Origin of the sequence: Ewingella sp. S1.OA.A_B6, assembly GCF_049889095.1 — a bacterium.
In the GTDB taxonomy this organism is placed as follows: domain Bacteria; phylum Pseudomonadota; class Gammaproteobacteria; order Enterobacterales; family Enterobacteriaceae; genus Ewingella.
Window position 1 is genome coordinate 57293 of the sequence record NZ_JBLJFK010000007.1, and the last position, 57054, is coordinate 114346.

The 57054-nt window shown below is 50.6% G+C and carries 56 protein-coding genes and 1 pseudogene (2 of these 57 only partly in view); 26 read left to right on the forward strand and 31 right to left on the reverse strand.

Features of this window, described 5'->3' with window-relative positions:
* Positions 1 to 360: the 3' portion of a Vat family streptogramin A O-acetyltransferase gene (locus tag ACMV8I_RS14455; protein ID WP_498865906.1), read on the forward strand. It extends 270 nt beyond the left edge of the window; only the last 360 of its 630 coding nucleotides appear in the window; its start codon lies off the left edge, out of view; the stop codon is at positions 358 to 360.
* 26 nt (positions 361 to 386) lie between these two features.
* Here ACMV8I_RS14455 and ACMV8I_RS14460 read toward each other — a convergent pair whose 3' ends face one another.
* Complete coding sequence (locus ACMV8I_RS14460; RefSeq protein WP_498865907.1) at positions 387 to 1280, reverse strand: LysR family transcriptional regulator; 894 nt, start codon at positions 1278 to 1280, stop codon at positions 387 to 389.
* 117 nt (positions 1281 to 1397) lie between these two features.
* Here ACMV8I_RS14460 and ACMV8I_RS14465 point away from each other — a divergent pair, with 117 nt between their 5' ends.
* The 8 genes from ACMV8I_RS14465 to ACMV8I_RS14500 all read left to right on the forward strand — a co-directional run bounded on the left by ACMV8I_RS14465 (position 1398) and on the right by ACMV8I_RS14500 (position 9664).
* On the forward strand, positions 1398 to 2771 hold the full coding sequence (locus ACMV8I_RS14465; protein ID WP_498865908.1) for a DHA2 family efflux MFS transporter permease subunit: 1374 nt from the start codon (positions 1398 to 1400) through the stop codon (positions 2769 to 2771).
* Positions 2768 to 3163 (forward strand): DUF4440 domain-containing protein, encoded by a 396-nt coding sequence (locus ACMV8I_RS14470; protein WP_498865909.1) that lies wholly within the window; start codon positions 2768 to 2770, stop codon positions 3161 to 3163. The genes ACMV8I_RS14465 and ACMV8I_RS14470 overlap by 4 nt, the downstream gene beginning before the upstream one ends.
* A 357-nt stretch (positions 3164 to 3520) precedes the next feature.
* A complete protein-coding gene (locus tag ACMV8I_RS14475) occupies positions 3521 to 4219 on the forward strand; it encodes an EAL domain-containing protein (RefSeq protein ID WP_498865910.1) in 699 nt (232 codons plus the stop codon).
* Positions 4220 to 4303: 84 nt separating this feature from the next.
* Entirely contained in the window at positions 4304 to 5452 is a 1149-nt protein-coding gene (locus tag ACMV8I_RS14480; RefSeq protein ID WP_498865911.1) for a helix-turn-helix domain-containing protein, read from the forward strand.
* 165 nt (positions 5453 to 5617) lie between these two features.
* Positions 5618 to 6130 carry a Csu type fimbrial protein gene (locus ACMV8I_RS14485; protein ID WP_498865912.1) on the forward strand — a complete coding sequence of 171 codons (513 nt, stop codon included), beginning with the start codon at positions 5618 to 5620 and terminating at the stop codon, positions 6128 to 6130.
* Between the two features lie 15 nt (positions 6131 to 6145).
* A complete protein-coding gene (locus tag ACMV8I_RS14490) occupies positions 6146 to 6871 on the forward strand; it encodes a fimbrial biogenesis chaperone (RefSeq protein WP_498865913.1) in 726 nt (241 codons plus the stop codon).
* Between the two features lie 40 nt (positions 6872 to 6911).
* Positions 6912 to 9206: a fimbria/pilus outer membrane usher protein gene (locus tag ACMV8I_RS14495; RefSeq protein WP_498865914.1), complete on the forward strand. Its 2295-nt coding sequence runs from the start codon at positions 6912 to 6914 to the stop codon at positions 9204 to 9206.
* 2 nt (positions 9207 to 9208) lie between these two features.
* A complete protein-coding gene (locus tag ACMV8I_RS14500; protein ID WP_498865915.1) occupies positions 9209 to 9664 on the forward strand; it encodes a spore coat protein U domain-containing protein in 456 nt (151 codons plus the stop codon).
* 99 nt (positions 9665 to 9763) lie between these two features.
* Here ACMV8I_RS14500 and amyA read toward each other — a convergent pair whose 3' ends face one another.
* Positions 9764 to 11245, reverse strand: a complete 1482-nt coding sequence (gene amyA, locus ACMV8I_RS14505; protein ID WP_498865916.1) for an alpha-amylase — start codon at positions 11243 to 11245, stop codon at positions 9764 to 9766.
* A gap of 160 nt (positions 11246 to 11405) precedes the next feature.
* Between amyA and ACMV8I_RS14510 the strand changes: the two genes are divergently transcribed.
* The 3 genes from ACMV8I_RS14510 (at position 11406) to ACMV8I_RS14520 (ending at position 13994) form a co-directional block, all read left to right on the forward strand.
* Entirely contained in the window at positions 11406 to 12860 is a 1455-nt protein-coding gene (locus ACMV8I_RS14510; RefSeq protein WP_498865995.1) for an AMP nucleosidase, read from the forward strand.
* Between the two features lie 211 nt (positions 12861 to 13071).
* The gene (locus tag ACMV8I_RS14515) at positions 13072 to 13407 is read left to right on the forward strand and encodes a hypothetical protein (RefSeq protein ID WP_498865917.1); all 336 of its coding nucleotides are present in this window, start codon (positions 13072 to 13074) and stop codon (positions 13405 to 13407) included.
* A gap of 17 nt (positions 13408 to 13424) precedes the next feature.
* On the forward strand, positions 13425 to 13994 hold the full coding sequence (locus ACMV8I_RS14520; protein WP_498865918.1) for a glycine zipper family protein: 570 nt from the start codon (positions 13425 to 13427) through the stop codon (positions 13992 to 13994).
* Here the strand turns inward: ACMV8I_RS14520 and kup are convergent.
* The 4 genes from kup to ACMV8I_RS14540 all read right to left on the reverse strand — a co-directional run bounded on the left by kup (position 13991) and on the right by ACMV8I_RS14540 (position 18328).
* Positions 13991 to 15859, reverse strand: coding sequence for a low affinity potassium transporter Kup (gene kup / locus ACMV8I_RS14525; RefSeq protein WP_498865919.1), 1869 nt, complete (start codon positions 15857 to 15859; stop codon positions 13991 to 13993). The two genes, ACMV8I_RS14520 and kup, sit on opposite strands and share 4 nt — an antisense overlap.
* Before the next feature lie 130 nt (positions 15860 to 15989).
* On the reverse strand, positions 15990 to 17174 hold the full coding sequence (locus ACMV8I_RS14530) for a sugar transporter (protein ID WP_498865920.1): 1185 nt from the start codon (positions 17172 to 17174) through the stop codon (positions 15990 to 15992).
* Positions 17175 to 17339: 165 nt separating this feature from the next.
* Positions 17340 to 17663, reverse strand: a complete 324-nt coding sequence (locus tag ACMV8I_RS14535; RefSeq protein ID WP_498865921.1) for an AzlD domain-containing protein — start codon at positions 17661 to 17663, stop codon at positions 17340 to 17342.
* Positions 17660 to 18328: an AzlC family ABC transporter permease gene (locus tag ACMV8I_RS14540; protein ID WP_498865922.1), complete on the reverse strand. Its 669-nt coding sequence runs from the start codon at positions 18326 to 18328 to the stop codon at positions 17660 to 17662. The genes ACMV8I_RS14535 and ACMV8I_RS14540 overlap by 4 nt, the downstream gene beginning before the upstream one ends.
* Positions 18329 to 18432: 104 nt before the next feature.
* On the opposite strand from ACMV8I_RS14540, the gene ACMV8I_RS14545 reads away from it, so the two are divergent.
* Complete coding sequence (locus ACMV8I_RS14545; RefSeq protein ID WP_498865923.1) at positions 18433 to 18981, forward strand: helix-turn-helix domain-containing protein; 549 nt, start codon at positions 18433 to 18435, stop codon at positions 18979 to 18981.
* A 213-nt stretch (positions 18982 to 19194) separates the two neighbouring features.
* On the opposite strand, the gene ACMV8I_RS14550 is transcribed toward ACMV8I_RS14545, so the two are convergent.
* The 5 genes from ACMV8I_RS14550 to ACMV8I_RS14570 form a co-directional block, all read right to left on the reverse strand.
* The gene (locus tag ACMV8I_RS14550) at positions 19195 to 19383 is read right to left on the reverse strand and encodes a hypothetical protein (RefSeq protein ID WP_498865924.1); all 189 of its coding nucleotides are present in this window, start codon (positions 19381 to 19383) and stop codon (positions 19195 to 19197) included.
* Positions 19384 to 19541: 158 nt separating this feature from the next.
* Positions 19542 to 20387 (reverse strand): metal ABC transporter permease, encoded by an 846-nt coding sequence (locus ACMV8I_RS14555; protein ID WP_498865996.1) that lies wholly within the window; start codon positions 20385 to 20387, stop codon positions 19542 to 19544.
* Complete coding sequence (locus ACMV8I_RS14560; RefSeq protein WP_498865925.1) at positions 20384 to 21256, reverse strand: metal ABC transporter permease; 873 nt, start codon at positions 21254 to 21256, stop codon at positions 20384 to 20386. Before ACMV8I_RS14560 ends, ACMV8I_RS14555 begins: the two co-directional genes overlap by 4 nt.
* Positions 21253 to 22038: an ATP-binding cassette domain-containing protein gene (locus ACMV8I_RS14565; protein WP_498865926.1), complete on the reverse strand. Its 786-nt coding sequence runs from the start codon at positions 22036 to 22038 to the stop codon at positions 21253 to 21255. Before ACMV8I_RS14565 ends, ACMV8I_RS14560 begins: the two co-directional genes overlap by 4 nt.
* The gene (locus tag ACMV8I_RS14570; RefSeq protein ID WP_498865927.1) at positions 22035 to 23021 is read right to left on the reverse strand and encodes a metal ABC transporter substrate-binding protein; all 987 of its coding nucleotides are present in this window, start codon (positions 23019 to 23021) and stop codon (positions 22035 to 22037) included. The genes ACMV8I_RS14565 and ACMV8I_RS14570 overlap by 4 nt, the downstream gene beginning before the upstream one ends.
* A gap of 191 nt (positions 23022 to 23212) precedes the next feature.
* On the opposite strand from ACMV8I_RS14570, the gene mntR reads away from it, so the two are divergent.
* The gene (mntR, locus tag ACMV8I_RS14575) at positions 23213 to 23665 is read left to right on the forward strand and encodes a manganese-binding transcriptional regulator MntR (protein WP_498865928.1); all 453 of its coding nucleotides are present in this window, start codon (positions 23213 to 23215) and stop codon (positions 23663 to 23665) included.
* Between the two features lie 237 nt (positions 23666 to 23902).
* On the opposite strand, the gene rcnR is transcribed toward mntR, so the two are convergent.
* A complete protein-coding gene (gene rcnR, locus ACMV8I_RS14580) occupies positions 23903 to 24175 on the reverse strand; it encodes a Ni(II)/Co(II)-binding transcriptional repressor RcnR (RefSeq protein ID WP_498865929.1) in 273 nt (90 codons plus the stop codon).
* A gap of 123 nt (positions 24176 to 24298) precedes the next feature.
* Between rcnR and ACMV8I_RS14585 the strand changes: the two genes are divergently transcribed.
* A complete protein-coding gene (locus tag ACMV8I_RS14585; protein WP_498865930.1) occupies positions 24299 to 25405 on the forward strand; it encodes a nickel/cobalt efflux protein RcnA in 1107 nt (368 codons plus the stop codon).
* A 230-nt stretch (positions 25406 to 25635) separates the two neighbouring features.
* The gene (locus ACMV8I_RS14590; protein WP_498865931.1) at positions 25636 to 26028 is read left to right on the forward strand and encodes a VOC family protein; all 393 of its coding nucleotides are present in this window, start codon (positions 25636 to 25638) and stop codon (positions 26026 to 26028) included.
* Between the two features lie 78 nt (positions 26029 to 26106).
* Here the strand turns inward: ACMV8I_RS14590 and ACMV8I_RS14595 are convergent, their stop codons facing one another.
* The 7 genes from ACMV8I_RS14595 to ACMV8I_RS14625 all read right to left on the reverse strand — a co-directional run bounded on the left by ACMV8I_RS14595 (position 26107) and on the right by ACMV8I_RS14625 (position 31445).
* Entirely contained in the window at positions 26107 to 26847 is a 741-nt protein-coding gene (locus tag ACMV8I_RS14595; RefSeq protein ID WP_498865932.1) for an SDR family oxidoreductase, read from the reverse strand.
* A 113-nt stretch (positions 26848 to 26960) separates the two neighbouring features.
* Complete coding sequence (locus ACMV8I_RS14600) at positions 26961 to 27374, reverse strand: hypothetical protein (RefSeq protein WP_498865933.1); 414 nt, start codon at positions 27372 to 27374, stop codon at positions 26961 to 26963.
* A gap of 139 nt (positions 27375 to 27513) precedes the next feature.
* Positions 27514 to 28383, reverse strand: a complete 870-nt coding sequence (locus tag ACMV8I_RS14605) for a helix-turn-helix domain-containing protein (RefSeq protein WP_498865934.1) — start codon at positions 28381 to 28383, stop codon at positions 27514 to 27516.
* Positions 28384 to 28460: 77 nt separating this feature from the next.
* Positions 28461 to 28796 (reverse strand): SMR family transporter, encoded by a 336-nt coding sequence (locus ACMV8I_RS14610; RefSeq protein WP_498865935.1) that lies wholly within the window; start codon positions 28794 to 28796, stop codon positions 28461 to 28463.
* Positions 28796 to 29419: a TetR family transcriptional regulator gene (locus ACMV8I_RS14615; protein ID WP_498865936.1), complete on the reverse strand. Its 624-nt coding sequence runs from the start codon at positions 29417 to 29419 to the stop codon at positions 28796 to 28798. Before ACMV8I_RS14615 ends, ACMV8I_RS14610 begins: the two co-directional genes overlap by 1 nt.
* A gap of 216 nt (positions 29420 to 29635) precedes the next feature.
* Positions 29636 to 30076, reverse strand: a complete 441-nt coding sequence (locus ACMV8I_RS14620; RefSeq protein WP_498865997.1) for a VirK family protein — start codon at positions 30074 to 30076, stop codon at positions 29636 to 29638.
* Between the two features lie 178 nt (positions 30077 to 30254).
* The gene (locus tag ACMV8I_RS14625) at positions 30255 to 31445 is read right to left on the reverse strand and encodes a cytochrome P450 (RefSeq protein ID WP_498865937.1); all 1191 of its coding nucleotides are present in this window, start codon (positions 31443 to 31445) and stop codon (positions 30255 to 30257) included.
* A gap of 184 nt (positions 31446 to 31629) precedes the next feature.
* Here ACMV8I_RS14625 and ACMV8I_RS14630 point away from each other — a divergent pair.
* Positions 31630 to 31941, forward strand: a pseudogene (locus tag ACMV8I_RS14630) (IS21 family transposase); the annotation flags it as partial.
* Between the two features lie 300 nt (positions 31942 to 32241).
* Here the strand turns inward: ACMV8I_RS14630 and ahr are convergent.
* Positions 32242 to 33258: an NADPH-dependent aldehyde reductase Ahr gene (gene ahr, locus ACMV8I_RS14635; protein ID WP_498865938.1), complete on the reverse strand. Its 1017-nt coding sequence runs from the start codon at positions 33256 to 33258 to the stop codon at positions 32242 to 32244.
* A gap of 352 nt (positions 33259 to 33610) precedes the next feature.
* Between ahr and ACMV8I_RS14640 the strand changes: the two genes are divergently transcribed.
* On the forward strand, positions 33611 to 34150 hold the full coding sequence (locus ACMV8I_RS14640) for a GNAT family N-acetyltransferase (RefSeq protein ID WP_498865998.1): 540 nt from the start codon (positions 33611 to 33613) through the stop codon (positions 34148 to 34150).
* A gap of 133 nt (positions 34151 to 34283) precedes the next feature.
* Here ACMV8I_RS14640 and ACMV8I_RS14645 read toward each other — a convergent pair whose 3' ends face one another.
* The 4 genes from ACMV8I_RS14645 to ACMV8I_RS14660 all read right to left on the reverse strand — a co-directional run bounded on the left by ACMV8I_RS14645 (position 34284) and on the right by ACMV8I_RS14660 (position 37910).
* Positions 34284 to 34826, reverse strand: coding sequence for a chorismate mutase (locus ACMV8I_RS14645; protein WP_498865939.1), 543 nt, complete (start codon positions 34824 to 34826; stop codon positions 34284 to 34286).
* Positions 34827 to 34961: 135 nt separating this feature from the next.
* Positions 34962 to 35486, reverse strand: a complete 525-nt coding sequence (locus tag ACMV8I_RS14650; protein WP_498865940.1) for a cyclophilin-like fold protein — start codon at positions 35484 to 35486, stop codon at positions 34962 to 34964.
* A gap of 86 nt (positions 35487 to 35572) precedes the next feature.
* Positions 35573 to 36601 carry an alpha/beta hydrolase gene (locus tag ACMV8I_RS14655; protein WP_498865941.1) on the reverse strand — a complete coding sequence of 343 codons (1029 nt, stop codon included), beginning with the start codon at positions 36599 to 36601 and terminating at the stop codon, positions 35573 to 35575.
* Between the two features lie 124 nt (positions 36602 to 36725).
* The gene (locus ACMV8I_RS14660; RefSeq protein ID WP_498865942.1) at positions 36726 to 37910 is read right to left on the reverse strand and encodes an MFS transporter; all 1185 of its coding nucleotides are present in this window, start codon (positions 37908 to 37910) and stop codon (positions 36726 to 36728) included.
* A gap of 239 nt (positions 37911 to 38149) precedes the next feature.
* Between ACMV8I_RS14660 and ACMV8I_RS14665 the strand changes: the two genes are divergently transcribed.
* Positions 38150 to 39043 carry a LysR family transcriptional regulator gene (locus ACMV8I_RS14665; RefSeq protein ID WP_498865943.1) on the forward strand — a complete coding sequence of 298 codons (894 nt, stop codon included), beginning with the start codon at positions 38150 to 38152 and terminating at the stop codon, positions 39041 to 39043.
* An 85-nt stretch (positions 39044 to 39128) separates the two neighbouring features.
* Here ACMV8I_RS14665 and ACMV8I_RS14670 read toward each other — a convergent pair whose 3' ends face one another.
* The gene (locus ACMV8I_RS14670) at positions 39129 to 39911 is read right to left on the reverse strand and encodes an SDR family NAD(P)-dependent oxidoreductase (RefSeq protein ID WP_498865944.1); all 783 of its coding nucleotides are present in this window, start codon (positions 39909 to 39911) and stop codon (positions 39129 to 39131) included.
* Positions 39912 to 40190: 279 nt separating this feature from the next.
* On the opposite strand from ACMV8I_RS14670, the gene ACMV8I_RS14675 reads away from it, so the two are divergent.
* The gene (locus tag ACMV8I_RS14675; RefSeq protein ID WP_498865945.1) at positions 40191 to 40763 is read left to right on the forward strand and encodes a TetR/AcrR family transcriptional regulator; all 573 of its coding nucleotides are present in this window, start codon (positions 40191 to 40193) and stop codon (positions 40761 to 40763) included.
* Between the two features lie 84 nt (positions 40764 to 40847).
* Here the strand turns inward: ACMV8I_RS14675 and ACMV8I_RS14680 are convergent, their stop codons facing one another.
* The 3 genes from ACMV8I_RS14680 to ACMV8I_RS14690 all read right to left on the reverse strand — a co-directional run bounded on the left by ACMV8I_RS14680 (position 40848) and on the right by ACMV8I_RS14690 (position 46854).
* Positions 40848 to 43370 (reverse strand): heavy metal translocating P-type ATPase, encoded by a 2523-nt coding sequence (locus ACMV8I_RS14680; RefSeq protein WP_498865946.1) that lies wholly within the window; start codon positions 43368 to 43370, stop codon positions 40848 to 40850.
* A 116-nt stretch (positions 43371 to 43486) separates the two neighbouring features.
* Positions 43487 to 45628 (reverse strand): 5-histidylcysteine sulfoxide synthase, encoded by a 2142-nt coding sequence (ovoA, locus tag ACMV8I_RS14685; protein WP_498865947.1) that lies wholly within the window; start codon positions 45626 to 45628, stop codon positions 43487 to 43489.
* Between the two features lie 113 nt (positions 45629 to 45741).
* The gene (locus ACMV8I_RS14690) at positions 45742 to 46854 is read right to left on the reverse strand and encodes a tyrosine-type recombinase/integrase (protein ID WP_498865948.1); all 1113 of its coding nucleotides are present in this window, start codon (positions 46852 to 46854) and stop codon (positions 45742 to 45744) included.
* A 259-nt stretch (positions 46855 to 47113) separates the two neighbouring features.
* Here ACMV8I_RS14690 and rhtB point away from each other — a divergent pair, with 259 nt between their 5' ends.
* Positions 47114 to 47734, forward strand: a complete 621-nt coding sequence (gene rhtB, locus ACMV8I_RS14695) for a homoserine/homoserine lactone efflux protein (RefSeq protein WP_498865949.1) — start codon at positions 47114 to 47116, stop codon at positions 47732 to 47734.
* A 128-nt stretch (positions 47735 to 47862) separates the two neighbouring features.
* On the opposite strand, the gene ACMV8I_RS14700 is transcribed toward rhtB, so the two are convergent.
* Both ACMV8I_RS14700 and ACMV8I_RS14705 read right to left on the reverse strand, forming a co-directional pair.
* On the reverse strand, positions 47863 to 49623 hold the full coding sequence (locus ACMV8I_RS14700) for a sensor domain-containing diguanylate cyclase (RefSeq protein ID WP_498865950.1): 1761 nt from the start codon (positions 49621 to 49623) through the stop codon (positions 47863 to 47865).
* A 79-nt stretch (positions 49624 to 49702) separates the two neighbouring features.
* A complete protein-coding gene (locus tag ACMV8I_RS14705) occupies positions 49703 to 51871 on the reverse strand; it encodes a putative bifunctional diguanylate cyclase/phosphodiesterase (protein WP_498865951.1) in 2169 nt (722 codons plus the stop codon).
* A 242-nt stretch (positions 51872 to 52113) separates the two neighbouring features.
* Here ACMV8I_RS14705 and ACMV8I_RS14710 point away from each other — a divergent pair, with 242 nt between their 5' ends.
* From ACMV8I_RS14710 to ACMV8I_RS14730, 5 genes are all read left to right on the forward strand, one after another.
* On the forward strand, positions 52114 to 53037 hold the full coding sequence (locus ACMV8I_RS14710) for a LysR family transcriptional regulator (protein ID WP_498865952.1): 924 nt from the start codon (positions 52114 to 52116) through the stop codon (positions 53035 to 53037).
* A 175-nt stretch (positions 53038 to 53212) separates the two neighbouring features.
* Positions 53213 to 53560 (forward strand): RidA family protein, encoded by a 348-nt coding sequence (locus ACMV8I_RS14715; protein WP_498865953.1) that lies wholly within the window; start codon positions 53213 to 53215, stop codon positions 53558 to 53560.
* Between the two features lie 44 nt (positions 53561 to 53604).
* Complete coding sequence (locus ACMV8I_RS14720; RefSeq protein ID WP_498865954.1) at positions 53605 to 54441, forward strand: PhzF family phenazine biosynthesis protein; 837 nt, start codon at positions 53605 to 53607, stop codon at positions 54439 to 54441.
* Between the two features lie 64 nt (positions 54442 to 54505).
* Positions 54506 to 54976 carry a RidA family protein gene (locus ACMV8I_RS14725; protein WP_498865955.1) on the forward strand — a complete coding sequence of 157 codons (471 nt, stop codon included), beginning with the start codon at positions 54506 to 54508 and terminating at the stop codon, positions 54974 to 54976.
* Positions 54977 to 55020: 44 nt separating this feature from the next.
* Positions 55021 to 55953 carry a nucleoside recognition family protein gene (locus ACMV8I_RS14730; RefSeq protein ID WP_498865956.1) on the forward strand — a complete coding sequence of 311 codons (933 nt, stop codon included), beginning with the start codon at positions 55021 to 55023 and terminating at the stop codon, positions 55951 to 55953.
* A gap of 254 nt (positions 55954 to 56207) precedes the next feature.
* On the opposite strand, the gene ACMV8I_RS14735 is transcribed toward ACMV8I_RS14730, so the two are convergent.
* Positions 56208 to 57054: the 3' portion of an oxidoreductase gene (locus tag ACMV8I_RS14735; RefSeq protein ID WP_498865957.1), read on the reverse strand. Its footprint extends 86 nt past the window's final position; only the last 847 of its 933 coding nucleotides appear in the window; the start codon falls outside the window, past its right edge; it ends in the stop codon at positions 56208 to 56210.

Below are 57054 nucleotides of genomic sequence, written 5' to 3' on the forward strand. Positions count from 1 at the left end.
TTTCCATTTCAAATATTTGGGAATGGATGGGAAAAGGTCATGCCTGCTGCAGAAGACCTCCCCTATAAAGGTGATATGGTCATTGGGAATGATGTTTGGATAGGGTATGAGGCGTTATTTATGCCAGGAGTGGAGGTCGGCAACGGCGCGATAATCTCCTCTCGGTCTGTCGTCACCGGGGATGTGCCAGCTTATGCCATCGTGGGCGGCAATCCAGCCAAAGTCATTAAATACCGGTTTGACAGTGAAACGATCGCACAGTTGGAGACAATCGCGTGGTGGAACTGGCCTGCAGAAAAAATCTCACAAAATCTGACGCTGATAGTTTCAGGTGATGTTGACGCCCTCGCGTCGTGTTAACTGAGTTAAACCTTCACATGCGCTGATTATTGCGCCAGCCGAACCCGCAAAAAATCAATAAACTGCCGCACCTTTTCCGGTACGTGGCGGGTATTGGGGTAAAGCGCAAAAATACCCTGCGTGGGAAAACGATGATCGGGTAGCAAATGGCATAAACGATCTGTGTCGATGTCCGCGTTAACCAGCCACTCGGGAAGCAATGCAACGCCGGCACCGGCCAGTGCAAAAGCTAGCCCCGCAGAGGCGCTGTCGGCAGCAATCACCGGTGGCGCAGTAACGCGAAACAACGCGGGTTCTCCATGACCGTTACTGATCGTCCAGCTCATCGGCAAAGGCAGGCGGCTGTGGAGAATCCAGTTTGACCGCGCCAGTTTCTCTAACGTGTCAATATTTCCCTGTTGCTGCAAAAAGGCGGGCGAAGCGACCGGCACTATTCCAAAGCAGCCCAGGGCGGTGGCATGATGGCTTGAATCCGCCAATTGGCCGAGACGTATCGCCAGATCAAGGCGGCCGGTAATCAGATCGTCGTGATGAGAAGACGCCACGTGCTGAATTCGTAATTGTGGATGCAGTGCCGCGAAAGCCGCCAATGCTGGAACCACCACCCGCGCGCCGTATTCCGGCGTACTGGTGATCCGCAACTGACCACTCAGCCCGCCGTGATCGCGTCGCACATCATCGAGTACCGATTCAGCTTCCTGCAATAAGGACTGGCATCGCCGATAGAAGCGCTCTCCAGAGTCCGTGAGCGCCAGCCGCCGCGTGCTGCGCGTAAGCAGTGCTACGCCGGTTTCACTTTCCAACTGCTTCACATTGAAACTCACCACGGCCTTAGTCAGGCCTAACGACGCCGCCGCTCCGGTGAAGCTGCCCGCAGTGATGACGGCGACGAAGATCTCCAGTCGCTGTAAATTCAGCATTATATAGCCCTGACTGTCAAAATAATTTTGACAGTGTAACTGGGTTACCTGCGTATATCCGTACAAATTTCTCCGCTACATTGCCTGCCTTACCAAGGATAAGTGGATGACAGAGGTATGAATTACCGGACTCGCGTTGCCGCGGTGTATTTACTCGGATTTTTCGTTGATTTGATTAACATGTTTATCGCCAATGTGGCCTACCCCGGCATCGCCCGGCATTTTCAGGCACCCGTCAGTGCGCTGGCATGGGTTAGCACCGGCTATATTCTTGGCCTGACGCTGGTGATCCCGCTTAGTCGCTGGCTTGCCGCCCGCTTCGGTGCGCGAAGGGTGTTCCTTGCCTCGCTGATGATTTTTATGCTCGCCTCATTGGGCGCGGGAAATGCGGAAAACCTGACGTCGCTGATTGTCTGGCGGACAGTACAGGGGCTGGGTGGTGGATTGCTGATCCCGCTTGGACAAACGCTGACTTATGCGCTGTACCCTAGCCATGAGCGTGCCAGGCTTTCAGCGATGATCATGCTGGTCGGCCTGATAGCTCCGGCATTATCTCCGGCACTGGGTGGGGTTATCGTTGACAGTCTAAGCTGGCGCTGGGTGTTTGTCGCCAGTCTGCCGTTGGCAATACTGGCGTGGATCCTGGCATTTTTCTGGTTACGGGATACGCCGGGGGAATCTGCCGGACGCTTTGATCTGGCGGGATTTTTACTTGCAGGAGCTTCCCTGGCACTGATATTAACTGGGCTGACACGGCTGGGCGAAACGGGAGATATTACCTCAGGGTCAGTTTTGCTGCTGACGGGGTTGATTTTGACGATTTTCTTTGTAAGAAAGGTGCTGAATCAGTCACAACCATTACTGGATTTGCGACTGATGAAGGATCCGCTGCTGCGTATCGCGATGCTGATATATCAATGTATTCCCGGTGTGTTCACCGGCGTCAGCTTGATCGCCATGTTGTACTTACAGAATGAGCTGCATTTTTCTGCAGCACAAGCGGGCAGTCTGATGGTGCCCTGGTCGCTGGCATCGTTTGCTGCGATCAGCGTGACCGGAAAGATGTTTAACCGCGTGGGGCCGCGGGCACTATTTATTCCAGGTTGTCTGATTCAGGGCTGCGGGATCGCTTTACTGGCCTTGCTCAGCGTTTCCGGGCAGGTATGGTTGGCGGTCACCGCATTCGCTCTGATGGGGTTCGGCAGCAGTTTATGCAGTAGCACGGCGCAAAGTTGCGCATTTCTACGTATTCAACCGCAGCAACTTGCGAACGCCAGTGCGCTGTGGAATATCAACCGTCAGATGAGTTTTTGTCTTGGTGTGACACTGGTTAGCGTCATGCTCAGCATTTTGCAAATTTACGTGCCACAAAATGCATTCCGGCTGAGTTTCAGTATCGCCGCTGCGAGCGTCTTATTGCCTGCCATGCTATGCCTGAAATTGCCGGGGCATGAGATAGTTCAGGAACTCAAACAACAGGAAAAAGTATGAACCGTTTTATGAAAGAAGTGTTCGACGCCCATGAATTGATCCAGCGCTGGTTCAGTGATGTGAATGCACCACAGTCCGTTTGTGACGCGTTACTGGCACGCTTTAGCCCGGATTATTCGATGGTAACGCTGACCGGCCATCCGCTGGATTATCCAAAACTGTGCGCATTTTTTGCCGCTCAGCGGGGCACAAAGGCCGGATTAAAGATTCAGGTAGACCACGCTGTTTTAATGGCTGAAAGCGCAGATCACGCCGTAGTGGCCTATCAAGAACGCCAACAATTACCCGGGCAGGCCGAGACATTACGTTATTCAACGGTGGTGTTTGACGTCGATGCGCAGGGAAAAGTGCTATGGCGACATTTGCATGAGACCTCAGGCAGCGAAAAATGAATCACCCAGTAATCACCTTCTTACGCAGGATTTCAGGCTACGAGTTCTGATGCGGCTACGTGAAAAATGTAGCGGGTTCCGGTACCTACGTTTTTATCACCGAGAATTTGAACGTTTGAAATGATGGAGACGTTTAATATTCGTTTAATATCCCCAAGAGGACAGCTTACTGCAATCGATATCGATAATTGTGTATTTTTATTTAAAAATCAAAAGATTAAAATTTTAACAATAAGCTTGAACGATCAAAATAGCGTTATTAATCGCCACAATCTATTGATAAAACCATTTGATATCACTTTATTAATTGATATAAGTGATCAATACTAGTGACTATACTATATTGTGGACTTTCAAATGCAGAAGTTATGCTTTTCGATCGATTGTGAATATGTAGCTGAACCCATTGTGTGCAGGAATGGATCTCTGTTGGGTGTTGAAGTGCTAACACGCTTCAGTACCCGCGGGATGTTGGAAGGCAAACTGGATGCCGCAAAGTTCATCATCGGGATGAAAGTGGATTCAAAGCGTCAGTTGCTGCTTAGCCAGCTCCACGAGATAAAAAATCAGGCCGCTTTCTTCTTACGCTCTGGCCTGGTATGCAGCATCAATATTGATTTTGACATGGCAGGAATCATCCTTAAAAACCAACAGGTTATTGCGTTATTGAATGTGTTGCCTTTTGTCAGACTGGAGATTTCCGAAAATTTCCCCAATCTTTCTGATGGCATTCGCAACCCTTTATTAAAAACACTCGGTGGACTTTACCACCTATGGCTTGATGATCTTGGGGCGGGTAATAGCAACATGGAAGCTGTTCAAGCGGGTTGTTTTGAATGCGTAAAAATTGATAAAAACTTCTTCTGGGAACACGGTCACTCGCGAATGTTTCCCATATTAATCAGAAAGCTCAGTTTATATACTAAACAAATTATTGTAGAAGGCGTCGAAAGCGAACAACAGTTAAAAAGATTAAAACAACACCCTATTACCGGAACCCAAGGATATCTTAATAAGGCAGTGCCGTTATGTGAAATGCAAACGTTGTTGCAATAAATTTAACAAATGAAATACCTGCCAAGGAATAAATATACTCTTCAATATCCAAGCTGTTGTCATGGCCTGGCATCGTAGGTGATAATGTTAGGAATCAACGCGCCGCCACATTTAGTTAAGCAGAGGATGACAGGTGTTAAGTCTCCTTGTATAACTATCGAGAATAGAATAATTAATCTTTTGGTTTATCCTGGCGGTTTTCTTGGGGAAGCTATTCAATTAATAGAATCAATCATTTCATTGAATGAAATCGCTAACATCACCCGTAGCCATAAAGTCCAGTACGCGATACAAATATATTCTCTGGCGGGAGGACGAATATCATCAACCTCAAGCTTAATGTTCAATGTCGATACTCAACACATCGCAGAGACTGACGAGGTGCCTGCGGGGCTGTTAATCATTGCCCACTGCCCCTTCCCGGTCATGAATCCCTCCAGGATAATATCTTCCTGGTTACGAGGCATGTGCGCTCATGCTGATAGCATCATAGCCTTGGGTTCGGGCGTTTTGTTACTTGCACAGAGTGGATTGTTAAATTATCGGCGAGTCACAACATTGGCAAGCACCGCAATGCAGTTAGCGGAGAATCATCCTCATGTGCATGTAATATCAGGTGTTTCTTTTCAGGTAGATGGCAATCTCATCACCACTAATGAAAGCGTAAACCTGAACGAAATAGCTACATTACTTGTGGGGGATAGCTCAGTGGTGCAATCTAACAATTGGGCTTTTTCCTTACATACTTCGCCTGAAATTGCTGCGCCATCTGTTGTAGTAAACTTTTTAAAACATAATAGTATTGCTCACAGAATTGTTACCTGGTGGCTGGGGCATATTGATGAAGTATTGAGCATGGAGCGTTCAGCGCAATTTTTATCGATGAGTGAGCGCAATTTTCGGCGTCATTTTACTCTTGAAGTTGGCTATCCTCCTTATCTCATTTTACTTTTAATTCGCCTTGAATTATCCCGTCAGTCTCTGATTGAAAGTGACTTGCCGGTAGATAAAATAGCCAGGCGATGTGGAATGCATGATGGTCAGCAATTAGCCAGAATTTTTAAAAAGTATATTACTGTCTCACCACAAAAATATCGGGTTAAAGCCAGAGAAGGAAGCTGTCAGAGCGTGAAGCATAGTTTATATTTTGAGTTCTTTGATGGTATAAATAGACCTTTATGGTTTGCTGAATTATGTTTACTCGCTTCTTCTTGTCCGGATCACGAAAAATGAAGTGATTATTTCCGCCTTTGTCCGATATTGCAGCTATCTAGTCCGTATTTGCGCTGGTTTAAATCACCCATTAAGAGCGATATTTATTATTATCTCTCTGAGGAATGGAACCGCTAACAAGCCAACTCCATTCAAATAATTGGTTGTTTCATTCAAGGAAATATCATGTCCCGTATTAACACTTTCAAAATTGGTGCGCTTTCTATTGCTTGTTTTGGTTTTGCTGTTCCTGTAACAGCATTTGCCGCCGGTACACAGAATTCCAATGTTGCAGTCACTGCCGCAGTTGAATCAGCCTGTACCATTTCCACTACCCCACTGACGTTTCCTGCCTTTACCGGTAGCACAGCAGTAGCCACTACAGCGACATTGTCGGTCACCTGTACCAATGCGGCACCTTATGTTTTAGCTCTCAGTGCGGGCACAGGCGCATCAGCCACTACTGCAAAACGTCTTTTGACCAGCGCCACGACAAAATCCACGCTGAACTATGGTCTGTATAGTGATTTGGCTCATACAACAGCCTGGGGCAATACTACCGGTACGGATACGGTAGCTGGCACCGGTGATGGCGCAGCCCAGAACGTGACTGTATATGGTCAGATTGCCGCCAACCAGCTCAATGCACAAGTCGCTACAGATTATACTGATACCGTTGCTGTGACAGTGACCTACTGATAAAAGACCAGCCGAATGCTCAATAAAAACATTCTTGCACGGGCGTTGATGCTGGTAGTCCTGGGAGCCATCGTGCCCCAGGCGCCTGCCCAGGAATTGAACATCGTTCCCATTCGTCAAAATCTATCGTCTGAGCATCGTTCCGCCAATTTTACCTTAACCAATTTTTCTGATACCCCGGCGTTAGTCCAAATACGTGCTTACAGCTGGGTGCAGAAGGGCAATGACGACAGTTTTCTACCCACCTCAAAACTTACCGTGAGCCCGCCTTTTGCGACTATTGCCCCTGGAAAATCTCAGACTGTGCGTTTGCTATTAAGGACTCCAGTGAGCAACGGTGAAGAGTCTTATCGTATTATATTCGATCAGATACCTGATCGGGTTGGCAGCAAAGTTCAGCTTACGCTGCGCTTTACCGTGCCGGTGTTTTCCTCTGGCAGTGCTCCTGCTGTCTCTAATGTGCAGTGGCGCGTTGAACGGGAGGGAGAAAACCTGATATTGGTGGCCGCTAATCGAGGTCTGGGACACAGTATGTTGTCTAATCTTCGTGCGACTTCTTCAAACGGGGAGCCCCTCAAACTGTCCGGTCCCGGTATGCCCTATATATTGGCGGGCAATGAGCGCCGTTGGGTGATCCAAGATCAGCGTCATTTATTGAATACCGGTTCAAGGATTCATGTCATTAATCCAGGCCCTCAGAATAAGTCAGATCAGTGGGTGAATATCGGCCCGAATAATTGATATCACCACCGCATTTTTTTGGGTTAGCGGGATATTGGGCATGGCGCTGTTGTATCCAGCGATGGCCATAAGCACCGAGACGGACACGGGACAGAGTTTGCTGCTCAATATTGTGGTCAACGGGCAGGATCACAACAACATTCAGGAAGTTATTCAACGGCAAGGTTCAATGCTGTTAACGCGCGAGCAACTTACCGCATCAGGATTGATCATTAATGGTGAACCTGGCGGTAAAAAAGAGGGATTAATTTCGCTCGATAATATACCGGGCTGGAGTTGGCGGTTCGACGCAAATGCACAAGCACTTTTTATAAAAGTGCCAGTCAGTAACCAAATTGCCCAGCAGTTAACCGCCAATTTTTCACAGGTCAACACTTTGCCACAACACAGCGATGCCGGTGCGGTATTGAATTACGACACGGAGTTCACTCGCTATGCCGGGCAGACTAGCAGCAGCCTGCTGGGGGACCTGCGTCTGTTCAATAATCGCGGCGTATTAAGTAATAACGTGCTCCAGACCAACAATACCTATCTGAACCGTACGGTTCGGTTGAACAGCACCTATAAAGTTTCTGACGTAACGACGCTGCGCACCTGGAATACCGGTGATTATATCAATGACGGTTTAGCCTGGACCCGCCCAGTACGCATGATTGGCATGCAGATGACCACTAATTTCGGGTTACGCCCTGATTTGGTGACTTCTCCGCGTCCTGGGATCAGTGGTGAAGTAGCCGTGCCATCATCAGTCGATATTTATGTTAACGGGTTACACCAGATGACCACGCAGGCGCAACCCGGTCCTTTTGAAATCAATCAACTACCGGTAACCGATGGCGGCGGCGAAGTGTCGATGGTGGTTAAAGACGCTAACGGCCGGCAGACAAACCAGACGATGCAGTTTTATTCCAGTAATACCCTGCTGCAAAAAGGGCTGGATTCTTTTTCGCTAGAAGTCGGTTCGGTGCGCAGAAAGTATGCCAGTCGTTCCAATGACTATGCTGGTAGCGCTGCTTCCACAACCTACCGTCGAGGCGTTACCCCATGGCTAACCATGGAAAGTCATTTGGAGGCCAGTGATAAAGTGGCGATGGGCGGTCTTGGCGCCGATATGCTTGTAAGCGATCTGGGGGTGTTCTCCGCGTCACTGGCCGTGGGGGGTAGCGTACAGAAACAGGCGAGTCAGTACGGATTAAGCTTTTCCCGTAACGTGCATGTGTTTAGCTACGGTGTCAGTGTATTGAAAGCCGGGTCGAATTTTAATGATCTGGCCGCTGCTTATGGTGACGGTAAACCTGGGACTACCCTGCGCGCCAATCTAGGCTTCCCCATTGCGAGTAAAGGATCTTTCGGGCTGGTTTACGCCAAACGGCTGGTCAATTATTACAATGATTATAATTATGAATCAACGCGAATAGAGACCTCAACCCTATCGGCCACCTACTCAAGCCCTTTGCCATTTTTGGGCGCGTTCGGTTACGTAACGGTGTTACATGATTTTGATTACCAAAATAATACCGGCTTGTTTGTGGGGATTTCCTTGCCGATGGGGCAGAAGACAATGGTGAGTGCGAGCACCAGCCTAAGCGGAGGGGAAAGTTATCAAACCTTGCAGCTGCGACGATCTGCAGTTCAGCGTGGCGATATTGGTTGGAGCCTGACGAAACAAAACGGCTTGATATCCACGCAGACTGCCGGGGCTGAATATAAATCTGACTGGGGATTGCTGGGGATGCAGGCCGAGCAGAGTCAGGCGGGTATGGCGGAGCGCGGTACAGTTCGGGGCGCCCTTGCTATGATGGATGGCCATATTTTCGCCGCGAATACTATACAAGACAGTTTTGCCGTGGTGGATACCGATGGCTTGTCGGGGATCGAGGTTTTACAGGAAAACCGTCCTGTGGGAAGAACCAACAAAGACGGCTTGCTCTTTATCGAAGATCTTCGCGCTTATGAGCATAACAGTCTGTCCATTAACCCCAATGATGTGCCGATGGATGTGTCACTAGAGAGTGACACACTTGATATAACGCCAAAAGAACGCTCTGGTGTTTTGGCAAAATTCCCCATTCATCAATCCAATGGCGCCACCTTACGCTTGGTTGATGCGCATCATGCACCGATACCTATTGGCAGCCTAGCCACGCTAGCCAATAGCGGAGTGCAGGCGATGGTGGGTTATGACGGCATAACGTACTTTGAGGGGCTGGCGGAGCACAACTCGCTTAACGTGCTGGTCAAAGGCCAGCCGGACTGCTCGTTAACATTCGATTATCGGCCTAAGGTCGGCACCATACCGGAAATCGGACCTTTGATTTGTCATACTGGAGCCTGATTATGCTATTACGTGCCATGGTCGGCTTTATGCTTTCGTTGCTCTGTGCACCGGCATTAGCCTATAACTGCGATATTTCTGCAACGCCGCTCAATTTCGGGTCATTGGAGGGTATTGCCGGGCGAGTGCGGCTAAGCACCGCCACACTGACCGTAGTTTGCCGTACTGGTAATGCACCTGCCAATGTAAATTACCAGATTCTGATAGACAATCCGGCAGGTAATGCTGAGCATCAAATGACTGCGGGAAATCATAACGCCGGCTATCAGCTCTATACTTCGGAAAGTTATCAGGAGATTTGGAGCAATACAGGCAGCGGCATTGTTAGCGACAGCTACAGTCTGGCTGCCAATAGTTCTGTTTCACGCACTTATACCATTTATGCAAAAATGAAAATCGATCGTGAAGACCTGCCTGGTACGTATATAGCTAATTTCACGGCGCAACTCTTGTATTGAACGTGCCAGGCCAGCCTGAAAAAATAGAATTCACCGCCCTATTTCCCCAGACTTGCCCTGCACTAAAGGCGACGTTGGGCTGATGGCAAGGAGGTTAGGTCATTCGCTTATCACCCAGACGCTGAGGCTGCCTGCGTTGCAGCGGAAAACTGCGGTGCCCTGATCGTCGGATTCGACTTGCTCCTGACGATTGCCGAGCAGATCTTGCCATTTTTTACCCGCGTACCCTTCGCCCAGCGTGACCGTTTTTTCACCCTCTTCGCTGTTGGACATCACCACCACACAGCCGGGATGGTCTTCTGTGCCGCTGCGGCTGAAAGCCAGACAGTTTGGATGATCGAAGTAATCAGTTTGTACACCCCAGGCATAAGTTTGCCGGGCTTTAATTAAGGTCTCAAGATGTGGAACAATCTCTAATTCCACTTCATGCATATTGCCGTCACTGCCCGTGTCTTCATAGGTTGCGCCAAACAGGCCGGGATAAAACACAATGGGTACGCCCTGCTCGCGCAGTAAAATCAATGCGTAAGCCAGCGGTTTAAACCAGGGTTGGATCGGCGCTTCGAGAGACTGCAACGGTTGGGTATCATGGTTAGCCACCAGCGTGACAGCGTGCGCGGGATCGGCAGCGACCAGGGTATTATCGAAGATTTTACTGAAATCGTAGTCTGCGCCATCGCGTGAGGCATGATGAAAATTGAGCTGTAACGGTGCGTCGAACAGCATGGTTTTCCCTTCGACCTGATGAATATACTGTTGCAAGATTTCAACTTCATGTGACCAGTATTCCGCCACAATAAACATCGGCTGTTCAGCTTCGGCCTGAATGTGATCGATCCAGCCTTTGTAGAACCAGGCCGGTATATGTTTCACTGCGTCCAGCCGGAATCCGGTACAGCCGGTTTCAGCTATCATCCAGCGGGCCCAGTATTTGAGTTCCTCATCCACCGCTTTATTTCGAAAATCAACGTTGGCGCCCATCAGGTAATCATAGTTACCGAATTCAGAGTCAACCTCGGTATTCCAGCCTTCTGCGGTGTAGTCGTTGACGATTTTAAACACGCCGTTTTCATCCGGATTTTCAATATGATCTACGCCGCTGAAACATTGATGATCCCAGATGAATTTTGAATATTTCCCCTGCCGTGCCGCAAAGGTAAAACGCGTCCAGGCATCAGCTTCAATCATCTCTTCGTCGATCTGATCGCGGTTATTGTCATTGACGCGGTTAACCTGAATACGCTCTTTCTCATCGGCCCCCATTTTATGGTTAAGGACCACGTCCATGATCACGCCGATTTGCCGCTCTTTCAGGCCATGGATCGCCGCCAATAGCTGCTCTTTATCACCATATTTGGTGGCACGGGAGCCTTTCTGGTCGAACTCACCCAGATCGAATAAATCATAGGTGTCATAACCGACCGAAAACCCACCTGAAGCCCCTTTATAGGCCGGTGGTAACCAAACTGAGGTGATGCCAATCTCTGCCAGATAGTCGGCGCGCGCAGCGACTTCTGTCCACAGTTTTCCTCCATCCGGGTAGTACCAATGAAAGAATTGCAACAGTGTGGGATTTTGCATGCCTTACTCCATTTATCATGACAGGGAAATGAAGTATGGAGCAGGATAGATAAAAGGGTTAGTCGATTGTTCAGCAACGATTGTTCCGATTCGGATCCTGTGTTAATCAGTGACATACTTTGTGTTATGTAGCATAAATCTGGAAGGAAACACTTTGAACATAAGCAACTCTGATACTCAATTGACCGCCGCCGAAGCGGTGGATCGACTGGAAGTGTTTTACAGCGCCGCGGTTGTTGCCCTGCGTAAGGCGATTGGTGAGTTTATTACGGATGGCTCCTTGCCAGACCTCAACCTGCGGTCGGCCGGTTTATTTACTTACCCTGAACTCAGCGTCAGTTGGGACGGTGCGGCGCAAAATCAGTTTAAATCGCGCGCCTATGGTCGTTTTCCACGGGCGGGAAAATACACCACTACCATTACGCGCCCGGAGCTGTTTCGGGACTATCTGGCCGATCAGTTGGCGCTGCTGGAAAGTGAATATGGCGCCAGCTTTGTGGTCAAACCTTCGCCGCTTGAGATCCCCTTCCCGTTTGTGATTGACGGTTCTGATTTGAATCTCAACCGCACCATGAGTGCCGCGTTGGCGCACCATTTTCCGACCACCGAGCTTTCTCAAATCGGCGATCAGATCACTGATGGTTTGTCCCCTTCTTCCTCCGTTTTTCCGCTGTCGCATTTTGACGCCCTGCGTACGGACTTCTCATTAGCTCGCCTGAAGCACTACACCGGCACACCGGCGGAACACGTCCAGCCTTACGTACTGTTTACCAACTACACCCGCTATGTGGATGAATTCGTCAGTTGGGCCTGTCAGCAAATTGTCGACCCTGCCAGCCCTTATGTCGCGCTCTCCTGTGCCGGTGGCGCTTACGTCACACCGGAGACCATCAATCTGGAAGAGACCGTGTCAGATCTGGCGTGGAAGAAGCATCAAATGCCCGCTTACCATTTGATCGCCCGCGATGGCAAAGGCATTACGCTGGTTAATATTGGCGTCGGGCCGTCCAATGCCAAAACCATTTGCGACCATTTGGCCGTATTGCGTCCACATGCGTGGCTGATGATTGGCCACTGCGGTGGCCTGCGTGAAAGCCAGCAGATCGGAGACTACGTGCTGGCCCACGCCTACTTGCGCGATGATCACGTGTTGGACGCGGTATTGCCACCCGATATCCCTATCCCGAGCATTGCCGAGGTACAGCGCGCGTTATACGACGCGACCAAAGCGATCAGTGGAATGCCGGGCGAGGAAGTCAAACAGCGCCTGCGCACTGGCACCGTGGTGACGACTGATGACCGTAACTGGGAACTCCGTTACTCGGCCTCGGCGATGCGTTTTAACCTCAGCCGGGCCGTGGCGGTAGATATGGAAAGTGCCACTATTGCGGCTCAGGGCTATCGCTTCCGTGTTCCTTACGGCACCTTACTGTGCGTGTCTGACAAGCCACTGCACGGCGAGATCAAACTGCCCGGCCAGGCCAATCACTTCTATGAAGGGGCGATTTCAGAGCACCTGCAAATTGGCATTCATGCCATCGATCTGTTGCGTCAGGAGGGAGACAAATTACACTCCCGCAAGCTGCGGACCTTCAACGAGCCACCGTTCCGCTAATGACTTTGGTTACGGTATCACCCGCACGGGGAAGGATTTTCCTTCCCCGCTATCTGATCTACATTTCTACACAATTACTGTCGATAACTTAGCGTATTCCCCCTGATTTCCCGCGTAAAAAAACACGTATACCCGCGTATATTCAGCTGCAACGATGGGCGTTGCGCCCAAAGTCCAGAATGCTGTCACAAGCAGTTTATTGAGGTGCGTGATGAAAAGGCTGTTGATGTTAATCCTGGCCGCAGTGACGCTGATGTCGGTCACCCAGGCCTCGATGGCTTATGGCTATTATGGACATGGCTATTATCGGCATGGCTATAATCACGGCTGGTACGGTGGCCCTAATGTAGTGATTGGCGTACCCTGGGGGCCACCTCCTCCGATCTATTATGCTCCGCCACCGGTGGTCTACGTAACGCCACCGCAGCCACAGGTCTATGTAGAGAAAACCCCAAACTACGCTTATTATTGCCAGGACCCGGCGGGTTATTACCCGCGTGTGCCGCGCTGCTCGCGTGGCTGGATGAAAGTAGTCGTAGGCCGTTGAGCCTGAGTGAATAATCCATGAAACGTTTATATCAGAGGGTGCCGCTGGCTTTGCTGGCCGTTCTCTCCGGCTGTGTCTCTCCGCCTTCCGGCCCGGATGTCACGGTATTACCTGGCAGCAGTAAAAGTTACGGACAGTTCAGGCAGGACGATATCTTGTGTCGCAACACGGCGGAAAATAGCGTCAGCGGTGGCGCGCAGGCCGCGTCGAACAGTGCCGCAAGTACTGCTGCGACCGGTACGATTGTAGGAGCTGCAGCGGGGGCATTACTTGGTGCGGCGTCAGGCCGGGCCGGTCCCGGTGCGTTGATTGGCGCGGGCAGCGGCCTGTTAGTCGGTAGTGCGATGGGCAGTAACACTGCAGGTATGAGCAACGGTGATTTGCAGGACCAATACGATGTGATCTATACCCAGTGCATGTACGCAAAAGGGAATAAGGTGCCTGTCGCCTACAGCGACGCTCAACAGATTGACTCGCGTCAGTCTGACGTCCCGCCGGACTACCAGCCTGCTTATCCGCAAAGTGATGTCCCGCCGGATTATCACGGCGATACGCCTGACGGCAACGTGCCGTCAGATTACCCTTAAAACTTCACCACGGCACCCAGCTCGATCACCCGGTTAGGCGGAATTTGGTACAGGTCGGGTGCCCGTAACGCGTTACGCTGTAACATCTGAAATAGCTTGCCACGGATTCGCAGATACCACGGTCGTTTGTCCAGCGCCAGCGTATCACGAGACAGGAAGAACGATGTATCGCTCATGGTACAGCGCAATCCGTCCTGGCCACAGCGGTAAAAAACCTCTTCCAGATTCGGCGTTTCGCGCCAGCCATAGCTTGCCACCACGCGCCAGAACGACGGTGAAAGATGCTCAATGGTGACGCGCTTGAGTTTATGCACATAGGGGGCATCGGCGCTGGTGATGGTCAGTAAGATCACCCGGTCATGCAGTACCTTGTTATGTTTGAGATTGTGCAGCAATACCAGCGGTACTGCATCCGGTGCGCGCGACATAAACACCGCCGTACCCGGCACTCTTAGCGGTGGGGATTTCTCCAGTGAGGTGATAAGCGCACTCAGTGCATCTGGATCCTCTCGCAAGCGACGCAGCAGGCGTGAGCGTTCGGTGTGCCACGTCATCATGATCAGCAAAATGCCCAGTCCCAGCGCCACCGGCAACCAGCCGCCGGAGAACAGTTTAGTCAGGTTGGCGGCAAACAGCGGAATGTCGACCAACAGCATCACTGCCATCAACAAAAGTCCCCAGCGCGGCTTCCAGCCCCAGTTTTTGATCACCACAATACTCAATAGCACGGAGGTCAGCGCCATGGTGCCGGTGACAACAATCCCATAAGCCGAAGCCAGATCGCTTGAGTGTTTGAAGCTGATGATGACAATCAACACGGCAACGTAAAGCAGCCAGTTAACCACCGGAATATAAATTTGTCCGGATTCCACATCGGAGGTGTACACGATGCGCATTGGCGGAAGATAACCCAGTCTCATTGCCTGGCGAGTCAGTGAAAATACGCCAGAAATAACCGCCTGTGAGGCAATCACTGTTGCAAAAGTAGCAATGATCAACAATGGAACTAACGCCCAGTCCGGTGCCAGCAGGAAGAACGGGTTTTTAATCGCCTCGGGGTGCATCATTAATAGAGCGCCCTGACCAAAATAGTTCAACACCAGCGAAGGTGCGACTAGCAGAAACCAGGCGATACGTATCGGTTTCTTACCAAAATGTCCCATATCTGCGTACAGTGCTTCGGCACCGGTTACCGCCAGCACGACCATGCCGAGCGCAAAGAAAGAGACACCTTTGTATTCAATAAAGAAATTTAGCGCCCAGTACGGATTAAGCGCCTGCAATACGCCTGGGTTTTTCAGGATCCCACTGATGCCGAGCACCGCGAGTGACAGAAACCACAGCACCATGACCGGCGCAAAAAGTTTGCCCACGCTGCCAGTCCCCTTCTTCTGGATAATAAACAGCAGGGTCAGCACCGCAATCGACATGGGAATAATGAAAGGATCAAGGGAAGGTTCAATGATCTCCAGTCCTTCAATGGCCGACAATACAGAAATCGCTGGCGTTATCACGCCGTCGCCGTAAAAGAAACTGCCGCCTACCAGCCCCATAAATACCGTGACCGTAAACCAGCGCGGGTTGATATGACGCACCGCCAGCGACATCAGCGTCAGAATGCCGCCCTCACCGTCGTTGTCTGCGCGCATAACAAAGCCAATGTATTTCACTGAGACGACGAGCATCAGCAGCCAAAAAATGAGCGACAAAAAACCGAAAATAGAACTCTGGGTCATGTTGATCCCCGCCTCCCCGGTGAGACATTCGCGCAGAGTGTAGAGCGGGCTGGTGCCGATGTCGCCGTACACCACGCCAATTGCTGCCAGCGTTACTGCGGGCAAAGGCTGCTTATTCTTCATATACATAAATGGGGATTCGCAAGATCAGTGGGCCAGAGAATATCGGGCATCCTGGCATTATAGTACTTGTCAGTACGGACACACCTTTGGATGTAATTTTTTTGTTAAAACTAATTTTCAGTGGCGTTTTGAGTACTTAGTGCTCGGCGCTAAGTTGTGGATAACGGCGGAAAATAAAGGCACACCAGACCAGCGCGATGCACCCCATCAATCCCCCAACATAACCAATATTTGCCATGCCGAGATGTAAACTGACCTGATTACCCAGTAAGGCTCCGGCACCAATGCCCAGATTATATATACCAGAGAAGAGCGCCATCGCCACGTCAGTGGCATCCTGCGCCAGTGTCAGAACGCGGATCTGCATCGCCAGCCCAATGGCCATCATCCCCATGCCCCAAAGAACGGACAGAATAGAGATGCTCACCGCATGGGTCGCGGCCACGAACAGCAGCAACATACTCAGTGCCACGATAGCGATCGCCCCAACCAAAAATGCGGAGGGAAATTTATTGGCCAGCATGCTGAATAACACGCTGCCAAGAATACCGGCACCGCCAAATACCAGCAGCAAAAAGGTCGTGAAATTCTCCCCCATGTCCGCGACGGTTTGCATAAAGGGTTCGATATAACTGTAAGCCGTATAGTGCGAAGTGACGATGAGTGCCAGCAGCAGATACATCGATACCAGCGCCGGGCGTTTGAACAGCATGGGAACACTGCCAAGCGATCCGGTGTGCTCACTGGGCAATTTTGGCAGTAATTTCAGCAGGCATAACAAGGTAACCACCGCAACAACACCAATGATCGCAAAAGTAATACGCCAACCGAGATACTGTCCAATCACTCGTCCGAGTGGCAAGCCAAGCACCATCGCCAGCGCCGTACCGGTGGCCAGCATGCTCAGCGCCTGCGTTTTCTTACCCGCCGGAGCGACCCGGATCGCCAGCGATGCAGTGATGGACCAGAAAATAGCGTGCGCCAGCGCAATACCCACCCGCGATAGCACTAACGACGGGAAGTCCCATGCCATCACCGACAGAATATGGCTGCCAATAAACAGTACAAAAATCACCGCCAGCAATCGGCGACGTTCAATGTTGCGGGTCAGCAACATTAACGGCAGCGACATCAGTGCCACTACCCAGGCGTAAATGGTCAGCATCAACCCGACTTGCGCGGTTTCCATCGAAAAGCTGCGGGCAATATCCGACAGCAAACCGACTGGAACGAACTCTGTGGTGTTAAAAATAAATGCGGCGACGGATAGCATAATGACGCGAAGCCATTCAGTTTTGCGTGAGACAGGTTGTGTTTGCATGAAAGTATGTAACTTTTTGGTGACGTTATAGTTGCGTGCATGACAGAGGAAGTGTCATTTTTGTGAGCCGTATTGTGTTTTATTTCCTCCTGAATGAAAACCGTTATATCTGGCAATGGCGAAATTATCCCCACCGCCCACTTGCTTCAACTTCTTCGGAGTAACTCAGGAGATGTCCAGCCAGCGTAAACCGGCTGTCACCGCCGCCGCTGCCAGGATCACGACAATCAGTGGCACTTTACGCCAGGCCAGTATAGCCGCCACCCCCACGCCCGCCAGTCGTGCAAAACCAGCAAAATCCTGCCCTTCCAGCAACGTTGCGATCACGGCCAATGAGAGGAGTAATGTTGTCGCGGCATCGGCGATCAGTGCCCGGCTGTTTTCGGTAAAGGTCAGGCGGGAGCCGAGTTTAAAGCCAGCTATACGCAGTAAATAAGTTCCTGTTGCCAGCAGCGCGATACCTGCGATCAATAAAAAATTTTGGCTCATGATTTTTTTCTCCTTACGATTAACCCTGCCAGTGAGAACAGTACTGGCATGCCGACCGGCACAAAAGGCACAGCGGCGAGGGCTATCAGCGCGCCGGACAAAGCGGAAATAAGGGTTTTGGCATTTTTCAACGCGGGCAGGATCAACGCAACCAAAATGGCAGGAAATACGGCGTCCAGGCCGATAGCTTGTGTATCTGGAATGAATTTGCCAATCGAACCGCCAATCACCACACCCAGTGGCCAGCAGAGGGCAATACCGAGACCGCATAACCAGAAGGCGGCTTTACGTTGGCTTTGCAAGGCTTGCGATACTCCAAACACCACGCTTTCATCATTCATGATATGGCAGCCCACATAACTCATCGGAGCACGGCCGACCAGGTCCTTGACTGCAATACCGAACGGCAGATGCCGCGCGTTAATCAATAACCCGGCCATCGCCGCAGTAATTGGACTGCCTCCGCCCCCGACAATACCAATAAACAGAAATTCTGACGCCCCCGCCAACACCAGTAACGACAACGTCAATGGTACCCATAGTGGAAAACCACTGCCCGTGGCCAGCGAACCATAAGAGATCCCGACAATTCCGTCGGCCAGACATACCAGCATAATGGCTTTGACCGTACCCGCGCTGAGCGAAGAAAAACGGCTGAATTTCATAAAAACTATCCCATAACGAACGACCAGGCTGTTATAATGAACAAATGGTGCGTGGTTTTCAAGGCGAACGATCGTTCGTTATGATAAATTTAGCAGGATTATTTATGACTCAACCGATTAGCATTATTGCCGCATCCCTGATGCGAGAACGTCAGCGTACCGGCCTATCTCTGGCAGAGGTGGCACGCCGGGCAGGTATTGCCAAGTCAACGTTGTCGCAGCTCGAAGCCGGTAATGGCAATCCGAGTCTGGAGACGCTGTGGGCGCTCTGCGTCGCGCTGGAAATCCCATTTGCGCGACTGATGGAGCCGCAGGTCAATCAGTCTCAGGTGATCAGGCGCGGTGAGGGGCCCTCGGTGGTGGCGGAGTTGGCGAATTACCAAGCGGTGTTGCTGGCGACATGTCCCCCGGGCGCCCGCCGGGATATCTATCTGCTGATGACCCAGCCGGGTGCTGATCGCGCTTCCCTGCCACATTCACCGGGTTCTGTCGAACATATCATTATCACTCAGGGACAGGCGCTGGTAGGGCTGGTGGAGGAGCCGTTCACCCTGAACGCTGGAGATTACATCTGTTATCCCGCTGACCAGGAGCACATTTTCCGCGCCCTGGAAGCGGATACCCAAGCGGTGTTGGTTTCTGAACAAAATTGAGGGCTTGATATCGGATTTACTTGCCCGACGGGCAATAAAAAACCCACAACTTCAGGCAGCTATGGGCTCCACAAATGAGAAATAATTACATTTAGATGAGTTTACAGAACAACGTACTCCTTACTGCTTGCACAACCAGGAGAACAAACCAATTCGGTTATGAGCCCGCACAGTTCATTCCAATAACTTATGCGCATCAACCGATGGCCAAGGTTATTTCTCTCGATACCAGGCCGGGTCGATATTTCCCATTTCGATACCATATAAATTTCCTGTTGGCATTAATGCTTCCATCATACGGTTACTATCCTGTGCGGATTCGCTGATAAGCATACTGGTGCACTTCTGCTTGACGCGTTGCCAAAATGAATTTGACTGCCTTGACCGTTTTTTCAGCGACATGATGAAAGCACTCTCTGGTTAATGAAATTTTGAAGAAAAACGGGTTCACGTTGCTCTTCGTTGAGAACAGTTAACCGTGAAACGCCGGATTATTAAAATAATCTTTTCAGCTTTCTATAGTTACGCAGCGACTATGCCACTGATGCACCAATGGTCATTCATACTGCCGCGGGGGCCATCCCCTTCTTTTGCAATAAATGCACTACCAGCGCCAGCAGGAACAACAGGGCCTGAATCAGCACAATCGTCGGGCCGGTAGCTGCGTCGATATAAAAACTGATGAAAGTACCGCTGACAGCGGATAAAAGTGACGTCGTCACTGCAATCATCATCATTTTTGGCAAGGTGTTGCACAGGAGAAATGCCGTAATGCCAGGCGTGATCAGCATTGCGACAACCAGCACCACGCCCACGGCTTGCAACGCGGCCACGATAGTCAGTGCCAGCATGCACAACAACGCATAGTGATAGAAACGCACCGGCAGCCCCACGACTTTCGCCTGTATGGGATCAAAGCAAAACAGCATCAAATCTTTAAATTTTATGAGGATAGCCAGGGTAACCAGCGCCGCGATGATCAGCGTTTGCAACATTTCGCCGTCCGTTACTCCCAGTACATTGCCGAACAGAATATGGCTCAGATGCTGTTCCGTGTTCACCCTGGAAAATAGCACCAGACCTGCAGCAAACATGCCAGAGAAAACAATGCCCATCACTGAATCCTCTTTAACCCGGCAATGCTCCTTGATAAAACCCGTGGCAATGGCGCAGAACACGCCGGAGCTGAACGCGCCAATGACCAGCGGAATACCGGCCATATAGGCCAGCACCACGCCGGGCAAGACTGCGTGAGAGATAGCATCTCCCATCAGCGACCAACCTTTAAGCACCAGAAAGCAGGAGAAAATCGCGCAGACAATGCTGATGGCCGCAGCCGTCAGCAGTGCGCGTTGCATAAAGGCAAAACCCATAGGCTCCATCAGCAGATCAATCCACGACATTATGCATCGCCCCCTGTGCGGTTCTTTATGCGGCTTTTTATGCAAGCATGGTTAACCAGCCAGCCGTGTTTCGGGGCGAACAGAAAGGCCAGCAGGAACACGGCGGTTTGCAGGCACACAATGACGCCGCCGGTGGCGCCGTCAAGGTAGAAACTGAGCCAGGCACCCACTGCGCTGGTGGCTGCACCGATAACCAGCGAGATAATCAACAAATGTGAAAACCGGTCGGTGAGCAGATAGGCCGTGGCACCTGGCGTGATCACCATAGCGATCACCAAAATAGCGCCAACGGTTTGTAATGCTGCCACGCTACATGCGCTGAAAATGGTGAAAAAAATCACTTTCAGCCACAGCGGAGACAGGCCAACAGAAACTGCATGTGCCTCATCAAAAAATATCGCCAGCAGATCCCGCCAGATCACGCACAGCACCAGCAGCGAGATACCGACGATAATCTGTACCTGCAAAACATCAGCGTCATCAATGCCCAAAATATTGCCGAACAGGATTGACTGAACGTTCACCGATGTCGGGTTAAGCGAGACCAGCAGCAGGCCGAGGGCGAAGAAGGTCGAGAAAACGAAGCCGATGATCGCGTCTTCCCGTAGCTTGGTGTAATGCCTTAACAATGTCATCGACAGCGCGGCGAGTATGCCGGTGCCAAATGCGCCAATGGCGTAAGGAAAGCCGAGCGCATAAGCGCCCGCGACGCCCGGCACCACGGAATGTGACAGCGCATCGCCCATCAGCGACCAACCTTTGAGCATCAAATAGGCGGATAAAAAAGCACACACCGCGCCAACTCCGGCGCTGACCCAAATGGCTTTAACCATGTAGTTGTAGTGAAAGGGTTCGATCATCAGTTCAATCATTGCGCCAGCCTTACCGGTGAAGGACGATCCCGGTTCAGATAACTGATGTTACGCAGCGCGCCGCCAAACGTGTTTTCGAGATTTTCCGCGGTAAACGTAGTTTCCAGCGGACCGTTGGCAATCACGGTTTTATTAATCAGCACCGCCCGGTCACAAAATTCCGGCACGCTGGCAATGTTATGCGTCGAAACCAAAATCAGATGGCCCTCATCACGCAGCTGACGAAGTAATTCGACGATGGCATTTTCAGTTTTGATATCGACGCCGGTAAACGGCTCATCCAACAGCATCACGCGGCCTTGCTGCGCCAGTGCGCGCGCCAGGAATACGCGTTTTTTCTGCCCGCCGGACAGTTCACCAATCTGGCGCTGTGCCAGGTCCGCCAGGCCGACGCGAGCCAGCGCAGAGTCAACCTGCTGTTTGTCCTCTTTTGACGGAATACGCAAAAACGACATCTTGCCGTAGCGTCCCATCATGACGACGTCACGCACCAGCACAGGGAAATTCCAATCCACCTCTTCCGACTGCGGTACATAGGCAATCAGGTTTTGCTTTAACGCTTTTGCGACGTTAAGCCCGTCAAGCGTTACGCTGCCCTGCGTTGGACGGATTATCCCCATAATGGCTTTAAATAAGGTGGATTTCCCGCTGCCATTCACACCAAGCAGTGCGCAAATTGAGCCACCGTGCAGCTGGAATCCGGCGTTTTGTATCGCCGTGTGGCCGTTGCTGTAGGTGACTGAAATATTATCAACGTTGAGATGAAGTACAGCGTCACTCATTGCCCGAACCCTTCTGCAATCGTGCCCACCGTTACTTTAAGCAGATCAATATAAGTGGGTACCGGGCCGCTGGCGGTGGAGAGTGAATCGACATACAGCACGCCGCCGTATTTTGCGCCCGTTTCCTTACTGACCTGTTTGGCTGGTTTGTCTGAAATGGTACTTTCACTGAATACCACCGGAATATTTTGCTGGCGCACCAGGTTGATCAATTTTTTGACTTGTTGCGGCGTACCCTGCTGTTCGGCGTTAATCGGCCACAGATAGGCTTCACGCATACCATAATCTTTCGCCAGATAGCTGAACGCTCCTTCGCTGGTGACTAACCAGCGCTGGCCGGAGGGGATCTTCGCTAACCGGGCACGCAATGGTGCATCCAATTGGCTAATTTTTTCTGCGTATTCTCTGGCGTTGCGGTCGTAGGTCTGCGCATTGTTTGGGTCATATTTGACCAGCGCCGCACGGATGTTCTCCACGTAGATCAGCGCATTTTTAGAAGACATCCAGGCGTGCGGATTGGGATTGCCGAGGTACGGTCCGGCTTGAATTGGCAGGGGTGTAATGCCATCGGTGACCGTGGCGGATGGCACATTCCTGATATTCTCGAAGAAACGTCCAAACCAGCGTTCCAGACCGAAGCCGTTCCACAGGATCAGGTCGGCCGACTGAGTTTTGACTATATCGCGCGGGGTAGGCTGATAATCATGAATTTCCGCACCAGGCTTGGTGATTGACTCTACCGTAGCAGCGTCCCCGGCTACGTTCTGAGCGATGTCCTGAATCACCGTGAAGGTGGTGACGACCTTGAACTTCGTTTTATCTTTTTCATCTGCCTGCGCAGTCCCGCTCACCAGTGCCACAAGCATGCTAACCAGCATCAACCTCAGGCTAAACGGCGAATGACTCAGCCATGTTGAAATCGTTTGGCTGAACGCGGTTTGCTTTATAACCTTACGAGTTATAGGGCTCCGGTCTCTTTCCATGAAATTCCTCCTGAGAATGCAACGGTAGATGATGGTGATTTATTATTCATTTATAGCATAGGCTATATTACATAGCCAAGGTGAAGTTTTCAAAAATTGGTACTGAAGGCCGCTTGGTTTACAATGGCCCGCCTTGTCGCTGTCAAAGCGGCCAAGGTAAAAAACCATTGAGCAAGAAAGAGGCAAGCATCGTGAATAATAAGAAGTTGAATCCGCTACTGGATGCTGAAGAGCACGCTCAGGGTTTTTTACAGGTGCGCGAGGCACATCGACGGGAATTAATGGATGACTATGTTGAATTGATCTCGGATTTAATCCGTGAATTTGGTGAAGCGCGACAGGTAGACTTAGCCGCGCGTCTCGGTGTTTCGCAGCCGACGGTGGCGAAAACCCTGAAACGTCTGGCCAGCGCCGGACTGGTTCACCAGTTGCCATATCGTGGAACGTTTCTGACGCCGGAAGGTGAGAAACTGGCGGCAGAGAACCGTGAACGTCATAACGTGGTTGAAGCTTTCTTTATCGCGCTGGGTATCAGCCCTGGAACCGCCCGCCTTGATGCCGAAGGCGTTGAACATCACGTCAGCGATGAAACCCTCGACGCTTTCCGCCGCTTTACCGAACAGCAAAAAACACAAAGTAGATGACTACACTGGCAAGTCGCCGCCTGTACTGATTGCAGATTTCAATATCGTTCAGCCCTTTTAACTCTTTTTTGCCGCCAACCTGGGCAATGGCCGAAAGCAACTGGTGATAGGATTCAATGCGATTTTGTGGACGGTAGCTATTTCTGGGATCGCCTGGAAAACGGGAAATATCTCACGCCAAGCCTGTTTTTTGTACAGGCTTGCATCAGTCACGCGTAGTGGAGCAGATAGATAATCTTACTTAATATACGAATCCAGTACCTTCAGAACTACCTCAAGGTCCTCTTCACGCTTAGCCTCGTCACCTTCATGTACAATATGTTCTGTCAGATGTCCTTTGATCACCTCACGCATTAATCCATTCACTGCACCACGTATGGCTGCAATCTGTTGCAGCACGGCGGCACACTCATGCGGCTCATCAAGCATTTTTTTCAGGGCGATAACCTGTCCCTGAATCTTGCTTGTGCGGGCTTTAAGTTTTTGTTTATCACGAATTGTATGCGACATACTGAAATCTCATTTATCAAAAATCTAATTTGATCATAGCACTATAATTATACTGGGGGGTAGTATCTGATGCTGAGAGGTAGTAGCATCCTAATCATCATTTAAAAACCAATAACTATTCCCATGACCGAATTTACAACTCTTCTTCAGCAAGGCAACGCATGGTTTTTCATTCCGAGCGCCATTTTGCTTGGCGCACTTCATGGGCTGGAACCTGGGCATTCAAAAACGATGATGGCTGCGTTCATTATTGCTATCAAAGGTACTGTCCGGCAGGCTGTGATGCTTGGACTGGCGGCAACCATTTCACACACGGCAATCGTATGGCTTATTGCCTTTGGTGGAATGTATATCAGCAATAAGTTCACTGCTGAGTCTGCCGAACCCTGGCTACAGCTGGTCTCTGGTGTCGTCATTCTTGGCACTGCCTTCTGGATGTTCTGGCGTACCTGGAAAGGTGAAAAAAACTGGCTGGAGGGAATGCAGGACAACGAAGAAAATCATCACCATAATGAGACACGCCTGATCGATACAGGCCATGGTCAGGTTGAATTATCTATTTTTGAGGAAGGACAGCCTCCACACTGGCGTTTGCGCACACTAAGTGGCAGAAAATGGAAAGCCAGCGATGTTTCATTAATCACTAATCGAGAAGCAGGTAAGTTTTCACAGGTTTTTGATTTTATAGATAATGATATATGTCTGGTATCTAAATTATCGATCCCAGAGCCACATAACTTTAGTGTGCTGCTTTCATTAGGCCATCGTGGGCATGTCCATGATTACAATGCAGAGTTTCATGAGCACGATCACACCACACTGGAAGGTCTGGATGTGAACTCAAAAGAGTACCAGGACGCCCACGAACTGGCTCATGCCAATGACATTAAGCGCCGCTTTACCGGAAAAGAAGTGACAAACTGGCAGATCCTGTTGTTTGGCCTGACAGGGGGACTTATCCCTTGTCCGGCAGCAATTACAATATTGCTACTCTGCATCCAGCTTAAAGCCTTAACGCTAGGGGCAACACTGGTTGTTTGTTTCAGTATTGGGCTTGCCCTGACTCTTGTCACTGTTGGTGTTGGTGCAGCAGTGAGCGTTCGCCAGGTTGCAAAACGCTGGAGCGGCTTTAATACCTTCGCCAAAAAAGCCCCTTACTTTTCAAGTGCTGTCATTGGAATTGTAGGTATTTACATGGGTGTACATGGATATATTGGTATTATCCGCTAAAGGCCAGGTGCCGGGAGTGCAGATTTACACAAATATTTCAGACCAGTACAGTCCGTTTTACACAAAAGTGATCACTCGGTCTGCATTTACTCATGACATTGGCTGTTAACACTATTCCAGTTATCTGATGTGGTTTGGAAAATCATGGCATTCAAATTCTCGAAAATAGTTTTTGAAATGCTATTCTCAGTCACTTACCACGCTGAATGATTTTCGATAAGGATCAACACATGAAATTTGGATACGCAATTATCTACGTCGCCGATGTGCCTGCATCACTTGAATTCTTCGGGAAAGCATTTGGGCTCAAGACCCGCTTTGTTCACGAGGGGGATGACTATGGTGAACTTGATACCGGAGAAACGACGCTAGCCTTTGCCGCTCATCACCTGGGCCACACCCACCTTCCTGAAGGCTATGTGGCAGCCGATACCTCGCCTGTTCCTTTGGGTATTGAGATTGCGCTTGTCACAGAGTCTGTCGCCAAAGCGCACTCCCAGGCAGTGAGCTCCGGAGCCACAGCCATCAAAGAGCCCCTGGTCAAGCCTTGGGGTCAAACCGTCTCATATGTCCGTTGCCCTGATGGAACACTCGTTGAATTGTGTTCACCCATGGGCGTCTAAACAAAGCACGGTGGATGTTATCGTTGGACAAATTTCGGTTCCTTAACCGAATAGTCGGATGGTTTGCCCGTTGGTGCGTCAGTAACGGACAAGTCCGCCATCAACGGCATACTGGCTGCCTGTAACATAAGATGCGTCATCAGAAAGCAGGAAAAGTGCGACCGCCGCAGCCTCACTGGCAGTGCCTGCTCTTTTCAGCGGCACCTGACTGACCACAAAATCCTCAAACTGATGACGTGACTCTTCCGGCATGAAGTGACGAAAATTCGTCTCAATCGGACCAGGTACCAGCACATTCACCCTGATATTCCTTGCGGCCATAGCAGAAGCCCAACTGCGGGCCATCGCAACAACGGCGCCTTTCGTTGCGGCATAAAGGCTGGTCATTGCTGCACCTTCATAAGTAGATGATGATGAAGTGACAACAATAGATGCCCCTGAGTTGAGCAGAGGGGACAGCCTGGCAAGCTGCAGCATTGGCCCTCTGACGTTGGCGTTCATCATATTGTTAAAAGCCTCTGCAGTGACCGACTCTGGAGCGCCAACCTCAGCGTAACCGGCGTTCAGCCACAATCCGTCAATCCTGCCCCACGGCTCCAGCGCCGTGCCCAGAGCGTCGATATCTGACTCCAGAGCTGCATCATTTCTCAGCGTCAGCGAGCCAGTTGGCAACAGCTCTGCGGCAGCTGCAAGCCGGCTTGGGTTAAGACCGGTAACAACAACTCGCCCGCCCTCAGAAGCTATACGTTGCGCACCGGCAAGGCCCATACCGCTTGTTCCACCGGTAATGACAATATTTTTCCCGCTAAACCTGGCCATAATATGATTTCTCTTCCGTTTGGTGTTGCCTACATACCGTGTAAAGTCAGACGACAGAACATAAAGCATTCAGAGCAGAATTTTGATTTTGCATCGCGGTTTTTTTATTGGTTTCAAACCCGGGAATCAACCGCACCCGGCCATATCCCTTCGCACAGTATTTTTGCACAGGCCACGCTTTGCTGATGTCGCAGGGCGGCGTCTGCCGGCTCCTGCACTATCTGGTCCAGCATGCCAACAAAGCATCGGGCCAGCCATTGGGACGACATGTCATTTCTGAATAACCCGCCTTCCTGACATTGGGCAAAATTGTCACTGAGGGTGCTGATCAACATGCTTTTGGCCTGGGCGTCAAACAGCGTCTGGCCGGGCACGTCCTCCTGCGCCAGAAAATTAAGCAGTTTGCGAAAGCTCAATGCCACACGGTCCAGCACCTGATTGTCCGCCACCTGCGGGGGAATATTCAGCGTAAGGACGAGTGTCGCCAAGCGCTGATGAAAAAGCACTCCGGGGTTATCGGTTGTCATATTGAGTCCAAAGGTGAACAAATTCGTGATGACCGGGCTTTACCTGAATTTCCCGGTTTGCAGCCGCGCCATAAACAATGCCGAACCTGTGATGGAAAGTGTCAAGGTCATATAAAGGAAGTCATGCAGCAATAATGACTCATGCCACCGGAATATAATATTCGCAGGTAATACCGTTTCGCGCGGCGGCCTGTGAATATTTTTCCAGGTCATGGCTCATGCGAAACTGCAAACCAAGCGTCGGTAAAAACACCGAGTAAACGTAAAGAATGTAGTCATTCAGACGCCCAAGTTCATAAGGATAGTCAATTTTCAGGTAACGCCCTGCTGGGATCGTCAACGTGGGTTTCTGGTCATCATTATAACCAGCAATTTTTTCACGTCCGACGGTGTAGACCATATCCATCATCGAATTTTGTTCTTCGCCTGGTCCGCAGTCAGACAATCCCCAAACTTCGCCCTGCAATGACTCGGGCTCTTTCAGGTATTGATGTAATGCGTCGCGGTGAACGTGGTTTTTCGGATTAAACAGGGCCTCAATCGGATAGGTATGACGCGTGGTCTGGCCGACAAAGGCCATCTGCGGCAGCTCAACAATTTCATAATCAGGCTGAGGAAACTCATCTATCAGCAGAGGCGCGGTGATCCCACCCATGCTCCATTCGCGGTTGCGGCGAAATACGGCCGGGGTCTCAGCGAAATTCTTTTTAAACGAACGAGTGAACGTCTGCTGTGAGTCGTAGGAGTAATAAAGCGAGATATCCAGGATCGGCATATTGGTCAGGCGCAGGGCTACTGCAGCCATTGTCAGGCGGCGATCTCGGATATATTTCCCCAGCGCATAGCCCGTTTTACTCTTGAACAGCCGCTGCAGATACCACGGCGAATAGCCGGTTTTCTTCGACGCACTTTCCATGGTCAGTCGATCGTTCAGGTTCACTTCAATCCAGTACAACAGCTCTTTAATGAGCTCGTCATGAAAATCGGGTTTTTCTATTATGTTGTACAAAATGAACTCCAGACTGTCCTGATGATGAAATTAAAGTCCGCGCGGCAGCACGGTAAATCTGTCATTTGTAGCATGGCTTAATGCGCAATTGATTTTGAAAATACATTCACTACGATGACGCCCGCAATGATTAAACTCAGGCCAAGGATAGCCGGTGTATCGAGTTTCTGTCCGTAATAGACCCAGCCTATCGCCGATACCAGTACGATACCGACGCCCGACCATATTGCATATGCGATACCGGTCGGCAGAGTGCGCAGCGTCAGTGAAAGCAGGAAAATGGCCAATGCATAACCGGTAATGCACAAAATGCTTGGTAATAGGCGGGTAAAACCTTCAGAGCTTTTGAGACTGCTGGTGGCGATCACTTCCGCCACTATGGCGATACTAAGGTATAAATAGGTAGTAAACATCAGACGGTTCCTTGTGTCAAAACGGCGTCAAAAGCGGAAAAACGGCGTAATTCGATGTCAATGGCGCGGTTAAGGTTGTAAGCCAGGCGCTGTTCAGTAAGGCCAAGAGACGTCAGGCGCGACATACCATCCAGGCTGCTACTTAGTCCAATCAGCCGCCAGGCGATGTCATCCGCACACTCTCCATCTGTAAAGTCTCCGCTCTTACGACCATCGTTAATCACCTGTCTGACATGTCTGTGCCAGTCAGACAAAGAACTGGCGAAAGCCGTTCGCATTAACTCATCTTGTTCGGTTAACAACATGGCTTCGTGCCACAGGTGAATGGCACGGATGTACTCCTCATCCTTGGCATCTATCAGGTAAAGTTGAATGCGCTCAAGCGGTGTCAGGCAGGCGCTGCTGGCCGCGATCGACTGCTGAAGATTGCGCATCACCAACAGGTAAGCTTCTGCCCGCAGCGCGGCGGCACTGGAAAAATGGTGATGTACCTGCCCCGTTGCCGTATTGGCAGCACTGGCCACACGACGAACTGTGGTTGCCGCCAGACCTTCGTCCAGCGCCACGCGTGCAGCCGCTTTTAATATGGCGTTTTTACGGTCTTCTTTACACAGATAAACCATGAGTGTAACCAGCGGGAAAGGGAGTAGGCGTGCATCATGCCAAATGTTGGACTGATGTTCAAGTTTTGAGAATGTTCATTCACAAAAAATTCATTTAGCAGGAAGCGACGTCTGGCGCTCAGTGAAACGAAAACTCACGTTAGACGCGAAATAGCGCAATGCTGTCCAGAAATACCCATTTTTACATCGGTACTAACAAATGGTCCGCCAAGCCAATTATCGATAGTTTGCAAAGAATGTAACGCCTTGATTAACAGCACAGCCGTAGTTGACCTCTGGTCGGACTGATGTATAGGAAGGCAAAGAAAAGAAAAACGCAGAGAAAGCGACAGTTTGATCAGGCTTTACCTGATATCGGATAAATTGCCAGATTGGTTTTCCATTAGAGTCAACTGTTGTATGACTATCGGAGAAGCTAAGGATACCGTCCGATGTGATCCGAAATGAACTAAGTTTAACTCCCCCCTGAACTGAACCGGGTGTGGTTGTGCTAACTGTTGGCTTACATTTAGTCAGATCTATATTCATAGACACATCGGCTCCGTTGCTCAATGCGACTTTAACTTCATCAAGATTAACAAGATGTGTCGACTGGCCAGCGAATGCTGGGAATGCCAAGGCCGAAAAAATGAGTGTAACTAAGGTTGTTGTAGGCATGTTCACAGTTGAAATCTCTCGTTAGTTAATTGAGCTATATGGTTGCAAACATCAAGAACGATTCTGCCACTGCATTATCCCAGCCGTTGCCACGACGACGCATCTGGTGACAGATTATTGGCCCCCCAACCCTGTATACATAAAGCTCTTCACCATAATGATCTACAGCATCCCTACTTTACCACGTGACAGGCAGCGAGCTAACGCCACGCAGGTTTGCCCGGTGGTTACGTTTGACGCCGGACATCAGCGGCTGCATTGCCGGCAGGCGGGTCAGAAGGACATACAGCGCAGCCTCCATTTCCGCAAGCGCTAGTCGATATCCCAGGCAGTGGTGTATGCCGCCCCCGAAAGACAGACAGCGTCCTTCCTTGCGCCTGATATCCAGAGTTTCCGGTGAGGAAAATACAGCTGGGTCGTGGTTGGCTGCACCCAGGATAAGAAAAAGGTTGGTTCCCCGCTTAATATGATGTCCCATCACGTCAATGTCCTCCAGCGCCGTGCGGTATAACATCTGAACGGAGCTGTCATACCGTAGACACTCGATAACGGCTCCGGGGATCAGCGTCTCGTCCTGCCTCAGCAGCGCTAACTCTTTAGGATTGTTGTGCAGAGCCAACACGGCATTGCATATCATGTTTGATGTGGTTTCGTGCCCAGCGATAAACAGCAGTATGACGTTGGCGATAATTTCATCGTGCTGTAACCTGTCGCCCTCGTTCTCGCTTCCCAGGAAAAGTGACACCAGGTCATTGCCGGTATTTTCCTGACGGGAAATGATTAAGGCGCTGAAATAGTCGTGGAGCCTGGAGAAAGCTTCCCCGGCCTTCAGAAGGTCACTTTTTGTGATCTGTGGGTCGAAAATTTTTACCAGTGCCGATGCGGCATTGCCAAGTCCCGGGGCATCGGCCTCAGGCAAATCTAACATTCGACAGATGATCCGGACCGGTAAAGGGAACGCAAATTCCTTTGCCAGATCGCATGAGCCTCGGTCAATAAACGCGTCAACCAGAGCGTTACCCACAGTAAGGGTCATCTCTCTAAGCGGCTGAATTTCTTTTGTGCTGAAGGACTTCATGATAAGCCCCCTCAACCGGGCATGTTCAGGAGGATTCATGACGAGAAACATTCTGTTGATCCCCTGGAATACCGGCAGTTCTGCAAATTCATCGCCAAAACGCAGCCGAACGCTCTCAATGTAGTTTTTACCAGCACAACGGTCATTTAGCAGAGCTTCCACAATGGCGTGGCTGCCGCTAATCATTACATTCTCGCTGGCCCGGATAAGCGGACCCTGCTCATGGAGCTTACGGTAGAGAAGAAAGGGATTTTCAGAATACTGCGGGTCCATCAGTTCATGAAGCTGCATACTATATCCTACTGATATCAATGATTAAAAGTGCGATGACAAGTCATAGTGCAGCAAGCATATTGCTTTTGTTTGCTTCCTAAGTGTCAATAAATGTGGCTCAGATACCTTACATTTAAAATAATACCGTTTGGTTACAAAGTGCCTTCCTAAATTCCTAAAATGAAGAATTTACTGGCCAGCCCGTTATTCTGCATGTCTTCCCTGGCCCGGGAAGCGGGACCCGTTTAAGCCCTATATTCTTGAGCGGGTTGAGGCTGCCACACCCCATTGGATACCGGCCAGCGTTATGCTTAGCGAGATCCAACTTCGCGGGTATTCCGGTGGATACAGCATGCTGACGGCTTTCTTGCTTCCGCTTAAGCAACAGCCGAACGATGCCATCGTGCGTTTCGAGACGCAGCCCGGTGAGCAGATGCAGGTGGATTTTACGGTGATCAGACAGGGCCGGAACCCGCTACTGGCATTTGTCGCCACGCTGGGCTGGAGTCGGGCACTTTTGTCCGATTCTCCCCTGCCAGGATACGGCGGCATGGTGTGACGGTATTTTTAGTTACAACATACAAATAATTTAAACAATATAAACATCCGTGCTCAATATAGCTTCTGCGTACCCTTCATTTTCAATGCCTAACAGGTCATACGTAAGGTACTTGACCATAGGGCTTTACTGTGAAATTAATCGCAAAAAAAATCCCCATGAATATAAAGCGTTATTGCGTTTTTAGGGAAAAAGAGAAAACAGAAAATATGAGTGTTCTCTCTTTTAAAAATAGAACGTTAAATCGCCATCAGCTTAAAAATCCGCCTTCAACACCACACGATAATTCGCTTTCCCAGCTCGCACATGATCTAAAGCTTCATTGACTTTTGACATTGGGAAGAATTCTACTTTTGGCGAAATATCAGCGCGTGAAGCCAACCGCAGCAGAGAACGAAGCTGGCCAGGTGAACCCGTAGACGAACCTGCAATCGATTTATCACCAACGATTAAATCAAATGCGCTGACCTGAATCGGCTTCATTACTGCACCGACTGTATGAAATTTACCTTTAGGAGCCAGTGCGGTGAAATAAGGTTTCCAATCGAGATCAACTGCAACAGTACTTAGGATAAGGTCAAAACGACCTGCTTGACGGTTCAACGCATCAGGATCACGACTATTTATGACTTCATCAGCACCCATATCAAGAATCGATTGCTTCTTGTCAGGTGTAGAACTGAATGCAACAACTTCCGCCCCCATTGCCCGCAAAATTTTAATCGCAATGTGGCCCAATCCGCCGATGCCAATAACACCAACGCGACTTGTTGCAGTAATATTGCTCATTAGCAGCGGCTTAAAGACCGTAATGCCGCCGCAAAGAAGCGGACCGGCTTCTGAAGGGTCCAATTTTTCAGGTAAAGGAATGACCCATTGCCAGTCAGCCCGCAACTTCTCGGCGAAGCCACCATTATTCACAATGGTAGGAACCGTTCCGCTTTCGCAATTAACTTGCTCACCATTAATGCAGGCATCGCAGTGTTGACAGCTTTTGGCGGTCCAGCCGATGCCCACACGCTGGCCAATGGATAAACCTTTGTTCTTAGCCGACGCCCCTAATGACGAAACGCGCCCGATAACTTCGTGACCAGCAATAACAGGATAGGTTGACATGCCCCACTCATTGTCAATCATCGATAAGTCAGAATGGCAAACACCACAGTATTCGACCTCAACTTCGACCTCATCTGCATTTAAATCAGCGGCATCATATTCATACATCTCGAGAGCCTGACCGGCTTTCATTGCAGCATAGCTTTTAATTTTCATCTTTAACTCCAGATTTGGTTTGGCAATCAATTTGCATCGGCAACACCGAAATTATTATCCACTTGATAAGGATAGGTGTTACCGGAAATGTAGTAGATTCTAAACGAATTAGTAGACTTATGAAAACAGGTAAACATTAAGGAAATTTAAGCATTAAATGCTATTATTCGACTATAAGTTTATTCTTATATTTATTTTTATAAATTTTCATAATGTTGAAATTCTTGTGGATTTATATTTCATAAATAAATATTAAGAATTGAACGTATTGATAACATCGATGTTCAAGATGATCTTTCCTACCAACAAAAACCGCGATGTCACTCATTGCACGACTCAATGTGAGGTCAATTTGCATACCCAATCAAAACGCCTGCATCTTCGTCCGGTTATTTCATCTGACACAGCCGCGCTTTTCAGTATTTACGGTGATCCGGCGACAAATATGTTTAACCCTGCGGGACCTTATCCCGACATTCACCATGCGCGAACCGTTCTGACCCGCTGGATCAGCCACTGGGAACACCAAGGTTTCGGGACGTGGGCTATAGCGCTACAAGATAATCCGGGGACAATCATCGGATTCGGCGGCCTGAGTATTAGCCGTTATGCCAACACCGATATCAATAACCTGGGGTATCGCTTTGCCACTGAGGCATGGGGAAAAGGACTCGCGACAGAGTTTTCCCAACACGCAGTAAGGTATGGTTTTGATGAGCTAAAACTCAGTGAGATCTCCGCGGTAGTAAGAGGAAACCATCTGGCTTCGCAGAAAGTTCTCCAAAAGACCGGACTACGTTATATCCAGGAAATACATGATGTGAAGGATGCACCGCCCAGCCTGTTATTTACTCTAACACGCGATGAGTGGCGCAAAAAGCAGGCTGAGTAAACGACTAAAGAAGAGTCTCAGCCTCAAAATAACTACCGCAGAATGGGCTAGTCGTTTAGATAAACGGGAACATGATCTCCCGTTTACCTAAACCTCAGCGCTGTGCAATCTGTCACAAGACCGTGGTTAGCTTCTAAGTCCGGCGTTTGATTTCCGCCATAGTGTCAACGAGGCGATGCTTGTCTGCGTCACTTAAATGCGGCGCTGTCAACTCGCTCAAAATAGCCAACTTGTCTGCCTCACTCATCCTGCCCACTAATAATCTCTGACTGATCGAATGAAGTATTACGTTATCTTGGCTTGAAATAATCGTTCTCACCTCTTCAAGGCTTCTTGCATGCCAGTCCTTTGGCGGCTGGGATAACCAGTCTGCGAGATAACGATATTGAACCGCTTTCGCAACATCCATCTGAGCCTGGATAAAGGGCACCACCGACTGAGGATCAAGGCCCGCAGCCATCGCATCTTCTTTAGCCAGAGAAATCACTTTTTGCTCCCGGTCGAGGTTTTCTACCGGTAAATGATGCTCCGCTTTGTAACCGGCAACATCCTTCATCACTGCCAGGCGCTGGTTCATAGCCGAGGAAAATGACGGAACCGAAACGGCAACGACCGAGTTGGCGAAAACAGATTCAACCATAAATAATGATGATAAAAACAACACGATATAACGCATTGGATTTGCTCCTTGGGGACGTTTTAACAAAAAATTAGGATACAAATGAAATAATACCGGAGTATTACAATATACATAAAATATTTGTTATTTGAGCCTTTTAGGAGAAAACGACGTTCTTACGTTGTTTTGAAGCTATCGGGTGTGCTGTTGGTGCGCTGCTGGCAGGGTTGCGCTTATCTGAAAGACAGAAAACTCAATCGAAGCATTATGGTTACCGAGTAATGTCGAAAATTCGTCCGATTTTTCGACTCGGCCAATAGGCGTATAGCGATATGATGAGTCAAACATCGAGTAGAACAGAACCAATGTTTTCGAACCGTACAACATAAGATCTCCGTCGTGGATAGTGCCTGGCCTGATTTCGTTTATTGGCAATGCACGAGGCAATTCAGCATGCTTTTCGTTGCCATTTAATTCAGACATATACAGCGTCAGGGGTAACTGTTTCACGAATGCTTTGGCCGTGGGGCTATCGTATAGCGCAAGTCTAAAATTTTTCCCGTTGATTTTCATTTGAATTTGCATAGCATGATCAGATATATATTGTGGATTATTGACCTGCGAACCAGCGTGACTGGCAAAAGATAAAACCATGACAGAGCCGATAATCATTATCTTTGCCACGGTCTTACACAAAATTTTCAATGTAACGTTCATAGCGGAATTCCTATCTCAGATTTACGGGCATTCTGAAATAAAAGCCGCTCCCTGGGAGCGGCTAAATATACGATATTGGCGTTTATTTACTTTAAATTTTCTTTAAAGAACGATGTCAACTTAGCAAATGGGATCAAATCGGTACGGTCATAAAGGTCAACGTGACCGGCACCGGGAACGATGTACAGTTCTTTCGGTTGGCCAGCCCGTTTGTAAGCGTCTTCACTGAACTCTTTTGAGTGTGCCTGGTCGCCAGTGATAAACAACATAGGGCGCGGCGAAATCGTTTCAATGTCGTTAAACGGATAGAAATTCATGAACTTCACGTTGCTGGTCAGCGTCGGATACGTCGTCAGCGTCGCTGCAGAACCCTTGGGCGTAAATTCGCCACGCGGGGTACGGTAGAAATCGTAAAACTCTTTCGCAATCGGTGGAGAGGTTTCGTCGATCGTTTGCGGAGTACCACTGGTATATTTAATTTCGCCGCCGGCGAATTCGGCATAACGCTGTTCCGCTGCTTCCGCAAGGATTTGCTTACGCTGTTCCAACGTTAAAGAATGGTTGAGTGCATTACGATTTGCAGACCCCATGTCATACATGCTGACTGTCGCAATCGCCTTCATGCGTGGGTCAATTTTAGCTGCACTGATGACGAAGCTACCGCTTCCGCAGATCCCCAGAACGCCGATACGATTTTTGTCTACAAACGGACGTGTACCGAGGTAATCCACCGCAGCACTAAAACTCTCCGCATAGATATCTGGCGCCACCGCGTTACGTGGCTGCCCTTCACTCTCACCCCAGAAAGAGATATCAATCGCCAGCGCCACAAACCCCTGCTCAGCCATTTTCTGCGCATACAGATTTGAACTTTGCTCTTTTACTGCCCCCATTGGATGACCGACTATAATTGCTGGGTTTTTTACATTTTGATTCAAGTTGTTAGGAATAAAGAGGTTCCCGGTAACCTTCATCTGATATTGATTCTTAAAGGTCACCTTTTGCTGAGTGACTTTACCGCTTTTATAAAAGTTATCTGCACCGTTAGACATGTCAGCTCCTGTTGCGGCGAACGAGCTGATTAACAGCCCTAACAACATGGTTAAAACTCTCATGGAAATATCCTCAATTGAAAATCGTATTGGGAAGGCACTAGCTCGCCCGGTTAATAAAATGATTCGCCTTCCACTGGTGTTTATAGCGAATGGCAATTTCTCATCAACCTGACCCCTGAGCAGCTCAGAGGGCCAGATTGTTTTCCATACGGGAAGTCATCAATGCCAGACAGGAAGCCAGAAAAAGCAGCACGCCGCTGATGGCAAAAGTGCTCTGCCAACCCATGTGGTCAAAAGCAAGTCCGCCTACGGTAGACCCCAATGCAATGGCGAGTTGTACCACTGCGACCATCAAACCGCCGCCGGCTTCAGCATCATCAGGAAGCGTTCTCGCAACCCAGGACCACCATCCAACCGGGGCAGCCGTGGCAACCAATCCCCAAAGGCTAAGTAATGGTACGATGGCCCAAAGACTATGACCGAATGCCATCAGCATCATGGTGATCAATGCCATCACCAGTGGAATGATGATAAGCGTGAGATAAAAACGCATTCTCAGAAACCTGCCGATAACCAATGTCCCGACAAAACCGGATATGCCTATCGTCAGCAAAAGGAGTGACAGCGTGGATATGTTGACTCTGGTGACCGTTTCAAGGAATGGGCGTACATAAGTAAAGAGGGCAAACTGTCCCATGAAGAAGAGTCCGCAAGCCATCATGCCTATCACGATGAGTCGATTTTTGAGCAGGTGTAAGGCATTCCCAGTGGGTTTTCCGCTGTTATCTACGGTCATTGAAGGCAGACTGATCCATTGCCAGATAAATGCCACCATAGCGACAGGTACAAGACAAAAGAAAGCGCCACGCCAACCCACAAGAGAGCCCAGATAACTGCCCAACGGAGCCGCAATCACCGTCGCCAGGGCATTGCCGCCGTTAAAGATCGTCAGGGCGCGAGGGATCCGATTCTGCGGGACCAACCGGATAGCGACAGCTGCCGACATTGACCAGAATCCACCAATAGCGACGCCAATGAGCGCGCGACCGAACATATACGTCAGGTAATTGGGCGCTAAAGCGATCACCGCACCTGAAACCGCCATCAGAATTGTCATTCCTAAAAGCAACACTTTTCTGTTCAGTTTCCCGGCCAGTCTGGAGATCAACAGGCTAGTTAACACGGCTAATGCACCCGATATCGCGATCCCCTGCCCGGCCATCCCCTCGCTGATCCCCAGATCCTGAGAAATCGGTGATAACAAGCTCACTGGCATAAACTCCGACGCCACCAGTGCAAACACACACATCGTTATTGCCCACACACCGTTCCAGTGCGATTCGGGGGAATTTTTTGCCTTTGCAGTCATCACTTTATTACCTTTTTCATTACGTACTGATAGCGTTGAATAAGCTCGGGTTTGTACTTATTCACAACAACAAAGACCGATATAACAGACAGTTAATGGGGTATCGCAAACGGGTGATAAATTTAGTCTCCAACACCATTGCTTGATGAAAATTTTACACGCGGGGTATATTCTGACTAGCTAATGAATACTTAATGCCTTTATAAGCCAAGCTTATAAATTAAATTGAAGAAGGCTCAATGAAACGTAATCTCAACGACCTTATGGCGTTTGTCACCGTAGCGCGTGAAGGCAGCTTCACACGCGCCGCTGCGAAATTAGGCGTCACACAACCAGCGCTTAGCCAAACGATCACGGGTCTGGAAAACCGCATGGACATACGGCTATTGACGCGCACAACGCGGAATGTATCGCCAACGGCGGCGGGAGAGAGGCTATTACAGGCGATTGGTACCCGCTTTGATGAGATTGAAGCAGAGCTGGACATGTTGACAGAGATGCGTGATAAACCCGCAGGGTTGGTACGTATCACCTGCGGCCCGCATGTTCTGAAAACGATTCTATTACCTAGATTGTCCCGGCTGCTGCGAGAATATCCTGATATTAGACTGGAGTTTGACGCCAACCACGGTTTTCGCAATATCGTCGCCGATAGGTTTGATGCTGGCGTGCGTCTGGGCGATACCATCGATAAAGATATGATTGCTATGCCAATTAGTCCGCAGTTGCGAATGGCAGCTGTCGCATCACCGCAGTATTTCAATACTCATCCTGTACCGCAGACGCCACATGACTTGCTGCATCACAACTGCATCAATATGCGCCAGACGACGTCTGGAGGACTTTACGTTTGGGAGTTCGACAATGAACAAGGGCCGGTGAACGTACGGGTCAACGGGCAACTGACTTTTAATACTTCGGCGCACATGGTAGACGCAGCGTTAACCGGGCTTGGCATTGCATTTTTACCGGAAGAAGAGTTTGAGACACATATTGGAGAAGGACGTCTGATACGGGTACTGGAATCGTGGTGCTCCCCATTTCCGGGATATTACCTTTATTACCCCAGCAGAAAACAGCACTCCCCGGCATTCTCATTAGTTATGGAAGCCCTGAAGCAGGTAAGCCGTTAAGAATCATCATCAGAAGGCTGCCATTGCCTAACGGCATACTATCGGTTCACTTTAGCATTTCATCTCTGCCTCATGAAGTTACTCTTCAGGCGTTCATAATCCGGGATAAAACAGCCTGATGGATGCTGCGGGGCGTAGCCCACATAAAGATAGCGGTTAACTTGTTGGCAAAACCCGCCACCACGCTCATACGACCAGCGTCCAATGCACGAATACCGGCACGTACCACAGGAGGAGCCTGCATCATGGTCATCCGCATTAACGGCGTAACTTTCTGCTGCGCTACGCTTGCAAAGCCCGTATCGCTCAACCCCGGACACAGCGTTGTCACCGTAACATTATCTCGTTTGAATTCACGGTGTAATGCTTCGCCAAAGCGAAGTACGAAGGCCTTGGCAGCTGAATACACCGCGAAATGCTCAACGCCCTGAAAGGCTAAGATGCTCGCGACTTGTAAGATCTGTCCGCGCTTACGCTTTCTCATATCTTCGCCAAAAAGGCGTGTCATGACCGTGAGACTGGTGATATCCAACTGGATCATCGAGAGAATGGAGTCTACCTGGTTATCAAGAAAAGGCCCCTGCAGACCATGTCCCGCATTGTTGATCAGCACATCTACCGCCACGCCTTGCGCAGTGAGACGTTGGTGGAGTTCTGTCACCGCCTCGATGTTCGATAGATCAACCTGTTCAACCAGAACCTCGATTTTGTATTCCTGTCGCAGAGTTTTGGCTAACGCTTCTAACTTATCCAGTCGACGTGCAACTAACACCAGACGATGGCCGCGTTGTGCATACTGCCTGGCGAACTCTTCGCCGAAGCCGCTGGATGCACCCGTTATGAGCACGGTAGAATTTGTAATGGTCATAAGTTGTTCTCTGAATAATGGGATTTATGTTTGAAAATGCAGCAACGCCAGCGTCTAAAGCAGCAATGCTGTTCACTCAGCACAAGGACAGCTAAAAAACGACGAGTGGTGAATTTTTAGTTTCCATATATAAATGAGAAATAATAATGATGGTCATAATCTAAAGTGTCAACACTTTTGATTGCCACTATAATCTAAAACCATTTGAAGCTTTGATTATGACCGACATCAATGTAAGATTGATCCCTTATATTCTTGCTGGACGAAAAAGGATAGTGCATGAAAGTAACCAAAGCGCAGGCTCAGGAGAACCGGGCACACATCGTTGAAACCGCCGCTACTTTATTCCGGGAGCGCGGTTATGATGGTGTCGGGGTCGCGGAGTTGATGAACACCGCTGGCTTCACCCATGGCGGGTTCTACAAACACTTCCGGTCTAAAGCCGATTTGATGTCAGAAGCGGCAGCGAACGGAATTTCTCAGAGTGTGTTGAATAACGGCGGGCTAGACTTGGTCGAGTTCGTCAAATATTACTTGTCCCGGGAACACCGTGACGCTCTGAGCCAAGGCTGTACGCTGGCAGCCCTCTGCGGAGACGCAGCGCGTCAATCAGAGAACATCAAGGCGACTTTTGAGGAAGGAATTGAACATAGCCTTGCCGCTTTTAAGCAAGGTGGCGAAACAGAAGGGGAACTCACTCAAAACGGATCGCGTGCAGCGATGATCGATACGTTTGCTCATATGCTTGGTGCATTAGTGTTGTCACGCGCTTGCCCGGATGACTCGACATTAGCCGATGAAATTTTGGAAGTGTGCCGCACTCAGATTTTATCCAGGCTAGTCATTGCTTAGAATGCGTCCTGACAGACATAAGAGACGCGTTAATCGTTACAGACTTGATAAACGTCTCTGAATCCATTAGGAACTCAATTTCTTTCACTTTTCTTTAAGTGACGACTTTTCCGTGTGAGTCCGCACCTGAAAACGCTTAAGCCGCAGCGCGTTGCCGAGTACGAAGACGCTGGAGAGCGCCATCGCGGCAGCGGCAAAGATCGGCGAAAGCAAGGTGCCGTTCAGTGGGTAAAGCGCGCCTGCCGCGACCGGTATAAGCAAGGCGTTGTAGGCAAAAGCCCAGAACAAATTTTGCTTAATATTGCGAATTGTTGCCTGGCTGAGCGCGATGGCATTCGACACACCCAGTAAGTCTCCAGACATGAGTACCACATCCGCCGCCTCGATCGCTACATCGGTTCCCGTACCGATGGCAAGCCCCACATCGGCTTCGGCCAACGCGGGGGCGTCGTTGATACCATCACCCACGAAAGCGACTCGCGCGCCATTGACCCGGAATTTCTTCAACGCGGCAACCTTGCCGTCGGGCATCACCTCGGCTGCGACGTCATCAATGCAGAGTTGCATGGCGATCGCTGACGCGGTCGCCGCATTGTCTCCGGTGATCATCGCAACTTTAAGTCCGAGCGCATGCAGCGCCCTGATAGCCTCGGGCGTGGTTTCCTTGATCGGATCGGCGACCGCGATCACTGCCGCCAGACGGCCATCAATCGCGGCATAGAGCGGGCTTTTACCCTGCTCGCCAAGCCGCACTGCAATCGGCAGGAAGCTCGCGACGTCCAGGCCCAGCTTCGCCATGAAACGGTCTGCGCCGACGGCAATAGTACGTCCTGCTACCTTGCCCAGCACGCCAAAACCTGGCGTTGCGTCAAAGTCTTCAATGGGCGCAAGCCGGATGTCCCGATGCCTCGCGGCTGCGACGATCGCTTCGGCGATAGGATGCTCAGACCGGCTCTCGACCGCCGCAACCAGCGCGAGGACGTCATCGTATTCGAAGCCCTCTGCAAGCACGAGGTCGGTCAACTCGGGACGTCCTTTGGTCAACGTACCGGTCTTATCGAGCGCAATCACGCTCACATCACGCAGAGCCTGCAAGGCTTCACCCTTGCGAAAGAGAATACCGAACTCGGCCGCGCGGCCCGTACCGACCATGATTGAGGTCGGCGTGGCCAACCCCATGGCGCACGGACAGGCAATAATGAGCACCGCGACCGCATTCACCAGCGCCAAGGTCAGCGCCGGGGACGGACCAAAAATCAGCCAGGTCAGAAAGGTCAACATGGCCGCAACCATCACCGCCGGGACAAACCACATGGTCACCTTATCAACCAGCGTCTGGATCGGCAGTTTGGAGCCCTGCGCTTGCTCGACCAAATGGATGATCTGCGCAAGCACCGTATTAGCACCGACCTTGGTAACGCAGAAACTGAACGCGCCCGTCTTATTGATCGTCCCACCGACGACCGCAGCGCCCTCTCCCTTCGACACCGGCACTGGCTCGCCGGTGATCATGCTTTCGTCCACATAAGACGCTCCCTCAACCACCACGCCATCGACTGGGATTTTTTCGCCCGGTCGGACAAGCACAATGTCACCGGCTGTCACCTGATCAAGCGGAATATCAACCGTCTCGCCGTTGCGCTCAACGCAGGCAGTCTTGGGCTGCAGCCCGACCAGCCGCTTAATTGCCTGCGAAGTTCGCCCTTTGGCGCGCGCTTCCAATGCGCGTCCGAGCAGGATCAATGTGACGATAACGGCAGCGGCTTCGAAATAGACGTTAGCGGTGCCGTGCGGGAGCACGCCAGGGACGAAAGTGGCGACAAGTGAATAGCCGTAAGCGGCCGCCGTGCCGACTGAAACCAGCGAGTTCATATCAGGAGCACCGCGCAGTAATGCCGGTACACCTTTGCGGAAAAAGCGAAGACCCGGCCCAAACAGCACAAGGGTGGTGAGCACGAACTGGATATACCAGTTGGTTTGCTGACCCAATGCTCCCATCACCCAATGGTGCACAGCGGGGATCAGATGGGAACCCATCTCAAGGATGAAAACGGGTAAAGTGAAGATGGCGGCAACCAGTAATGAGCGCCGCAGCGCCCGTGAGTCACTTTCACGACGTTCGGTGTCTTTATCGTCCGCATTGGCGGTTTCGGCCGACAAACGGCGGGACGGGTAACCGGCCTGTTTGACCGCATTTTCCAGATCGGCCGTGGAGACAACGCCGGCGAGATGACGCACACGTGCGCGCTCGGTCGCCAGATTGACATTGGCCTCGAGCACGCCTGGGATCTGTGCAAGCGCTTTCTCAACCCGACCCACACAGGATGCACAGCTCATGTCTTCGATCGCGAGCTCGGTGGTCTCTTCGCTGACGACATAGCCAGCGCCTTCAATAGCGCGGACAACCGACAGCGGATCGGCCCGGCCGCTGAAGGTAACATCAGCGCGTTCGGTGGCGAGATTAACCGCAGCCGACTGCACACCGGGGACCGCTTTCAACGCGCGCTCAACCCGGCCAACGCATGATGCACAGCTCATGCCTTCGACCGGCAGACTCAGACGAGTCATTAAGGATGTGGATGGATTGAAACCTGGATGGAGAGCCATTGCCCTACCCTTGAAGAGTTATATTGGAGAGAAGTTTAAACCTTCCTCCCAGGGGAAGGTCAACAAGATGATGAGTGTGGCAGGCGTGCTGACCGACACGTCTGCCATGCCGTTGCTTAGCGTTTACGCCACACCGTTACCTGCGCCACGGTATGCTGATATTTGCGTGCCGTTTCGCGGATCACAAAAGGCACATCCACCGGAGGCTGGACTTCGGTAAAATCAGCGGCCAGCAGGCGTTGCAGTGCCTGATGCGTAGTAAGCGCTTCGCCATTTTCTCGCACACCACCAATCCAGTTCTCTTTCGGCGTGAACTCTTCCAGCCAGGTATAAGGCGATGAAAGTATCAACAAACCGCCGGAGCGGAGCATCGATGCAACATCCTGCAAGAAGCGCTTCGGTTGGCGCAGGCGATCGATGAGGTTCGACGCCAGCACGAGATCGTACGGGTCTTTCTGCGGTTTCAGGTTACAGGCATCGCCCTGCATGAAGCGCACTTTTTCCGCATGCTCGGCACTGAGCCCAACATCCGACAACCGCGCCTGGCAATACTCCATCAGATCGCCCTCTTCTGGCATCAGATAACGCAAAGCCTCGCCGCTGGCCAGCGATAGAGCCACGTCGATAAAGCGCGCGGAATAATCCATGCCGGTTACCTGATCAAACAAGCGGGCCAGTTCAAAGCTGGCGCGGCCGGTAGCACAGCCAATATCCAGGGCGCGATGACGTTTATCGCACAGTTTTTCAGCGATATCCACCAGGGCGCGAGCATAGTTATCCACGCCGAAATAGCTTTTCCCGTATTGAAAATCAAGGTATTGCGATACCAGCGTGTCAGTTTCATACGGGTTTACGACTCGTTTTTCCTGATGCGTCGACACGACATAGCGAAAACCCGCATGCTGGAAAAAGTGACGGCGGAAAGCATAGCGGGCGGAGCGGAGCGCTTCGTTACCGGTTGAGATCCAGCTACCCCCTTTGATGATCGAATGTTTGCCATCAAAGGTCGGCGTCGAGAAATCGTCATAGAGTGGATGGACGCGGAAGCCGTCAAAGCCGCTGATCGGCGTAGTCGTCCACTGCCAGACATTACCTACAACGTCGTAAAAATCACCCTGAGGGAACTGGTCTACGGGACAAGAAGAGGCCCACCATGCCAGATTGATATTGCCGGGCGCCTGCTGCCAGTCCGGCTGATCGCCCTCTACCTGCTCACGCAACAGATACCACTCTGCTTCGGTGGGCAGTTGGATCGATTTACCGGTTTCATCAGCTTTCCAGCGGCAAAATGCAGCCGCTTCCAGCTGATTAACTTCAGCAGGCCAGTCCCACGGCATTGGAATTTCCCCGGCCATAAGACGCAGTTTGAGATCCTCCGGTTGCGCCGCAGAACCGACCCAGAATGTCGGCATGGCGGCATTGGCAAAATCGCGCCAGCCCTGACCCTCTCCATCCCACCATTGTGTATTCTGATAACCACCGGCCTGCACAAACTCGAAAAACTCCGCATTGCTGACCAACATCTTGCTGGCTTTAAAGGGTTTCACATCGCTGTGCGCTGTGCCGTATTCGTTGTCCCAGCCGTAGGTAGCATCTGTTTTCCCCAACGTTAACTGCCCGCCCGGCATGTTAATCAGCGAGTTTTGCGGCACCGTAGTGCGGTCTTCACGAACATGCGTGCAAGCTGGCCAGTGCGCCTGGGGTTTTACCCATTCCACCGGCAACTGGCGGATCAGCACGCTGGACGTCTCAAGGTGAATACGTTCGTGCTCAATGCCCATCAAGATCACCCATGCCGGGCTTTCCCAGCTGAGCGGCAATTCTAAAGGCATATTTTCGATGAAATTGGCTAAAACAGTGCGCACTTTGCCGCGATAATCACGTAACTGCGCGACGCTTGGCCAACTGTATTCGCTGTTATCCAGGTCATCCCAGCTCATTTCATCCACGCCAATCGCCAGCATTGCCTCAATACCGTCATCAACACGTTGAGAAATCAAACCTGCTGCCATCAGCTTATTGATGTAAAAAGTGGCGGTATGACCGAAGTAGAAAATCAGCGGATGACGCAGGGAAATGGCTTTATTAAAGTAAGCGCGTTCATCTTCCAGGCAGTTGAACAAGCTTTCGTACAGGTCCCAGGTCTGGTTAAAGTACTCAAGAATTTCATGACGTTTTTCGGCAGCACTATTGCCGTTCAGACGTAATGTTTGCGTCGGCTCAGGTAACCCGGTTGTGGTTATTTTTGGGGGATTCATGGATATTTCCTTTGTTAACTGACGAAGCAAATGAACTGCAAAGTGTAGCATTTATTCATTTAATCACGCTTTCATGAGAAATTCTGACACAATTTAATCGCTATAATTACCGATTAATCGAGCATAAACAGCAGGGAACGTTCAGAAAGTTGCAAGGGTTCACCCTCAAAGCGATGGCGCAAAGAGTGATAGGACCCAGCGGAAATAATACGTTCGATATCAGTGGACATTGCATCCAGCGCTTGCTTCATTTGCGGCAGATAATCATGAGTGTCATACACCCGGTCGATCCCTTCCAGCGAATGGTTCATGATTTTACGCGCAACATCGTTGGCAATACTGAGTGATGCTAGTTTTGAACGAGCAGTACGACGCAGATCCCTGGTGGTGAACGGCTCGATACCTGGCCCTCTTTCAGCACGGACCACGCGCCGCAGCGCCTGAGTGATGGCACCACGCGACAGCGGTTTTTGCCCGTCAGCCGGAGATGGCACCAGCCAGGGACTGTCGGTGGGGCTGGCTTTAAGCAGCGCTTGGATGCAGCGGATCATCAAGGGTGTCAGCGGCAAACTGTGGTCGCGCCGCGATTTATTTCGCAGCCCCTGCCGCCATACGCCAATGCGTAAGTGAAACTCATCTTTGCGTGCGCGCACAACTTCATCAGGGCGTCGTGCCGTGAGCAAACAGAGCCGCAGCGCCCAGCGGCACTGCTCTGAAATACACCATAAATCAAGACTATGCCAGAAAATCCAGATTTCCGCATCGGTCAGAGAACGCTCGCGCGGGGGCGTATTTCGCCCGCCGACATCGCGGCGTTTCATCGAGCCGATCGGCGAATGTTCCAGGTATCCCTGGATTTCTGCCCAGCTTAGAAACTGTTTACACAAAGCAAAAACACGTTTGGCTTCGGCGATTTTCCCTTCTGCCAGCAGCACGTTAAAGAGACGGTTGAGCCGAAGGCGGCTGACTTTATTAAGCGGTAACTGACCGATCGCTGGCAGGACGTGATTGAGTAACGAGGAAACCGCGATTTCAGGCCGCCGGCGGGTGATCATCAGCGACAGTTTTATCCACACCTTCATGGCCTGCTCGACGGTAGCGTTGACTTCCTCGTCGACGTTATCCAGCTCTGCCAACGACGCATTTTTGATCTGCGAAAGAAAATGGATCACATGGCGGCCAACCTGCTCGGCGGCGATATCGGGTTCAGTCACATCAGCATTCATTCTGGCGATTTCAACAGGCTAAAGTCCGGGCCGTAGTTATAACAACTCGGCGGATCAGACGCAAAAGCTTTGTGACTCCAGACCTATTAAGTCTGGAGTCACAAAGCGAGCGGAGAGTGAAAAATAGCAGAGCTACGCCTGCCATTTTAGCCAATACATTCAGGGGGTGAAAATGGCGTTAATGGGTGAATTAAGTCGTTTGAGTGAGAATAAATATAGCGTATCGTTCCATAAAATAGCGTATTCAGAGGTTCGCTCAATGACGTTGCACTGGTGGTTAACTTATCTTCTTACCACAATTATTCTCAGCCTTTCTCCCGGTGCAGGTGCAATAAACACCATGAGTACGGGGATCAGCCACGGCTATCGCGGTGCAGTCTTCTCGATTGCCGGTCAGCAAATCGGCCTGGCTTGCCATATTGTTGTGGTCGGCATTGGGTTGGGAACCTTGGTTTCTCAGTCCGTACTGGCATTTGAAGCCCTTAAATGGCTAGGTGCGGCTTACCTGATCTGGTTAGGCATTGGGCAATGGCGTGCCGCCGGGGCAGTAGACTTAAACGCGATGGCCAAAATACTGTCGCCAAATCGACTGTTTAAACGTGCGGTTGTTGTGAATCTCACCAATCCGAAAAGCATTGTTTTTCTGGCAGCATTATTCCCACAATTTATTTTGCCGGAAGCTCCGCAAACCGGGCAATACGTTGTCCTTGGCCTGACAACCATCGTGGTTGATATCATTGTCATGGGCGGTTACGCAATGCTCGCCACGCATATTTCCGGCTGGATAAAGTCTGCAAAACAGATGAAATTACTCAACCGTATTTTCGGCTCACTCTTCATTCTGGTCGCGGTACTGCTGGCGAGCGCCAGAAAAGCGTAATATAGATTTCTGCCGTGGCGCAGTGCGTGCGTGCGTGCGTGCGTGCGTTCAGCATAGCTGCGCCAGTGCGGAGAAACCTTATGGCGGAAGGAAATAGTCGTGATTATAAACATATGCTGATGTCGAGCTTACACCCCTGCACGTCTTGCGTAGTACCAGGTTTCAAACACATCCGACACTAAGGGCCTTGAGTAAACATACCCCTGCACCTCATCGCAACCTAACGAGCGTAATATTTCCACCGTCAGATCATCTTCAACCCCTTCAGCCAGCACCTCATAGTCAAGCTGCTTAAGGAGCTTGATAACATTACGGACAATGATCAGGCTGCCTTTATCGGTAGAAATATTTAAGATAATGGAGCGGTCAAGCTTAATAATATCCATCGGGATTTTACGTAAATAATTGATATTGCTGTATCCTGAACCAAAATCGTCCAGCGATATCTTAAATCCACGCAGCTTGAGCATCTCCAATCCGTAGAGGGCCGAAGGACTTTCAAGCATCTTTTCTGTTTCTAAGCACTCAACCCCCAACAAGCCAGGAGCAAGTCCGGCGCTGAGCATTTTTTGTTCAAGTACGTCGGCAAAATCGGCCCGGGAAAAATCACTGGCCGACAGATTGATGGAAACAGGCAGAGAGAGGCCTTTGTCGCGCCAGAGGCACAGCTGTTTAATAGACGTATTAATGACCCAATCCGTCAATTCTCTCATCAGGCCGGTCCTTTCGACCAAGGGGATGAAGAGTCCGGGCAGTACATCGCCCATTTGCGGGTGTCGCCACCTCAGCAGCGCCTCAACGCCGGTCACTTGGTCGGTAATCAGAGAAACCTTCGGCTGGTACACCAGGTAAAGTCCCTCTTCTCCATGAAGCGCTTTTTTCAGGTCAGTCAGGAGGCTGAAATCATTCTTTTTCTGACTATCAACCTGCGCATCATACGTCATAAATCTGTTGCCCTGACTTATCCCTTCATGAAGTGCGCTCACCGCGCGGCGCAGGATCTCACCGGGTGTCAATGCTTGACTGCAGAGGCCTGAGTCGCCGATATGGATATTCAAATCCAGAGGGATTTGCGGGTTCATTCTGGCCTGGATCCCCTGCAGTCTTGCCACGATATGTTCTGATGTGATGTTTTCACTGGCAGATGTCAGGAAGGCAAACCGCCCAACGGCGACGGCATAAAGTAGCCCCGGCAGATGCAATACGCGCTGAAGTTGTACCACCATGTCCCGTAGCAAACCCTCAACGGCCATCATCCCAAGTGAGCGGGCCATTTCATAGGCAAAGGGCATGTCAATACAATCAATAATAGTCAGCTTGAAAGGGCCCTCATGCAATGAGGCAATATCTTTTAGCAAGCGTTGCCGATTAGGTAACAAGGTGACAATATCGATATGACCGACGGCATGCCAGGCGGCTAAAAACTCAGAAACAATCAGGGCCATTTTTTCAAAAATATCGACCTGCTCATCAGAGAGCGTATGCGGTTGGCTACTCAGGATACACAGCGTACCAATGACAATGCCCTCTCTGGTTTTAATAGGGCATCCGCCATAGAAACGGATAAATGGCGCATGCTTCACCAACTTAAAGTCTTTAAAAACAGCATGCTGTAATGTGTCAGGGCAAATAAGCGTCTTGCCTGAATTGACCGTATGTACGCAGAAAGCGTCACTCAGACTCGTTTCTTTGATTGAAATATTCTGCGCGGATTTTATATATTGCTTTTCATCATCCAAAACGGAGACAAAACAAATAGGCACTTTCAGTAGCATGCAAGTCAGGCGGGTGTAGTGCTTCAACGCTTCGTCCCGCTCCTCATCATGGTTTTTCAGAGCATAGAACGCAGCCTGTTTTTTAACTTCATCACGATTCAGATCCGTTAACATAGCAATACCCCGTCCAGCGCAGTAAATTTTTCACACCATTGTTTGAGTAATGCCCCCTTACCAAGGTAGAGCAACCCAGTCACTTCTTCGCATATTGTTGAAGCAATTCACTGAACTGCTCGGCATCAAGCGCTTTACTCAGATAGTTTCCCTGTACTATCTGACAACCTGCCAGTAGCAGGTGGTCCAGCTGATTTTTCGTTTCCACTCCACCTGCCGACGTCACCAGACCCAGTTGTCTGCCCGAGGCTACAATCGCACTGACAAGCTTAGTGACCTGCATGTTGACATCTATATCTTGAGTCAGTCGCTTGTCAATCTTTAGAGATGAAACAAATTCCTGGCACAGCAGACTGAGTGCCGCAGTATATTTCCCAAAGTGATCGACGGTGATTTGCACACCTAAGCGATTTAATGTATGAAGTCTTTCCTGCACTACCATGTCGGTATTGATCAGTACAGCCTCATCTACCTCAAAATTAATAAATGGCGTAGCGGAGATACCGATTGTTTCACGAACGCAGGAGCCCAACCCATCGTGGTGAAGCTGCGAGGTAAAGAGGTTTATGCTGCACGTTAAAAAAGGATACTCACGGCGCCATTGAATCATTTGAGTGAACGCTTCTTTGATGATCCATTCTCCCACATCGGCAGAAAATGGACTAACGCTCAGCGTTTCAATAAAGGAGGATGGTTTCAACACACCCCGGGTTGGATGAGCCCAGCGCAAGAGGACTTCACAACCCGCAAGCTGAAGTGAGTCACTGAAAAACTTTGGCTGATAGACCAGAATAAACTCTTTCTTAATCAGCGCCTGATTAAGCTCATTTTCAAAGGTTCTTTTCGCCCTGTCTACTTCACGAAACTCCGGAAGAAATATCTCATAACGTCCTTTCCCATTGGCTTTCGCGCGGTAAAGCGCAAGGTCTGCAGCTTTCATCACTTCACCCTCATCCTTGCCGTGCATTGGATAATGGGCAATACCCATGCTGGCCCTTATTTCTATAAGGGTCTCCTCATAGTAAAAGGGTTTTAGCAGGCGGTTGATGAGGCCGGAGGCAAGGGTGTCGATGTTATGTTCTTCGATACCCGCCAGTAGTATCGCGAATTCATCCCCGCCAAGCCTTGCATTGATCACAGCATCTTCACACAGATCTTCCAGCAGATACGCCACACGGCAGAGAACCATATCTCCCGCCGCATGCCCATAGGCGTCATTAACCGCTTTGAACCCGTCTAAATCGAGTAACAATATGGTGAAGGGGACGTTACTGGACTTCTGCAAAACAAGCTGCCGGTACCAGGCAGACCGATTGGCAAGACCCGTTAACATATCCAGGGACGCAAGGCGAAAAAGGCGGGCTTCACTTTCATGACGCTCGGTGACATCTCGGACAATTATGCCTATGCTGGTTCTTTTTCCGTCACGCCAGGCGGACAATGAGACCTCAGCAGGAAACTCGGTGCCCGCTTTTCTGAGCCCACGCAGCGGAAATACCTTTCCCTCCAGTGTCGAACCTTGTCCGCGACGCAGCTTGGAGAGCTCCTCTTTATAGACGGGGATATCGTTCATCGAAATGATCTTTGCGGCCGTTTGGCCCAGCATTTCAGAAGGCTCATACCCAAACATTTTTCGCGCAGCCGCATTCCAGAAAGTGATCCCCTCAATGAGGTCCGAACAAATAATCGCATCGGGAGAGGTTGATGCAATACTTTCAAATCGTTGTTGACTGACACTGCGGAGGGATTGAAGACGATGGAGTTCCATTCTGTCCATGACCAGGGCGGTGAGATCGTTCAGATTTTGTTCTTCAATTGGACTTAACGTATCTCTCGGTACACTATCAATGAGACACACAGTTCCCAATCTGTCACCGGTTGCAGTAACAAGAGGCTTGCCAGCATAAAAGCGGATAAAAGGATAACCCAGAACCAAAGGGTTGGTGGCGAAACGTGGGTCCTTTAACGCATCAGGTATGAAGAGAATATCGTCCTGCTTTATTGCATGGCTGCAAAAAGAGACGTCGCGCGCGGTTTCACAGATAGCAATACCGTGACGGGATTTAAAGAACTGCTTATCACGGCCCACTAGGGTGATCAGGACGATTTGCACCTCGAAAAGCCTGGCGGCCAACGTAGTCAGTCGATCAAACCCATCTTCAGGTGGCGTGTCTATCAGTTGAAATTCTGCCAGGGCATGTAGCCGCCTATTTTCTTCTTGCTGTTGCCGGCTGTACACTGTTTTCATGGCAGTACCTCTGAATTATTTCACGGATAATATACACAGTATATTCCACTCTCAAAAAACTGAATCAGCCCTTAAAATCGTCGACTACTTGATAAAGTCTGTTAACCATATCGATTAAGAGATACAGGCAAACACGCAGGCGAATAGACAATAGTCTCCCCGGCGGTTCCCATGCCATAGATAGACTGAACTTATATATAAGTGTTTAAATATGAAATTATTCAATCAGGAAAGAAGCCTGCATGGTCGGACTCAACAGTTCTCATACAGATGAAATCAGTGCTCTGCTGGCCATTGCTGTGGCAGGTTCTTTTTCAGGGGCAGGGAATCTGCTTGGGCGGCATCCGACCATTATTTCGAAAAGAATCGCCTCATTCGAAGCAAGGCTGGGCGTGCGGTTAGTTGAGAGAACTACCCGGCAGATTCAGCTGACTGATACGGGACAGAGGCTGGCTCAGCAGCTCCGACAAGCAACAGATTTGATCAGCGAGGCGCAGCAGGAAGCAGCAGAAACCGCCACTGAACTGCGCGGGACCCTGCGCCTAACACTACCAGCAACAATGGGACGCCTGTGGCTTGCACCGTACATTCCACATTTTATGGCCGCCAATCCCGACCTGACGCTTGAAGCCGAGTACAGTGACAACTTTGTCGATGTGGTGGAGGGTGGGTTTGACGCTGCTGTACGCATCGGTCACCTGCCTGATAGCCGGCTGGTTGCGCGCAGGCTCGTCGAGCACCGCCGCATTCTTGCGGCCTCACCACTTTATCTTGAACGCTGCGGGCTACCGACCTGCCCGGCTGACCTCGAAGGGCACAACTGCATGGGTAATCCGGCGCTGAAATCGTTTCCATTCTGGCGTCTTACCGGGAAGGCTTGTGTGGAAACGGTGAGAACCAACGGCACGCTGCGGACCAATGACAGCTGTGCAATGCTGGAAGCTGCTTTGGCGGGTACGGGCATTTTGGGAGCCGGCGAATGGCTGCTTGCAAAGGACCTGGCCGCAGGCAGGCTAATTCGGGTACTACCTGAGTGGACTTTTGATGGTGACGGCGGTATTTATCTGGTCCGCGCCTCGCGCCCCTATGCCTCTGCCAAGGTTCAGGTCTTTACCGAATGGCTTACCACCCTTTTCTCACCCCCGCCGTGGACCCGCTTACCTTAAGCCAGCCCCTGTACATTGCATTGCTGCAACCACTGCATCAATGAAATGCATTTCTGCCATATTGAATCAAACGCCGCAGATGTCAGACTCCCCAATACCAGGCTGCCTTTAGCGAAAAATTGTGTCGTATATCGCTCCAGGTTCAGTCGTTCATTGAGCACACAGGAGTTTTTGCATGCCTCATCTTTCTACGGCCGTTCGTACGGGATCCCTGCTATTTATATCTGGCCAACTGGCCACCGATGCAAACGGCAATATCTCAGGCGACATTGAAGCGCAGACCGCACTCATCATGAAAAAACATTTTTCTCTGCTGGCTGACTACGGCCTGTCGTCTGAGAGCGTGATCAAGGTTGGCGTCTGGATAACCACCCGCGAAGACTTTAGCCGCTTTGACGGTGCCTATGCACAGGCATTTGGCGACCATCGTCCCGCCCGCTCAACGGTTGTTTCAGCACTGGCCATCAAGGACGCAGTGGTCGAAATCGATCTTATAGCGTCGTTTGAACCCGTCCTGTTATAAGTTGAAACGACGATCATCACTGTACAGCACCGAGGATCTACCCTATGGATATTCAGCATATAGCGGCGTTTTCGCACGAAGGTGCCGGAGGCAACCCGGCTGGCGTGGTGTTGAGTGAGAGGTTACCGGATGCCAGCCGGATGCAGGCACTTGCTTATGAACTGGGCTATTCCGAAACCGTATTTGCAGCTCCCGAAGAGGGCGCGTGGCGGGTTCGCTATTTCGCCCCAGAAATGGAAGTTGATTTTTGCGGTCACGCCACCATTGCGCTGGGGGCCGCGCTGGCACGTCAGCGAGGCGATGGCGTTTATCCACTGATACTTAATCGTGCGCGGATAGTGGTTAACGGTTATTTTTCCGAGAATGCCTGGGGAGCCTCATTCATGTCGCCACCCACCAAAAGCCTGCCGGTAGAGGCTGCGGTACTGGATGAGGCTCTCAGCCTCTTTGGCCTCACCAGCGACATGCTAGACCCGCGAATCCCTCCTGCCGTAGCCCATGGCGGTGGCGACCACCTGGTCCTTGCGCTGAGGGATCGCGATCTTCTCCGCAATATGAAGTATGACCTGAACAGAGGCCGGCAGATGGCAACCCGGGAAGGTTTTGTAACCTTCAACCTTATTTTTGCAGAACATGCCCGGCTGTTTCATGTGCGAAACCCGTTTCCCGCCGGTGGCGTCTATGAAGATCCGGCCACAGGCGCTGCGGCAGCGGCGCTTGCCGGCTATCTAAGAGACATTGACTGGCCACATGGTCATTCTCTGGTCATCAATCAGGGCGAGGACATGGGTGTGCCTTCACGTCTGCTGGTCGACATCGATCCAGAGCGGGGAAGCAGTATTCGCGTTGCTGGCGCCGCCAGGCTGCTGCGCGAGGCGTAATTTTCTCTCCCACAACAGCAGCAGCTCGAATTTTACTTAACTGACTGCTCAGGAACGCAGAACAATGACACCGGAAGAAAAAATTTCCTCGCTTAACCTCATCCTGCCTCCGGCCCCAACGCCGGCAGGCAGTTATGTACCCGCACGCGTCTTAGGTAACCTACTCTATCTTTCGGGACAGGGACCCAGGCATAACGACGGCACATTCATGACCGGCCGACTTGGGTCAGATATCGCTATGGACGAAGGCTACCAGGCCGCGCGCAACGCTGCTCTTCAGTTGCTGGCAGCCGCACGTGATGCAGTGGGCGACCTGTCACGTATTGAGTCCGTGGTGAGGGTTTTTGGCATGACTAATGCCACCCCTGAATTTTCTGATCATGCCGGCGTTATTAACGGTTGCTCGGACCTGCTGGCAGAGGTGTTCGGCGAAGCGGGATACCATACCCGGTCTGTCGCGGGGATGAGCTCGCTGCCTTTCGGCATGATCGTCCAGGTTGAGGCTGTTTTCTCGCTTAAGATTTCTGCGCTGTAAACAATAACGCGGGATACCATCATGTACCCGCCGCAGGTTCCTAAATGAATATCATCGAGATTATCCTGCAGTCTGGAAAAACTGCTGTAGACATTGCGCTCTATACGCTGCTGCCGATTATGATAGTCATGCTGTGCATGATGAAAGCCCTTGAGGCCTGGGGAATTCTGGCAAAGCTGGTGACAATCACCGGACCGCTACTCCGCCCTCTGGGACTGACAGGACTGAGTACATTTGCCTTACTACAGATAAATTTCATCAATTTTGCCGCACCGCTGGCGACCCTTGCCCTGATGGACAAACAGGGAATATCCGATCGTCATATGGCGGCAACGCTGGCGATGGTGCTCGCTATGGCGCAGGGAAATGTTCTCTATCCGATGTCTCCACTTGGGTTAACATTAGCGCCGGCACTGCTCATCTCAGTTATCGGCGGCCTCAGCGCATCTGCCCTGACGTGGTATGTATTTGCCCGCCCTCTTTCGGCGGTCGGTTCCATTGTAGCCTCTGCACAACCGCTGCAGAACCAACCGAAACAGGGCATCGTCGCTATTATCAGTACCTCTGGCTCGGAAGCGATGAAGCTTGCTGCCGGCGCGGTGCCCATGCTGACTCTGACCGTTGCGCTGTTTAACATGCTGGATGCCTTTGGCGCGGTAAATGCCATTGAACGTTTTCTGTCACCTGCTCTTGTATTTGCCTCTATTCCCGGCGTCTTTGTCAGACTGGCGTTGGCAAAATATCTGGGTGGAGGTACAGCGTGTTATAGCGTCATGGTTGACCTGATCCATACCGGAAAGCTTTTGCCCTCTGAAGTGAACCGGGCCGCAGGATTTTTGGTAAACAGCTTCGACCTCCCGGGCATCGGTATTTTTCTGGGTATTAGCGCAAGATTTCCACGCATTTTCCGTTACGCCGCCCCCGGGGCACTGGCCGGTATTCTGCTCCGAACCCTGATACACGGGTTTATTTTCTAAATGCGATATAAAAGAAAGCCGTTGGTTTCTGGCCAACGGCTGATGATACCCGAGACATTGAAGAGCTTGATATTCCTTGCAATGAGCTCGAAGGCCTGAGCCGTTAGCGCTATTGCTCTACGGTAAAACTCAGCGATGCAGCAGGCAACTTCGGTTGAGAACGCTGCCATGCGGATCCGTAGCGGGTGTATTGAGGAGGCACTGGCATAGCAATGTTAAGATCATCTGCTGCAGTCCTGGCCCAGAAAGGGTCTTTAAGCATCTCGCGACCCACAAAAATGAGGGTCCGCACGGCCGTTTTGCAGAATTTCTTCGGCCTGACGTCCCGTTTCAATCAGCCCAACCGCGCCGGTCATGATACCCAGCTCACGTCGCAGAAGTTCTGCAGCCGGAACCTGATAGTTGGGATACGTATTAACCGGCACCACGGCAATACCGCCGGTTGAACAATCAATCAGATCGATTCCCTGCTCCTTCATCCATTTCCCGTAGATCAGGAAGTCTTCAGGGCGGTTGCCGCCTTCTGCATAATCCGTCGAGGAAATGCGCACAAACAGTGTGCCGCTCCATTCGCTGCGCACGGCATCGATCACCTCACGCACAATACGATAGCGGGCTTCCGGACTGCCGCCGTACCCATCACTACGCTTGTTTGCCAGCGGTGAAAGGAACTGATTAAGCAGATAACCATGAGCACAGTGAATCTCTATAACGTCGAAACCAGCCTCACGAGCGCGTCGTGCTCCCAATCGAAACGCCTCAACGACGTCTCTTATCTGCGCAATGCTCATTTCCTGAGGCACACGGGATTCAGTGGTAAACGGAATAGCGGAAGGCGCTATTGAGGGCAGATCGATACCCAACTGACGTCCGGCATGCCCAAGCTGGGCACCGGCTTTGGCACCAAAACGATGAATAGCATCGGTTACGCGAGTCAGTCCCTGAACATGGCTATCATCCCAAATACCAATATCGCCAGGCCCGATCGGCCCGTTGGGTAGCACCGCAGCTGTCTCCAGCATGATAAGGCCGGCGCCCCCCAGAGCTCTGGCACCATAGTGTATTACGTGAAAATCATTAACATGCCCTTCATCAGAAGCT

Coding starts and splice junctions, on each gene's coding strand:
- ACMV8I_RS14710 (WP_498865952.1), top strand. CDS start 52,114: ATGGTCGGACTCAACAGTTCTCATACAGATGAAATCAGTGCTCTGCTG.
- ACMV8I_RS14700 (WP_498865950.1), bottom strand. CDS start 49,623: ATGTTAACGGATCTGAATCGTGATGAAGTTAAAAAACAGGCTGCGTTC.
- ACMV8I_RS14530 (WP_498865920.1), bottom strand. CDS start 17,174: ATGCAAACACAACCTGTCTCACGCAAAACTGAATGGCTTCGCGTCATT.
- ACMV8I_RS14715 (WP_498865953.1), top strand. CDS start 53,213: ATGCCTCATCTTTCTACGGCCGTTCGTACGGGATCCCTGCTATTTATA.
- ovoA (WP_498865947.1), bottom strand. CDS start 45,628: ATGAATCCCCCAAAAATAACCACAACCGGGTTACCTGAGCCGACGCAA.
- ACMV8I_RS14585 (WP_498865930.1), top strand. CDS start 24,299: ATGACCGAATTTACAACTCTTCTTCAGCAAGGCAACGCATGGTTTTTC.
- ACMV8I_RS14725 (WP_498865955.1), top strand. CDS start 54,506: ATGACACCGGAAGAAAAAATTTCCTCGCTTAACCTCATCCTGCCTCCG.
- ACMV8I_RS14480 (WP_498865911.1), top strand. CDS start 4,304: ATGTTAGGAATCAACGCGCCGCCACATTTAGTTAAGCAGAGGATGACA.
- ACMV8I_RS14615 (WP_498865936.1), bottom strand. CDS start 29,419: ATGGTTTATCTGTGTAAAGAAGACCGTAAAAACGCCATATTAAAAGCG.
- kup (WP_498865919.1), bottom strand. CDS start 15,859: ATGTATATGAAGAATAAGCAGCCTTTGCCCGCAGTAACGCTGGCAGCA.
- ACMV8I_RS14550 (WP_498865924.1), bottom strand. CDS start 19,383: ATGTCGCTGAAAAAACGGTCAAGGCAGTCAAATTCATTTTGGCAACGC.
- amyA (WP_498865916.1), bottom strand. CDS start 11,245: ATGCAAAATCCCACACTGTTGCAATTCTTTCATTGGTACTACCCGGAT.
- ACMV8I_RS14660 (WP_498865942.1), bottom strand. CDS start 37,910: ATGACTGCAAAGGCAAAAAATTCCCCCGAATCGCACTGGAACGGTGTG.
- ACMV8I_RS14540 (WP_498865922.1), bottom strand. CDS start 18,328: ATGAAATTCAGCCGTTTTTCTTCGCTCAGCGCGGGTACGGTCAAAGCC.
- ACMV8I_RS14675 (WP_498865945.1), top strand. CDS start 40,191: ATGAAAGTAACCAAAGCGCAGGCTCAGGAGAACCGGGCACACATCGTT.
- ACMV8I_RS14500 (WP_498865915.1), top strand. CDS start 9,209: ATGCTATTACGTGCCATGGTCGGCTTTATGCTTTCGTTGCTCTGTGCA.
- ACMV8I_RS14470 (WP_498865909.1), top strand. CDS start 2,768: ATGAACCGTTTTATGAAAGAAGTGTTCGACGCCCATGAATTGATCCAG.
- ACMV8I_RS14570 (WP_498865927.1), bottom strand. CDS start 23,021: ATGGAAAGAGACCGGAGCCCTATAACTCGTAAGGTTATAAAGCAAACC.
- ACMV8I_RS14520 (WP_498865918.1), top strand. CDS start 13,425: ATGAAACGTTTATATCAGAGGGTGCCGCTGGCTTTGCTGGCCGTTCTC.
- ACMV8I_RS14515 (WP_498865917.1), top strand. CDS start 13,072: ATGAAAAGGCTGTTGATGTTAATCCTGGCCGCAGTGACGCTGATGTCG.
- ACMV8I_RS14730 (WP_498865956.1), top strand. CDS start 55,021: ATGAATATCATCGAGATTATCCTGCAGTCTGGAAAAACTGCTGTAGAC.
- ACMV8I_RS14625 (WP_498865937.1), bottom strand. CDS start 31,445: ATGCAGCTTCATGAACTGATGGACCCGCAGTATTCTGAAAATCCCTTT.
- ACMV8I_RS14680 (WP_498865946.1), bottom strand. CDS start 43,370: ATGGCTCTCCATCCAGGTTTCAATCCATCCACATCCTTAATGACTCGT.
- ACMV8I_RS14545 (WP_498865923.1), top strand. CDS start 18,433: ATGACTCAACCGATTAGCATTATTGCCGCATCCCTGATGCGAGAACGT.
- ACMV8I_RS14600 (WP_498865933.1), bottom strand. CDS start 27,374: ATGACAACCGATAACCCCGGAGTGCTTTTTCATCAGCGCTTGGCGACA.
- ACMV8I_RS14465 (WP_498865908.1), top strand. CDS start 1,398: ATGAATTACCGGACTCGCGTTGCCGCGGTGTATTTACTCGGATTTTTC.
- ACMV8I_RS14475 (WP_498865910.1), top strand. CDS start 3,521: ATGCAGAAGTTATGCTTTTCGATCGATTGTGAATATGTAGCTGAACCC.
- ACMV8I_RS14655 (WP_498865941.1), bottom strand. CDS start 36,601: ATGAGAGTTTTAACCATGTTGTTAGGGCTGTTAATCAGCTCGTTCGCC.
- ACMV8I_RS14595 (WP_498865932.1), bottom strand. CDS start 26,847: ATGGCCAGGTTTAGCGGGAAAAATATTGTCATTACCGGTGGAACAAGC.
- ACMV8I_RS14610 (WP_498865935.1), bottom strand. CDS start 28,796: ATGTTTACTACCTATTTATACCTTAGTATCGCCATAGTGGCGGAAGTG.
- ACMV8I_RS14560 (WP_498865925.1), bottom strand. CDS start 21,256: ATGATTGAACTGATGATCGAACCCTTTCACTACAACTACATGGTTAAA.
- ACMV8I_RS14590 (WP_498865931.1), top strand. CDS start 25,636: ATGAAATTTGGATACGCAATTATCTACGTCGCCGATGTGCCTGCATCA.
- ACMV8I_RS14690 (WP_498865948.1), bottom strand. CDS start 46,854: ATGAATGCTGATGTGACTGAACCCGATATCGCCGCCGAGCAGGTTGGC.
- ACMV8I_RS14485 (WP_498865912.1), top strand. CDS start 5,618: ATGTCCCGTATTAACACTTTCAAAATTGGTGCGCTTTCTATTGCTTGT.
- ACMV8I_RS14705 (WP_498865951.1), bottom strand. CDS start 51,871: ATGAAAACAGTGTACAGCCGGCAACAGCAAGAAGAAAATAGGCGGCTA.
- ACMV8I_RS14495 (WP_498865914.1), top strand. CDS start 6,912: ATGGCGCTGTTGTATCCAGCGATGGCCATAAGCACCGAGACGGACACG.
- ACMV8I_RS14645 (WP_498865939.1), bottom strand. CDS start 34,826: ATGCGTTATATCGTGTTGTTTTTATCATCATTATTTATGGTTGAATCT.
- ACMV8I_RS14565 (WP_498865926.1), bottom strand. CDS start 22,038: ATGAGTGACGCTGTACTTCATCTCAACGTTGATAATATTTCAGTCACC.
- rhtB (WP_498865949.1), top strand. CDS start 47,114: ATGACGTTGCACTGGTGGTTAACTTATCTTCTTACCACAATTATTCTC.
- ACMV8I_RS14665 (WP_498865943.1), top strand. CDS start 38,150: ATGAAACGTAATCTCAACGACCTTATGGCGTTTGTCACCGTAGCGCGT.
- ACMV8I_RS14535 (WP_498865921.1), bottom strand. CDS start 17,663: ATGAGCCAAAATTTTTTATTGATCGCAGGTATCGCGCTGCTGGCAACA.
- ACMV8I_RS14490 (WP_498865913.1), top strand. CDS start 6,146: ATGCTCAATAAAAACATTCTTGCACGGGCGTTGATGCTGGTAGTCCTG.
- ACMV8I_RS14670 (WP_498865944.1), bottom strand. CDS start 39,911: ATGACCATTACAAATTCTACCGTGCTCATAACGGGTGCATCCAGCGGC.
- ACMV8I_RS14620 (WP_498865997.1), bottom strand. CDS start 30,076: ATGCCTACAACAACCTTAGTTACACTCATTTTTTCGGCCTTGGCATTC.
- ACMV8I_RS14460 (WP_498865907.1), bottom strand. CDS start 1,280: ATGCTGAATTTACAGCGACTGGAGATCTTCGTCGCCGTCATCACTGCG.
- ACMV8I_RS14650 (WP_498865940.1), bottom strand. CDS start 35,486: ATGAACGTTACATTGAAAATTTTGTGTAAGACCGTGGCAAAGATAATG.
- ACMV8I_RS14720 (WP_498865954.1), top strand. CDS start 53,605: ATGGATATTCAGCATATAGCGGCGTTTTCGCACGAAGGTGCCGGAGGC.
- rcnR (WP_498865929.1), bottom strand. CDS start 24,175: ATGTCGCATACAATTCGTGATAAACAAAAACTTAAAGCCCGCACAAGC.
- ahr (WP_498865938.1), bottom strand. CDS start 33,258: ATGAAAATTAAAAGCTATGCTGCAATGAAAGCCGGTCAGGCTCTCGAG.